General features: G+C 52.6%; 50 protein-coding genes and 1 tRNA gene (1 of these 51 running past the window's edge). 38 read left to right on the top strand and 13 right to left on the bottom strand.

All coding sequences use genetic code 11. The features are described from left to right. From dnaJ to galU, 8 genes are all read left to right on the top strand, one after another. On the top strand, nucleotides 1–618 hold the 3' portion of the coding sequence (gene dnaJ, locus CODIS_RS04080; protein WP_069121587.1) for a molecular chaperone DnaJ. 522 nt of this gene lie to the left of the window's left edge; 618 of the gene's 1140 nt are visible here — the last part of the coding sequence; its start codon lies beyond the left edge, outside the window; the stop codon is at nucleotides 616–618. A gap of 25 nt (nucleotides 619–643) precedes the next feature. Further along, nucleotides 644–1447, top strand: a complete 804-nt coding sequence (dapB, locus tag CODIS_RS04075; RefSeq protein ID WP_069121584.1) for a 4-hydroxy-tetrahydrodipicolinate reductase — start codon at nucleotides 644–646, stop codon at nucleotides 1445–1447. Nucleotides 1448–1456: 9 nt separating this feature from the next. Next, nucleotides 1457–1846 carry a hypothetical protein gene (locus CODIS_RS04070; protein ID WP_069121583.1) on the top strand — a complete coding sequence of 130 codons (390 nt, stop codon included), beginning with the start codon at nucleotides 1457–1459 and terminating at the stop codon, nucleotides 1844–1846. Between the two features lie 287 nt (nucleotides 1847–2133). Beyond that, nucleotides 2134–3129 (top strand): flagellar hook-length control protein FliK, encoded by a 996-nt coding sequence (locus CODIS_RS04065; protein WP_069121582.1) that lies wholly within the window; start codon nucleotides 2134–2136, stop codon nucleotides 3127–3129. A gap of 243 nt (nucleotides 3130–3372) precedes the next feature. After that, on the top strand, nucleotides 3373–3660 hold the full coding sequence (locus tag CODIS_RS04060; RefSeq protein WP_069121581.1) for a LapA family protein: 288 nt from the start codon (nucleotides 3373–3375) through the stop codon (nucleotides 3658–3660). 90 nt (nucleotides 3661–3750) lie between these two features. Continuing rightward, a complete protein-coding gene (gene lapB, locus CODIS_RS04055) occupies nucleotides 3751–4938 on the top strand; it encodes a lipopolysaccharide assembly protein LapB (RefSeq protein WP_069121580.1) in 1188 nt (395 codons plus the stop codon). A 51-nt stretch (nucleotides 4939–4989) separates the two neighbouring features. After that, nucleotides 4990–5697, top strand: a complete 708-nt coding sequence (pyrF, locus tag CODIS_RS04050) for an orotidine-5'-phosphate decarboxylase (protein WP_069121579.1) — start codon at nucleotides 4990–4992, stop codon at nucleotides 5695–5697. A gap of 191 nt (nucleotides 5698–5888) precedes the next feature. Beyond that, the gene (gene galU, locus CODIS_RS04045; protein WP_069121578.1) at nucleotides 5889–6770 is read left to right on the top strand and encodes a UTP--glucose-1-phosphate uridylyltransferase GalU; all 882 of its coding nucleotides are present in this window, start codon (nucleotides 5889–5891) and stop codon (nucleotides 6768–6770) included. A gap of 35 nt (nucleotides 6771–6805) precedes the next feature. On the opposite strand, the gene CODIS_RS04040 is transcribed toward galU, so the two are convergent. Beyond that, a tRNA-Glu gene (locus CODIS_RS04040) sits at nucleotides 6806–6880 on the bottom strand. Between the two features lie 177 nt (nucleotides 6881–7057). Between CODIS_RS04040 and pcnB the strand changes: the two genes are divergently transcribed. The 7 genes from pcnB (at nucleotide 7058) to CODIS_RS04005 (ending at nucleotide 15332) form a co-directional block, all read left to right on the top strand. Then, the gene (gene pcnB, locus CODIS_RS04035; protein ID WP_083220540.1) at nucleotides 7058–8353 is read left to right on the top strand and encodes a polynucleotide adenylyltransferase PcnB; all 1296 of its coding nucleotides are present in this window, start codon (nucleotides 7058–7060) and stop codon (nucleotides 8351–8353) included. Continuing rightward, entirely contained in the window at nucleotides 8346–8846 is a 501-nt protein-coding gene (gene folK, locus CODIS_RS04030) for a 2-amino-4-hydroxy-6-hydroxymethyldihydropteridine diphosphokinase (RefSeq protein WP_069121577.1), read from the top strand. Before pcnB ends, folK begins: the two co-directional genes overlap by 8 nt. Beyond that, on the top strand, nucleotides 8830–9489 hold the full coding sequence (locus tag CODIS_RS04025) for a deoxynucleoside kinase (protein ID WP_069121773.1): 660 nt from the start codon (nucleotides 8830–8832) through the stop codon (nucleotides 9487–9489). The genes folK and CODIS_RS04025 overlap by 17 nt, the downstream gene beginning before the upstream one ends. A gap of 203 nt (nucleotides 9490–9692) precedes the next feature. Further along, the gene (gene panB, locus CODIS_RS04020) at nucleotides 9693–10493 is read left to right on the top strand and encodes a 3-methyl-2-oxobutanoate hydroxymethyltransferase (protein WP_069121576.1); all 801 of its coding nucleotides are present in this window, start codon (nucleotides 9693–9695) and stop codon (nucleotides 10491–10493) included. A gap of 8 nt (nucleotides 10494–10501) precedes the next feature. Further along, nucleotides 10502–11347 carry a pantoate--beta-alanine ligase gene (gene panC / locus CODIS_RS04015; RefSeq protein ID WP_069121575.1) on the top strand — a complete coding sequence of 282 codons (846 nt, stop codon included), beginning with the start codon at nucleotides 10502–10504 and terminating at the stop codon, nucleotides 11345–11347. Nucleotides 11348–11479: 132 nt separating this feature from the next. After that, nucleotides 11480–11860, top strand: a complete 381-nt coding sequence (gene panD, locus CODIS_RS04010) for an aspartate 1-decarboxylase (RefSeq protein ID WP_069121574.1) — start codon at nucleotides 11480–11482, stop codon at nucleotides 11858–11860. A 409-nt stretch (nucleotides 11861–12269) separates the two neighbouring features. Continuing rightward, nucleotides 12270–15332 carry a DUF7402 domain-containing protein gene (locus CODIS_RS04005; RefSeq protein WP_069121573.1) on the top strand — a complete coding sequence of 1021 codons (3063 nt, stop codon included), beginning with the start codon at nucleotides 12270–12272 and terminating at the stop codon, nucleotides 15330–15332. A gap of 49 nt (nucleotides 15333–15381) precedes the next feature. Here CODIS_RS04005 and glgA read toward each other — a convergent pair whose 3' ends face one another. Continuing rightward, complete coding sequence (gene glgA, locus CODIS_RS04000; protein ID WP_069121572.1) at nucleotides 15382–16842, bottom strand: glycogen synthase GlgA; 1461 nt, start codon at nucleotides 16840–16842, stop codon at nucleotides 15382–15384. A gap of 196 nt (nucleotides 16843–17038) precedes the next feature. Between glgA and pgi the strand changes: the two genes are divergently transcribed. Further along, on the top strand, nucleotides 17039–18685 hold the full coding sequence (gene pgi, locus CODIS_RS03995) for a glucose-6-phosphate isomerase (protein WP_069121571.1): 1647 nt from the start codon (nucleotides 17039–17041) through the stop codon (nucleotides 18683–18685). Nucleotides 18686–18721: 36 nt separating this feature from the next. Here pgi and glgB read toward each other — a convergent pair whose 3' ends face one another. Continuing rightward, nucleotides 18722–20896: a 1,4-alpha-glucan branching protein GlgB gene (gene glgB / locus CODIS_RS03990; RefSeq protein ID WP_069121570.1), complete on the bottom strand. Its 2175-nt coding sequence runs from the start codon at nucleotides 20894–20896 to the stop codon at nucleotides 18722–18724. 213 nt (nucleotides 20897–21109) lie between these two features. Here glgB and glgC point away from each other — a divergent pair, with 213 nt between their 5' ends. Genes glgC through malQ form a run of 3 tightly spaced genes read left to right on the top strand, consistent with a single transcriptional unit; the run spans nucleotide 21110 to nucleotide 25594 of the window. Then, nucleotides 21110–22375, top strand: coding sequence for a glucose-1-phosphate adenylyltransferase (gene glgC / locus CODIS_RS03985; RefSeq protein WP_069121569.1), 1266 nt, complete (start codon nucleotides 21110–21112; stop codon nucleotides 22373–22375). Next, nucleotides 22365–24080, top strand: coding sequence for a glycoside hydrolase family 57 protein (locus tag CODIS_RS03980; RefSeq protein WP_069121568.1), 1716 nt, complete (start codon nucleotides 22365–22367; stop codon nucleotides 24078–24080). The genes glgC and CODIS_RS03980 overlap by 11 nt, the downstream gene beginning before the upstream one ends. A 17-nt stretch (nucleotides 24081–24097) precedes the next feature. Then, nucleotides 24098–25594 carry a 4-alpha-glucanotransferase gene (malQ, locus tag CODIS_RS03975; protein ID WP_069121567.1) on the top strand — a complete coding sequence of 499 codons (1497 nt, stop codon included), beginning with the start codon at nucleotides 24098–24100 and terminating at the stop codon, nucleotides 25592–25594. A gap of 263 nt (nucleotides 25595–25857) precedes the next feature. Here the strand turns inward: malQ and CODIS_RS03970 are convergent, their stop codons facing one another. Beyond that, nucleotides 25858–25980 carry a single-stranded DNA-binding protein gene (locus CODIS_RS03970; RefSeq protein WP_069121566.1) on the bottom strand — a complete coding sequence of 41 codons (123 nt, stop codon included), beginning with the start codon at nucleotides 25978–25980 and terminating at the stop codon, nucleotides 25858–25860. A gap of 74 nt (nucleotides 25981–26054) precedes the next feature. Between CODIS_RS03970 and purL the strand changes: the two genes are divergently transcribed. Then, complete coding sequence (gene purL, locus CODIS_RS03965) at nucleotides 26055–29942, top strand: phosphoribosylformylglycinamidine synthase (RefSeq protein ID WP_069121565.1); 3888 nt, start codon at nucleotides 26055–26057, stop codon at nucleotides 29940–29942. Nucleotides 29943–30046: 104 nt separating this feature from the next. Here the strand turns inward: purL and CODIS_RS03960 are convergent, their stop codons facing one another. Further along, the gene (locus CODIS_RS03960; RefSeq protein WP_069121564.1) at nucleotides 30047–30691 is read right to left on the bottom strand and encodes an endonuclease; all 645 of its coding nucleotides are present in this window, start codon (nucleotides 30689–30691) and stop codon (nucleotides 30047–30049) included. Nucleotides 30692–31292: 601 nt separating this feature from the next. Here CODIS_RS03960 and CODIS_RS03955 point away from each other — a divergent pair. The 5 genes from CODIS_RS03955 (at nucleotide 31293) to CODIS_RS03935 (ending at nucleotide 36708) form a co-directional block, all read left to right on the top strand. Then, nucleotides 31293–32918 carry an XrtA system polysaccharide chain length determinant gene (locus tag CODIS_RS03955; protein WP_069121563.1) on the top strand — a complete coding sequence of 542 codons (1626 nt, stop codon included), beginning with the start codon at nucleotides 31293–31295 and terminating at the stop codon, nucleotides 32916–32918. A 110-nt stretch (nucleotides 32919–33028) separates the two neighbouring features. Then, complete coding sequence (gene glyA / locus CODIS_RS03950; RefSeq protein WP_069121772.1) at nucleotides 33029–34285, top strand: serine hydroxymethyltransferase; 1257 nt, start codon at nucleotides 33029–33031, stop codon at nucleotides 34283–34285. A 121-nt stretch (nucleotides 34286–34406) separates the two neighbouring features. Further along, the gene (gene nrdR, locus CODIS_RS03945) at nucleotides 34407–34919 is read left to right on the top strand and encodes a transcriptional regulator NrdR (RefSeq protein ID WP_069121562.1); all 513 of its coding nucleotides are present in this window, start codon (nucleotides 34407–34409) and stop codon (nucleotides 34917–34919) included. A 23-nt stretch (nucleotides 34920–34942) separates the two neighbouring features. Next, a complete protein-coding gene (ribD, locus tag CODIS_RS03940) occupies nucleotides 34943–36043 on the top strand; it encodes a bifunctional diaminohydroxyphosphoribosylaminopyrimidine deaminase/5-amino-6-(5-phosphoribosylamino)uracil reductase RibD (protein WP_069121771.1) in 1101 nt (366 codons plus the stop codon). Between the two features lie 2 nt (nucleotides 36044–36045). After that, nucleotides 36046–36708 (top strand): riboflavin synthase, encoded by a 663-nt coding sequence (locus CODIS_RS03935; protein ID WP_069121561.1) that lies wholly within the window; start codon nucleotides 36046–36048, stop codon nucleotides 36706–36708. Between the two features lie 9 nt (nucleotides 36709–36717). Here CODIS_RS03935 and CODIS_RS03930 read toward each other — a convergent pair whose 3' ends face one another. Further along, nucleotides 36718–37437 carry a spondin domain-containing protein gene (locus CODIS_RS03930; protein WP_069121560.1) on the bottom strand — a complete coding sequence of 240 codons (720 nt, stop codon included), beginning with the start codon at nucleotides 37435–37437 and terminating at the stop codon, nucleotides 36718–36720. A gap of 240 nt (nucleotides 37438–37677) precedes the next feature. Between CODIS_RS03930 and ribBA the strand changes: the two genes are divergently transcribed. The 3 genes from ribBA (at nucleotide 37678) to nusB (ending at nucleotide 39866) form a co-directional block, all read left to right on the top strand. Continuing rightward, nucleotides 37678–38796 carry a bifunctional 3,4-dihydroxy-2-butanone-4-phosphate synthase/GTP cyclohydrolase II gene (ribBA, locus tag CODIS_RS03925; protein ID WP_069121559.1) on the top strand — a complete coding sequence of 373 codons (1119 nt, stop codon included), beginning with the start codon at nucleotides 37678–37680 and terminating at the stop codon, nucleotides 38794–38796. Between the two features lie 168 nt (nucleotides 38797–38964). Continuing rightward, nucleotides 38965–39435, top strand: a complete 471-nt coding sequence (gene ribH / locus CODIS_RS03920) for a 6,7-dimethyl-8-ribityllumazine synthase (protein WP_069121558.1) — start codon at nucleotides 38965–38967, stop codon at nucleotides 39433–39435. Beyond that, nucleotides 39435–39866 (top strand): transcription antitermination factor NusB, encoded by a 432-nt coding sequence (gene nusB, locus CODIS_RS03915; protein ID WP_069121557.1) that lies wholly within the window; start codon nucleotides 39435–39437, stop codon nucleotides 39864–39866. Before ribH ends, nusB begins: the two co-directional genes overlap by 1 nt. A gap of 80 nt (nucleotides 39867–39946) precedes the next feature. On the opposite strand, the gene CODIS_RS03910 is transcribed toward nusB, so the two are convergent. Beyond that, complete coding sequence (locus tag CODIS_RS03910; protein ID WP_069121556.1) at nucleotides 39947–40354, bottom strand: phosphate-starvation-inducible protein PsiE; 408 nt, start codon at nucleotides 40352–40354, stop codon at nucleotides 39947–39949. Between the two features lie 106 nt (nucleotides 40355–40460). Between CODIS_RS03910 and thiL the strand changes: the two genes are divergently transcribed. The 3 genes from thiL to CODIS_RS03895 are packed head-to-tail and all read left to right on the top strand — an operon-like array spanning nucleotide 40461 to nucleotide 42622. Continuing rightward, nucleotides 40461–41453 (top strand): thiamine-phosphate kinase, encoded by a 993-nt coding sequence (gene thiL / locus CODIS_RS03905; protein ID WP_235615123.1) that lies wholly within the window; start codon nucleotides 40461–40463, stop codon nucleotides 41451–41453. 39 nt (nucleotides 41454–41492) lie between these two features. Further along, nucleotides 41493–41978, top strand: coding sequence for a phosphatidylglycerophosphatase A family protein (locus CODIS_RS03900; RefSeq protein WP_069121555.1), 486 nt, complete (start codon nucleotides 41493–41495; stop codon nucleotides 41976–41978). Beyond that, nucleotides 41975–42622, top strand: a complete 648-nt coding sequence (locus CODIS_RS03895; RefSeq protein WP_069121554.1) for a retropepsin-like aspartic protease family protein — start codon at nucleotides 41975–41977, stop codon at nucleotides 42620–42622. Before CODIS_RS03900 ends, CODIS_RS03895 begins: the two co-directional genes overlap by 4 nt. Nucleotides 42623–42653: 31 nt before the next feature. Here the strand turns inward: CODIS_RS03895 and folE2 are convergent, their stop codons facing one another. The 3 genes from folE2 to CODIS_RS03880 form a co-directional block, all read right to left on the bottom strand. Further along, nucleotides 42654–43472, bottom strand: coding sequence for a GTP cyclohydrolase FolE2 (folE2, locus tag CODIS_RS03890; RefSeq protein WP_083220561.1), 819 nt, complete (start codon nucleotides 43470–43472; stop codon nucleotides 42654–42656). A 398-nt stretch (nucleotides 43473–43870) separates the two neighbouring features. Further along, nucleotides 43871–44773 carry a (2E,6E)-farnesyl diphosphate synthase gene (gene ispA, locus CODIS_RS03885; protein WP_417903651.1) on the bottom strand — a complete coding sequence of 301 codons (903 nt, stop codon included), beginning with the start codon at nucleotides 44771–44773 and terminating at the stop codon, nucleotides 43871–43873. Continuing rightward, a complete protein-coding gene (locus CODIS_RS03880) occupies nucleotides 44760–44999 on the bottom strand; it encodes an exodeoxyribonuclease VII small subunit (RefSeq protein ID WP_069121551.1) in 240 nt (79 codons plus the stop codon). Before CODIS_RS03880 ends, ispA begins: the two co-directional genes overlap by 14 nt. Nucleotides 45000–45205: 206 nt before the next feature. On the opposite strand from CODIS_RS03880, the gene parE reads away from it, so the two are divergent. The 3 genes from parE (at nucleotide 45206) to CODIS_RS03865 (ending at nucleotide 48556) form a co-directional block, all read left to right on the top strand. Further along, complete coding sequence (gene parE / locus CODIS_RS03875) at nucleotides 45206–47092, top strand: DNA topoisomerase IV subunit B (RefSeq protein ID WP_069121550.1); 1887 nt, start codon at nucleotides 45206–45208, stop codon at nucleotides 47090–47092. Between the two features lie 16 nt (nucleotides 47093–47108). After that, entirely contained in the window at nucleotides 47109–47690 is a 582-nt protein-coding gene (locus tag CODIS_RS03870) for a hypothetical protein (protein ID WP_069121549.1), read from the top strand. 245 nt (nucleotides 47691–47935) lie between these two features. After that, nucleotides 47936–48556, top strand: coding sequence for an SCO family protein (locus CODIS_RS03865; protein ID WP_069121548.1), 621 nt, complete (start codon nucleotides 47936–47938; stop codon nucleotides 48554–48556). Here CODIS_RS03865 and ppx read toward each other — a convergent pair. Next, entirely contained in the window at nucleotides 48535–50046 is a 1512-nt protein-coding gene (gene ppx, locus CODIS_RS03860; protein ID WP_069121547.1) for an exopolyphosphatase, read from the bottom strand. The two genes, CODIS_RS03865 and ppx, sit on opposite strands and share 22 nt — an antisense overlap. Before the next feature lie 485 nt (nucleotides 50047–50531). On the opposite strand from ppx, the gene CODIS_RS03855 reads away from it, so the two are divergent. Continuing rightward, nucleotides 50532–51107, top strand: a complete 576-nt coding sequence (locus CODIS_RS03855; protein ID WP_069121544.1) for an NUDIX hydrolase — start codon at nucleotides 50532–50534, stop codon at nucleotides 51105–51107. Nucleotides 51108–51194: 87 nt separating this feature from the next. Here the strand turns inward: CODIS_RS03855 and CODIS_RS03850 are convergent, their stop codons facing one another. After that, complete coding sequence (locus tag CODIS_RS03850) at nucleotides 51195–52034, bottom strand: LabA-like NYN domain-containing protein (RefSeq protein WP_069121542.1); 840 nt, start codon at nucleotides 52032–52034, stop codon at nucleotides 51195–51197. A 556-nt stretch (nucleotides 52035–52590) separates the two neighbouring features. On the opposite strand from CODIS_RS03850, the gene zwf reads away from it, so the two are divergent. Genes zwf through gndA form a run of 3 tightly spaced genes read left to right on the top strand, consistent with a single transcriptional unit; the run spans nucleotide 52591 to nucleotide 56273 of the window. After that, nucleotides 52591–54126, top strand: a complete 1536-nt coding sequence (gene zwf, locus CODIS_RS03845; protein WP_069121539.1) for a glucose-6-phosphate dehydrogenase — start codon at nucleotides 52591–52593, stop codon at nucleotides 54124–54126. Continuing rightward, nucleotides 54126–54815 (top strand): 6-phosphogluconolactonase, encoded by a 690-nt coding sequence (pgl, locus tag CODIS_RS03840; protein ID WP_069121537.1) that lies wholly within the window; start codon nucleotides 54126–54128, stop codon nucleotides 54813–54815. The genes zwf and pgl overlap by 1 nt, the downstream gene beginning before the upstream one ends. Before the next feature lie 39 nt (nucleotides 54816–54854). Further along, entirely contained in the window at nucleotides 54855–56273 is a 1419-nt protein-coding gene (gene gndA, locus CODIS_RS03835; protein WP_069121534.1) for an NADP-dependent phosphogluconate dehydrogenase, read from the top strand. A 415-nt stretch (nucleotides 56274–56688) separates the two neighbouring features. On the opposite strand, the gene CODIS_RS03830 is transcribed toward gndA, so the two are convergent. Further along, on the bottom strand, nucleotides 56689–57453 hold the full coding sequence (locus CODIS_RS03830; protein ID WP_069121531.1) for a hypothetical protein: 765 nt from the start codon (nucleotides 57451–57453) through the stop codon (nucleotides 56689–56691). Between the last annotated feature and the right edge of the window lie 218 nt (nucleotides 57454–57671).

Raw genomic sequence — 57671 nt, 5'->3', positions numbered from 1 at the left:
CGCATGCAGCAGGGATTCTTCTCTGTTCAACAGACCTGCCCACGCTGTCATGGCAAGGGGACCATGATCGAGGATCCCTGCCCTAACTGCCATGGACAGGGGCGCGTACAGGAGCACAAGACACTGTCGGTCAAGGTGCCGCCTGGTGTCGATTCCGGTGACCGTATTCGCCTGGCCGGTGAAGGTGAGGCTGGGGAGCATGGCGGTCCACCCGGAGATCTCTATGTACAGGTCGCCGTAAAGCCTCACGAAATCTTCAGCCGCGAGGATAATCATCTCTACTGTGAAGTACCGATTAGCTTCGCTGTGGCCGCCCTGGGTGGTGAGCTGGAGGTGCCCACACTGGATGGTAAGGTGATCCTTAAGATTCCCGCGGGGACGCAAACCGGCCGCCTGTTTCGGATGCGCGGCAAGGGTGTCAAGCCGGTACGCGGTGGCCCCATGGGTGATCTGATGTGCCGGGTGCTGGTCGAGACACCGATCAAACTGACTGCCGAACAGGAGGATCTGATCAAGCGACTCGACGAATCCATGAAAAAGGGTGGTGCGAAGCATAGCCCTCATTCCACCAGCTGGGTTGATGGAGTGAAAAAGTTCTTTGAAAATATGGGCTTTTAAAGCAAATCTAGAAGGGGCGCATCGGATGACAAGAATCGCAGTGGTTGGCGCGGCGGGACGCATGGGCAGATCCCTGGTAACAGCGGTGAGCGAAACTGAGGGACTGGTTCTGGGAGCTGCGACGGAGCGCAAGGGGAGCCAGCTGATCGGCCAGGATGCCGGTGAACTGGCGGGTATCGGTCATCTTAATGTCTCCCTGGAAACGGATCTGGAAGCGGTCATTGATGATTTCGACGTACTGATCGACTTTACCACTCCCACCGCTACCATGGCCCATCTGGCGATCTGTCGCGAAGCGGGCAAGCGTATGGTGATCGGCACCACTGGCCTGAATGAGGCAGAAAAGCAGGCATTGCGGGATGGGGCCGATGGTATTGCGATCGTGTTCGCACCCAATATGAGTGTTGGAGTCAACCTCAGCTTCAAGCTGGTCGAAATGGCGGCCAGGGTTTTGGGCGATGAAGCGGATGTGGAGATTATCGAGGCCCACCACCGGCACAAGGTTGATGCACCTTCCGGTACGGCACTGAGACTGGGTGAAGTGATTGCGGATACCCTTGGTCGGGATTTAAGTGAGTGTGCCGTCTATGGTCGGGAGGGAAAGACCGGTCCTCGGGATGGCAAGACTATCGGCTTCGAGACCATCCGTGCAGGGGACGTGGTCGGTGAACACAGCGTCTGGTTCGCCATGGAAGGGGAACGGGTCGAAGTGGTGCATAAGGCATCAAGTCGGATGAATTTCGCCCGCGGCGCTATCCGGGCTGCCGGATGGGTGGTAGACAAGGAGAAGGGACTGTTCGATATGCAGGATGTGTTGAGCCTGAAATAGTTTATGGGAATGAAGAGCATACACATTCTCGGTATCTTACTGGTCCTTGTCAGTTTCCTGTCTGTCGGTTGCAGTGAAACTCCTTTGAGTCCGGAGGAGCAGCTTCGAAATATCATCAGCGAGGCTGAAACCTATCTCGAATCGCGGGATCTCTCCTCAGCGATGGCCTTTGTCGATCCGGCTTATCGGGATGAGAGCGGACGGGATTTCAGAGAGCTGAAGGCAACGCTGCTGGGCTATTTCATGCGTCACAAATCGATTCACATTATCTCAACGATTGATCAGATCGATTTACGCTCCGAGAATGAGGCTGAAGTTGTGCTCTTCGCCGGACTTGCTGGGTCTCAACAGGAGACGGATATGACGCTCTCCCAATGGCGCGGGGAGTTGCTGCGTTAACAATTCCTGTTTACTCGCAGTGATGATGATTGGCGTTTGCGGATGGCGCAGTGGCGCCGTGCCACGCCGCAGGATTTTGCTCTCTAGGGTCATTCTGTTAACGGATCCCGTAAACTTCCAAGACTTAGGCTCCACCGGCGAAGCAATTATTCGTTAGACCAGAATACCCCCCTCTCCTCCGGCTCGAGGGAAAAGGAAGAGCGGTTCAAGAAGGGTGGGCTACCCTGAACCTGGCCCGGAACCTGCATTTATCTTGTCGACTGAAAGCGACAACAACAGGTTTAGCCATGGTACAGATAGCACTCATGCCCCAGATTCAGGGGGATAAGCTCAAATCCGCAATCCCCGCAGAAGGGGGCGATCTAGTCACACAGATCAGTGTAAATGGGGAGATTATAGGGGCTACATTCGACCAGGCCCTACAGGAAATGCTGATGGCTCAGGGTGAACAGGGCGTTCTGTTTATCTCGCTTTCGACGTCAACGGCAGATCCCCTCCAACCACAGACTATAACGCCTCGGGATGGCGGGGTTTTGCCGCTACAACTCCAGTTGGACGGCAAGCCTTTGCCGCTTATGATATCCCAACAGCAGGCTGCATTCGCCGAACCGGCGCTGGATGTTGCAGGACAACTGAAGCCGCTTCAGTCACAACCCCAATTGATGCAACCCGAATTCCTGATCCAGCGACTGATCGAAAATGGTCAGTCTCAGCCACTGAAACTGCAGCTGCGTGAAATGGGTGCGCAGCTGTTGGATTCTGGACGATCTATTGAGAGCGCCGGGCAGTTGTCCACATTTTCACTGCAACTGCCGGTCAACTCATCCACAGGTATGCGGCCATCTATAGTCATGCCCCTGGATATTCCCGTCGGTCAGGCGGGATGGGACAGAGCGGTGGGAGAGCGAATCCAGTGGATGGTCGGTCAGAACATCCAACAGGCGGAAATCAAGTTGAATCCACCCCATCTTGGACCGCTGGAGATAAAGATATCACTGCAGAATGATCAGACCAGCGTCACCTTTGTCGCCTCTCAAGCCCCTACGCGAGAAGCCCTCGAGGCCTCGATTCCGCGACTAAGGGAGCTGTTTGGTGAAATCAATCTCAATCTCGCCAATGTGGATGTGGGACAGCAGCAGGCAGGTGAATCGGCCCATGACAGGAAAGCCGGACCTGACAGTAACGGTTCGATTGGCAGTGATTCGTTAAGCCCTGACCAGAATCGGGAACAAGGCCAAACATGGATAATGGGTGGTGATGGCCTTTTGGATACCTACGCCTAGCATTTACCCTTTGCTCACCTGCCGACGACAAATTCCTCTGTTGTGAGGATATTCATGGTTATGGTCTGATAAAAGCAGGATACGAACCGTGTTCTCTCCAGGATATCTCCTCAATATCGTTATTTGATAGTTTATTGATCAAAACTGCCGCATCTACACCCCTGTTCTTACATTTTAGCTATTTCAAACTGGACTGCAGTAGGCGAGAATGGGTGACTGAGAGGGGGAACTACGGAACGTCTGATGCGATTCATAAAACTCTTTATAGTCATACTGATCATGATGCTGGGTGCAGTCTTCACTGTACTCAACGCCGACTCTGTAGAAATTAATTACTATTTTGGTCGTCGGGACCTCCCTTTGTCGTTGATACTGACCATCGCCTTGGGACTGGGTGTGATTTTGGGTGTGCTGGCCGGAATGGGTAGAGTATTGGGTCTCAAGCGGGAAATACACTCACTTAAAAGGCGCAGTCAAATGGTGAGTGAAGAGGTCAACAACCTTCGCGCCTTACCCTTGAAGGAGCAGTGAGGGTTGCAATGTACTTTACATGCCATGTCTTAACCCAAGCAGTAACCCATCATCGGCAGTTCGCTGTCGGTGTGGTTGTTGAGGTGTCAGGTGATTGAGCTGCTGCTCTTGTTGCTGCCTGTGGCCGCTGCCTCCGGTTGGTATACGGCACGGCGCGGCATGTCTAGAAAAAAACAGAAGCAGCAACCGCAGATCGCGCCGGTCTATTTTAAAGGTCTCAATTATCTGCTGAACGAACAGCCCGACAAGGCAATCGACCTGTTCATCGAACTGCTGGATGTGGACAGCGATACGGTAGAGACCCATCTTGCCTTGGGTAACCTGTTTCGTCGGCGGGGTGAAGTGGACCGAGCCATCCGTATTCATCAAAACCTGATAGCCAGACCCAGTTTGAATCGCGAACAGCGAGCGCAGGCCCTGCTTGAATTGGGTCAAGACTATATGCGGGCAGGCCTGTTCGATCGTGCCGAAAACCTGTTCCTTGAACTAACCGAACTCAAAATTTACAACGAGCAGGCCTATATCTATCTGTTGGAGATCTATCAACAGGAGAAAGAGTGGCAACGATGCCTTGATGTTGCTGATAAGATCTCTGTATCCCACTTTCCGTCACTACCGAATGCGGTTGCGCACTTCTATTGTGAATTGGCTGAGCAGATGTTGAGCCAGCAGAATATCTCCGCTGCTGAGGGTTATCTCAAGCGTGCTCAACAGGTTCAACGAAACAATGTGCGCGCTTTACTTTTACAGGCCGAGATCGATTATACCCGGGGTGATTGTCGATCGGTGGTAAAGTTGCTGCAGCAGGTCGAGGAGAACGAACCTATCTATCTTTCCGAGGTTCTGCCCAGGCTTGTCGAATGCTATAAGCAACTCGGCAGACAGCATGAATTGTTCGAATACCTACAACAGTTGTATCAACGTCACCATTGCACGGAAGCAATGATGATTCTTTCCGAGATGATTGTCGAAAAAGAGGGTGAGAGTGCGGCTGTGGATGCGATGCTCCGACATCTGGAAGAGGCACCTGATCTAAAGGGCCTGGAACGTTTAGTGAGACTGAATCTGCAGCGAAGCGAGGAGAGTCCCAAGGAGGCCTTGGAAGTGCTGTTGGTATCTGTGATGAAACTATTGGAAAAACAACCGGCCTATCAGTGTGATCACTGTGGCTTCACGGCAAAAAAGCTGCATTGGCAATGTCCCAGCTGCAAGAGATGGGGCGAAATAAAACCCCAACAGGGGTTGACGCGCAGCATTAAGGCCAACGCAGTGACATGACAGTCGATCCGAATCCACGGGTTCCGCATACAGATAGAAGGTGGAATATACATGAACAGCAGTGAATCCAGGGTCATTGTGGCACTCGATTATTCGCGGCAGGATAGGGCTCTGGCTCTTGTCGATCGCTTGGATCCCTCACTTTGCCGACTCAAGGTGGGTAAGGAGATGTTTACACGCCTCGGTCCCTCTTTCATCGAAGTGTTGCGGGGGCGCGGTTATGAGGTCTTTCTCGATCTGAAATTTCATGATATTCCAAACACTGTGGCTGCAGCTTGTGATGCGGCGGCCGATCTTGGTGTGTGGATGATGAATTTACATGCGTCTGGTGGCCGCAGAATGATGGAGGCGGCCAGGGAACGTCTGGAGTCCAGAAGTAATCATCCACGCCTGATTGCGGTTACCATTCTTACCAGTTTGACCGGGGAGGAGATTCAAGAGATCGGTTTTTCCGGCGATCCCGCAGATAATGTCTTACGCCTGGCGAAGCTGACACAACAGTCAGGGTTGGATGGTGTTGTCTGTTCTCCTCGGGAAGCTGAAATGCTGCGTGGGGATCTGGGGCATGATTTTCTCCTCGTCACCCCCGGTGTCCGCCCCAAGCAAGCGACCCAGGACGATCAGCGGCGCGTGATGACTCCCGCGGATGCGATAAATGCCGGGTCGAGTTACCTGGTGGTGGGCAGGCCGATTACCGCCGCTGCCGATCCCATCCAGGCATTGCAGTCGATCAATCTTGAGATCGCAGCCAACCTGTGAAAGTCCGATGGTTGGGGTCTATTGAATAGGGTTAACAGACCCTAGGTTGTCCAGTATTTATATATCTATGGGACCCTTTCAAAGAACCTCTATGTTAGGATGCTTTGTACCATATTGAATAGGGTGGTTCATCTGAGCGCGGGTAATTGAATGGCACGTTTTTATATATATAAGGACCTATAGGAGTGGTAATGAAAAAGATACGCAAGGCAGTTTTTCCTGTTGCTGGGATGGGCACCCGTTTTCTACCCGCGACCAAGGCCAACCCCAAAGAGATGCTGCCGATAGTCGACAAGCCTCTGATTCAATATGCCGCTGAGGAGGCGGAGGAGGCAGGCGTAACATCTCTGGTATTCGTCACAGGCAGGAACAAGCGCTCCATTCCCGATCACTTTGACAAGGCGTATGAGTTGGAGAGTGAACTGAAGGAGGCAGGGAAGACCACGCTGTTACAGAAGGTGCAAAATGTCCTGCCAGCGGATGTGAGCTGCATCTATCTGAGACAGGCGGAGGCCCTTGGGCTTGGGCATGCGGTGCTGTGTGCAGAACCGGTGGTGGCTGATGAACCATTTGCGGTCATCCTTGCGGACGACCTGATCCGTGGCGAAGATGATGTTGGTGCTATCGCACAGATGGCCAAGGTTTATGAACGTTACCAATGTAGTGTGATACTGGTTGAAGAGGTACCACAAGAGGAGACTGGCAAATACGGTATCGTGGAAGTGGAAAATGATGATGGCGAGACTGCAATCATGACCTCTATTGTGGAAAAGCCAAAGCCGGAGGATGCGCCATCCAACCTTGCAGTGGTCGGCCGCTATATCCTCACGCCTCGCATCTTTGAGCTGATCAAGGAGACTGGACGGGGCGCCGGAGGCGAAATTCAGCTGACTGACGCCATTGCTGAGTTGTTGAAATATGAAAAGGTTCGGGTCTATCGGGTGAAAGGCAAGCGCTATGACTGCGGAAGTAAGCTCGGCTATCTTGAGGCGACTGTCGAATATGGCTTGTCACATCAGGAGCTTGGTGATGATTTTCGTCAATATCTCAATGAGTTATCAAAAGAACTGTAAAAAAAAGGCCGCATTGCAGCGGCCATTTCTCTAGCTGGTACTCCCTAGGGGATTCGAACCCCTGTTACCGGCGTGAGAGGCCAGCGTCCTAACCACTAGACGAAGGGAGCAGTTTCTCACGAAAGGCGGTATTATACTGACTTGGTCGCCAGGCTCAATCACCTGGTTAAAAAAATAGTTCAGTGGTCGTACCCTTGAAACAAGCTGCCAAGTGGCTGAAATCAAAGTTCTCCGGATTGATCAGCAATTCCACTCTCCCTGCCGGATCGGATAGAAGAGGCTTAGAGATGCCTACCGTCATTGCGCGGGATGATCACACTATCTCCCGCGCGAATATCAGTCGAAATGCGATAAGAGTCCTCACGAAGTTAAAAAGTGCCGGTTACGAGGCTTACCTGGTGGGTGGGGGTGTGCGTGATCTGCTGCTTGGCCGGGAACCCAAGGATTTCGACGTAGCTACCAGCGCCCTGCCGGAGGAGGTCAAGTCGGTTTTTAAAAACTGTCGATTGATTGGCAGACGTTTTCGTCTTGCCCACGTCTACTTCGGTCGGGAGATTATCGAAGTCGCAACATTTCGCAGCAACCGGCAGCCTTCTCAGGATGGAGAGCGCCAGTTAGAGAACGGTATGATACTGCGTGACAATGTCTACGGTACCCTTGACGAGGATGCCCAGCGACGGGATTTCACCATCAATGCACTCTACTATGATGTGGGTGATTTTACGGTGATAGATTTCGCCGATGGCATGTCGGATCTTCAGCATGGAGTGATACGTCTGCTGGGTGATGTGGAGAGTCGTTTCAGGGAGGATCCGGTACGTCTGCTGCGAGCTGTGCGATTTGCCGCCAAACTGGGATTTATCATCGATCCGTCAACTGAATCCCCAATGCGACGATTGGCGCCACTGCTTAAGGATGTACCCTCAGCCAGGCTCTATGAAGAGGTGTTGAAACTCTTTCTCGGTGGTTCAGCGTTGGAATCCTTTGAGAAGCTACGCCATTACGGACTGTTTGGGCAGCTCTTTCCAGCGACCGAAGAGGCGCTTTCCCACGAAGATCACGATTTTCCCATTACCTTCGTCAATCGCGGATTGAACAATACCGATACGCGCTTACAACAGGATAAATCTGTCACCCCGGCCTTCCTTTTTGCGGTGCTGTTATGGGAACCGGTAAGGCTTGGCTACGAAGCGCTGCTGGCACAGGATGTTCAACCTGTGGAGGCGTTGCAGACAGCGGCCAACGATGTCCTGAGTGACCAGCTCAAGCATGTATCCATACCCAAGCGATTCAGTTATCCGATGCGTGATATCTGGCAATTGCAACCACGCTTTGAGCAACGCCAGGGAAAAAGGCCCTATCGTTTTTTAAGCCATCCCAGATTTCGTGCGGCATACGATTTTCTCCTGCTCCGCGCCGAGGCGGGTGAAGTTGAGCTCGAACTCTCCAATTGGTGGACTGAATTCCAACGTGCCAATAGTCAGCAAAAGCAAAGTATGACCGAGCAGGGTCGGCGTGGCAGAAGACGTCACAGGAAAAGGCGATCCAGTAAAAACAAGAGCAACAATCCGGGCGATGAGTAAGGTCCAATCAGTAATTGCCTATATAGGTTTGGGCAGTAATCTGGACAATCCCACTCAACAGGTTGAGAGTGCACTGCAGGAACTCACAGCATTAACGCACTCGACCTTGCTTGCGCATTCATCATTGTATAAAACACGACCGGTTGGTCCGCAGAACCAGCCATATTACATCAATGCAGTCGCTTCGTTGGCAACCACACTGGATGCCGAAGAACTGCTGGATCAACTGCAAGCGATTGAACAGACCCATCGACGGGTTCGTGGAACTGAGCGCTGGGGACCGCGTACCCTCGACCTCGATCTGCTGATATTCGGCGAGGCGACGATCGATACACCTCGCCTGCGGGTCCCCCATCCTGAGATGGCTGACAGGGCCTTTGTCCTGTTGCCGTTAAGTGAGATAGCCCCGATCGGTATGGACATACCCGGCATGGGTAGGTTGCAGGATATGTTGCGGATACAGTCGGGAGAGGGTGTTGAACGACTGGATTGAAAAGCCTAATTTCATTGTTGTTGAAGGGCCGATCGGAGTAGGAAAAACCAGCCTGGTACATCGACTGGCAAAACATTTTGGCAGTGACATGTTACTTGAAGGGGCGGAAGAGAACCCTTTTCTGCATCGTTTCTACAAAAATCCGCGGGAAGCCGCATTGCCGGCGCAACTCTTTTTTCTGTTTCAGCGCAGTCGTCAATGGAATAATTTGTCGCAGGGCGATTTGTTCCGGCAATATTTGATCGCAGATTTTATGCTTGAAAAGGATCGCCTTTTCGCACAAATCAATCTTGACCACGATGAGCTGCAACTCTATGAGCAGGTATATGAGCGACTGACACTGGAGGCGCCACCGCCTGAACTGGTCATCTATCTACAGGCGCCTGTTGATGTGCTGATGAAGCGTATCAAACAGCGCGCCAGGCTGGTGGAACAAAAAATCGAGCCCGGCTATTTGCGACAACTGTGTGATGCCTATGCCGATTTCTTCCACTATTACGATCGTTCACCGATACTGATCGTAAATGCTGCCGAGATCAATCCGCTGCAAAATGAGAAGCACTTCCAATTGCTGCTGGAGCATATCTGTGGAAGGGGTGCAGATAGGCGCCGCTATTTGAATCTTACCGGCTTTTCCCTCTGAACCAGGGCGGTTGGATCTCAGTTGACAAGCCCTGGTGATACTCACACTGCAAACACTTCACGAATAGTGTCAACAGACATATACTGATTCCGACTGCCTGGTTAACCACAGATCTTAAGCGTTGAGACACTTAACGTTGTAGTGATTGTTGGTGTTTACAGGCCCTGGTACGAGCCAGTTTTGAGTGAGCCTAGCGAGATAATATGAGCAAAAAAAATATAACCGTCAGAAGTTTGCTGGAGATGAAATCTGCCGTTGAGAAAATCTGTGTATTGACCAGCTACGATGCCAGTTTCACCCGTCTTATTGAAGATGCGGGAGTCGAGGTGATTCTCGTCGGTGATTCTCTCGGTATGGTGATCCAGGGGCAAGAGAGTACCCTGCCGGTGACCTTGGATGAGATGATCTACCATACACGCAATGCGGCAAGAGCCAGGGAATACTCCCTGCTGGTGGCAGATATGCCATTCATGAGTTATCGCTCTCCGAGTTTGGCCATGGAATCCGCGGGCAGGCTGATGAAGGAGGGCGGTGCCCATATGGTCAAACTTGAAGGTGGTACGCCTCAGCTGGAGGCGATTCGCCAGCTTGCATCCCAGGGAATCCCTGTTTGCGGACACCTTGGCCTGTTACCGCAATCCGTACATAAGCTTGGTGGATATCGTGTGCAGGGACGGGAACAGCGGGATGCAAGCCTGATCCGTGAAGACGCCAGACTTTTGCAGGATGCCGGTGTCGATATGCTGGTTCTGGAGTGTGTGCCGGATCAGTTGGCTGCGCAGGTCGCTACCGAGTTAAGTATACCTGTGATCGGTATCGGCGCAGGCCCCGATTGTGATGGGCAGGTGTTGGTGCTGTATGACATGCTGGGTATCAATCCGCATCCACCCCGTTTCGTGAAGAACTTTCTACAATCCGGCAGGACCATCCAAGAGGCACTCAAGGCCTATGTGGATGCCGTTAAATCGGGTGATTTCCCAACGGCTGAACACAGTTTTAAGTGAGGCGCGGGATGGAGACGATTACTGACGTTGAAACATTGCGCAAACGTATTGGAAGCTGGCGCAGGGCCGGCGAGAAAATCGGATTTGTGCCGACCATGGGAAATCTGCATGAGGGGCATCTGGCGCTGGTTGAGGTGGCCGGAAACCGCTGTGATCGAAGTGTGGTGAGCATTTTTGTCAATCCAATGCAGTTTGGTGAGGGCGAAGACTATACAAGTTACCCTCGCACCCTGGAACAGGATCAGGGCAAACTTGAACAGGCTGGTGTGGATCTGCTTTTTGCCCCATCGGCGACAACCATCTATCCTCAGGGGAACCAGGCGCAAACCCGGGTGGAGGTGCCCGAAATCTCCGATATCCTTTGTGGTGCCAGCCGTCCAGGCCATTTTGTCGGTGTCTCTACAGTCGTTTGCAAACTCTTCAACTACGTACAACCGGATATAGCGGTGTTCGGGGAGAAGGATTATCAACAATTGATGGTGATCCGGCGTATGGTTGCCGACTTGGCGATACCTGTCGAAATCCTAGGGTTACCGACTGTCCGAGAGGCGGATGGACTGGCCAAGAGCTCCCGCAACAGCTATCTTTCAGCGGATGAGAGGAAGCAGGCGCCACAACTCTTCGAAATCCTGAAGAAAACCGCAGAGTTATTGAGAGGTGGTGAACGAAATTACGGTCTTCTGGAGGAAAATGGTCTCGATCTGCTGCGATCTGCAGGTTTTCGGCCGGATTATTTCACTATTCGCCAGGCACAGGATCTGACGACCCCCGCTCGGGATGAGCAGAACTTGGTGATTCTGGCGGCTGCATATATGGGAACTACACGACTGATAGATAATCTAAATGCTGCATAGCAACATATTTTTATTGATAGGTGGGGCAAGATTGCGGATAATTGGCCGTTCCCTTGTTCAGGCAGCCTCGGGTCGATCTGAATCGGGACAATGGTTAACATAGACATTCATCCAAAATAGGGCACGAAATCCATGCAGCTGACAGTACTTAAGTGCAAGCTACATCGAGCATGTGTGACTCACTCCGAGCTTGATTATGAAGGCTCGTGTGCCATTGATGCCGATCTGATGAAGATGGCGGGTATCCATGAGTACGAACAGATCCAAATCTATAACGTGACCAATGGCGAACGTTTTACAACTTACGCCATACTTGCGGAGGCGGGATCGCGCGTGATTTCCGTCAATGGTGCGGCGGCACACAAGGCCGAACCGGGAGATCGAGTCATCATCTGCGCCTATGCCGGCCTGGACAGCGATGAGATGTCCACATTCAAACCCACCCTGGTCTATCTCGATGAAGAGAACAGGGTAACCGGGACTGGCGACGCTATACCTATTCAGGCTGCTTAGGGCCTCATTCCACTCACCACCATCTATTGCCTCCCCGAATCTGACGTGCGGAGTGGCTGCATAGTACAGCGCCATCCAAACAGACTCCGCTGTATAACGCCGAAAAGCCTGGCTTCCCAACCGGCACTGCCATCAATTTCATCGCACCCCAAAAAACGGCCCGAATATCGCTGCAGTGATGGTTGGATCAAGCACTTAAGGATAATCGTCGGACTTTTTTACAATTGTTTGCATTTTATAGATGGCGTTTGGATGCCCTTTCTAACAACGCATTGATAATCATGACATAAAAACCAAATGGCATAGTAATTGCAAAAATAGATACAGTAGGCAATAGACCTGCATGCATGCACGCATAAATAGTGAGTTTTGAATCCGTCTTAAAAAAGGTTCTTAGGAGGATCTTTAAATGACTGTATTCACTGCACGTAAATTATGCATTGCATATTTTTTGCTGGCCATCTTATCGCTTCCGCAAATGGGCGTGGCTTCCATCCTGGTTGTCGCCCCCCATCCTGACGATGACATTATCACTGCTTCAGGCGTCATAGCCGATGCTGTGGATCGTGGTGAACAGGTCACAGTCGTCTATATCACCAATGGCGATATATCTGGTATCGCTCAAGGATTGGTCAGGCAATCAGAGGCGGTCAATGCCCAGGTCGATTATCTTGGAACAACAGAAAGCGATCTGATTTTTCTTGGCTATCCCGACGGCAGTCTCGACGTGATCTACCGGTTTTATCCGGATGAAACCGATGTCTACACGACCGCCTCCGGTCAATCCACCACCTATGGCAACAGAGGGCTGGGCGGAACAGACTACCATACGTTTCGATTCGGCAGCCCCGCCAACTATAACCGCTTCAATATCATCAGTGATTTAACGAGCATAATCGACACATATCGACCGGATCACATATTCACTACATCGGAATTCGATAATCACACAGATCACTCCACAACCTATGAGTTGATCCTATTGGGACTGCAGAATGTCTTTGCCGCGGATCCTACCTATACACCAAGTCTACACAAGACCGTAGTTTGGTCATCGCAACCGTCTATCTGGCCAGAGCCCTTGGATCCGACCACGTTTCATGTCGAAATTCCTGATTTAAATCAAACTGCATTGGACTGGGCCGACAGAGAGAGCCTCAATGTGCCTCTATCAATGCAGGACACATTGTTGTCAAACAATCTGAAGGTAAATGCCATCGCTAGGCATGTTACACAAGGCGGCATACAAGGCTTTCTGGGTAAATTCGTTCATAAGGATGAGATTTTTTGGATTGAGAACCCTTTAACGGCCAATACTCCTCCGGTGGTTGATGCCGGGCCAAGCATTGCAGTGGCAATGGGTGAGACAGTCCAACTCGATGCCAGCGGCAGCTTCGATATAGGGGGTGCACAGCTCGCCTATCAGTGGTCACAGCTATCCGGACCTGGCGTCATTCTGTCCGATCCGACTTCGGAAACCCCGTTTTTTACTGCGCCGAGCGGATTGCAGGAAGATGCCGTTTTGCGTTTCCGACTCGTGGTGTCTAACGGCAACTTTTCCACTATTCCGGATCATGTTGAAGTGACCGTACAAAGCCTGGATCAAAACATTGCACCGATTGCCAGCAGCGTTACCGCATCGTCGGAAAATGCCGGTGCAACTCAAACTGCACAGAAGGCAATCGATGGTGTAGCGACAGGGTGGCCCATTGACTACACCCGTGAATGGGCATCTTCAGGGGAAGGAACGGGTGCATGGATCGAGTTGACCTGGGATCAGGTCTATGCAGTCAATCGGATCGTGTTATATGACCGACCAAACTCGGCAGATCAAATCAGCTCAGCAACTCTCAGTTTCAGTGATGGTTCAACGCTGACTGTCGGTCCATTGGATAATGGTGGTTTGGCAACGACCTATTCGTTCCCGGCAAAATATATCAATAGCCTGAGGATGACTGTAGACCAGGTGGGCGGATCCACTATCAATGTGGGACTGGCAGAAATAGAGGTGTTTGGTTCACTGGGTACCGGCGTCAACCTGCCGCCATCGGCGGATGCCGGCCAGGATCAGATCGTACTGGAAGGCGTATCTGTCCAATTGGACGGGTCGGGAAGCAGTGATCCCAATAACGATCCGTTGAATTACCTGTGGACACAGGTGTCAGGCAGCAATGTGCTTTTGTCGGATAACACGCTGATCAATCCAACGTTCACCGCACCTACCGGCCTTCTGCAGAATGAACAATTGGTTTTCGAACTGGTTGTTGATGACGGTAGTTTGGTGAGTAGTGCGGATTCTGTAACCATTACGGTATCAAGCAATCAATATAGCAATATTGCTGCTGGTGCGATCGTTTCGGCATCCTCTGAAAATACATCGACCACACAAACCGCCGTAAAGGCGATTGATGGTGTTGCGACTGGTTATCCTGTGGATCACACCCGTGAATGGGCGACTGTGGGTGAAGGCGCTGGCGCATGGCTCGATCTGAATTGGAGTGACGCCTACACCATCGACCGGGTCGTCCTCTACGACAGACCGAACGGGGCGGATCATATCCAGTCCGCACTCTTGAGCTTCAGCGATGGATCTACTATGGCTGTAGGGGCACTCGATAACGCAGGCGGTATGACTGAGGTCGTGTTTGCTCCACGCACTGTGACGAGCATGCGATTGACGGTGGAGCAAACCGCTTCCGCCAGTACTAATATCGGACTGGCAGAGATCGAGGTATACGGCACCCGTGATGATGGCGTTAACCTAAGACCTACTGCAGACGCTGGTCCGGATCAGTCCGTTTTGGAGGGTGATTTAGTTAGTCTTGATGGATCCGCCAGCAGTGACCCGAATGGCGATCCGATCAATTATCAGTGGCTTCAGGTATCCGGTATACCAGTCACCCTTTCCGGCCATATGACTGTGAGCCCCAGTTTTGTCGCACCATCGGGCTTGACCCAGAGCGAAGTACTGGTGTTTGAACTGGTGGTGGATGATGCTATCGATAGCAGTCTGCCTGACACCGTGACTATCACAGTGACTTCCCTGCAAAACATCAATGTTGCACCGACTGCTTCTGTTACGGCATCATCACAGAATACATCAACCAGCCAGACCGCCGATAAAGCAGTTGATACCGTTCCCTCGGGATATCCGAACGATCATACCCGGGAATGGGCGACCACTGGCGAGGGCGCCGGTGCGTGGATAGAGTTGGCATGGAGTAGTGCACAAACCGTGGATCGTATCCTGCTCTATGATCGACCTAACGGAAATGACCAGATAGTATCAGGGACATTGACCTTTAGCGACGGATCGACAGTTGCTGTTGCTACCCTTGATAACAGCGGTGGCGCAACCGAGATTTTTATAACGCCTCGAAGTGTAACCAGCCTGCGATTGACTGTAGACCAGGTCAGCCCTGTAACACTTAATGCAGGGCTCGCAGAGATTGAGGTGTTTGCCACCCCATGAGGTAAATGCGGGAGTTGCCGACACTTGGTTGGATTAGTGTTAACTGGCTCTAGAGGCCAGGCTCATCGATGGCCGTCTGGTAAAGTTCCAGATAGTGTTGAGCGCTGGCCTCCCAACTGAAATCCTGCTGCATCCCCGTTCTGGCAAGAATTTCCCAGTCTGTGGCCGAGCGTCGATAAAAATTGATTGCATGTTCCATGGCCCCCCACAAGCTGCTGCCATCTGCATTGTCAAAGACGAAGCCTGTTGCGCTGCCATTTACAAGGGTTGTTGGATTGACGTCAACCACAGTATCGGCGAGACCGCCAGTGCGGCGAACGATGGGGACAGTACCGTATCTCAAGCTGTACATCTGATTCAATCCGCAGGGTTCGAAGCGGGAGGGCATGATGAATGAATCGCACCCTGCCTCGATACGGTGTGACAGGCCTTCATCATATCCGATAAATACCCCGACGCGGCTATGATAGCGGTTGCTGATTTTCTCCAGTGCGTGCTCAAGATCCTTGTTGCCCGAACCCAGCATGACCATTTGAGCCCCTGCATCCATAATACCGGGCAAAACCTGGAGAATCAGGTCGACACCCTTCTGATCAACCAATCGGCCGATATAACCGAATAGTTGGATATTCTCATCCTCGGGAAGTCCGTATTCCTGTTGCAATGCCAGTTTATTGTTGCGTTTGTCGGCAAAGCTTTCGGCGGAGTAGGGTGTGTCGATATGCCGGTCGTTAAGCGGATCCCACTCGTGGTAATCGATCCCATTGAGAACCCCGCTGAAATGGTCCTTGCGATGGTTTAGCAGTCCCTCAAGTCCATAACCGAACTCGGCTGTCTTAATCTCTGCAGCATAGCTGGGGCTGACTGTGTTTACCCGGTCTGAGAGTGCGATTCCCCCTTTGATAAATGAGAGCTGGTCATGAAACTCCAGATGATGGTATGACCAAAGTTCATCCGGGAGCCCGAGGCGCAGAAAGGTGGCATGATCGAAGAGTCCCTGATAGGCCAGATTGTGGATTGTAAACAGGGTTGCGGGTCGATTTTCCTGTGTGGAGAGCAATGGTGCGATGAGACCGGTCTGCCAGTCATTCGCATGTACAACATCGGGCTGCCAGTCGTGATCTATCCGGTTTAAGGCCAACTCTGTCACCGCATGACAGAAGAGGCTGAAACGTTCCGCATTATCGGGCCAGTTCATACCCTCAGGGGATAGATAGGGATTACCTGCACGGTTGAACCGGTGGGGTGCGTCGATCACATACAGCGGTACCCTGTGAGGACCGCAGCTCCCCTGTAAAAGTCGGACCGGCGAAGTTTCGCCAGCAATTTCCAGTTGTGTCAGGCTTTGTAGATTGTCCGCTTTTTCCAGAACATCTGGATAACCGGGGAGAATCAGGCGACAATCCTGGCCTATGTTATTAAGTGCGGCAGGCAAGCTACCTGCAACATCAGCCAAGCCGCCTGTTTTGATTAACGGTGTGGCTTCACTGCTGGCAAAGAGGATTTTCATGGCCTTTTATTATCCTTATTTTTTTGGGGCTGTTAACAGGCCCTAAGTCGGCAGATTCTGCATCGACAGTCGTTTGTTGCGCTATTTTATCATTTACCTTCACAGCTTTACGATACGTCATATGGTATCTTGCTATACCTACCGCCTTTTGTATAAAAACTGGAACTAATATTCAAATATATAACGCATTTAAATCATGACCGAGATAAATCAGACAGACGAATGGATGGCCCTCGAAAAGCACTGGGCCGAAGTCGAACCACTCCAGATGCGTGACCTGTTTCAACAGGGGCCGGAGAGAGCGGAGCAGATGTCTATTCGGCAATGCGGGATCATGCTCGATTATTCAAAGAACCGGATTAACGCAAGATCGATGAATCTTCTGCTGGAATTGGCGCAGGCTGTCGATGTTGATGGTTGGCGCCGCCGCATGTTTTCCGGTGAACGATTGAATATCACCGAGAATAGAGCGGTGCTGCATGTGGCCTTGCGGAACCGTTCCAACCAACCCATTTGGTTCGACGGTGAGGATGTGATGCCATCTGTCAATGCCGTTCTGCAGAGAATGGAGGCATTTTCCGAATCGGTGCGCTGCGGTGATTGGAAGGGCTATACAGGAAAGCCGATCAGCGATGTGGTCAATATCGGCATCGGCGGCTCCAATCTGGGACCACTGATGGTCTGTGAAGCACTCAAACCTTATCAGAAACCAGATCTGAGGATGCATTTCGTTTCAAACGTGGACGGTACCCATATTGTTGATACCGTTAGTGCGCTGGATCCGGAAACCACGCTGTTTATCATCGCGTCAAAAACCTTTACTACACAAGAGACTTTGACCAATGCAGTAACTGCTCGAAAATGGTTGTTGGATGAACTTAATGATGAAGCGGCCGTGGCTCGCCATTTCGTTGCTGTTTCGACGAATGTTGAGGCGGTTTCTCGATTCGGTATCGATACCGCCAATATGTTTGAATTCTGGGATTGGGTTGGCGGACGCTATTCACTCTGGTCAGCGATTGGCCTGCCCATCGCAATTGCAATCGGCATGCGGAATTTTTTTGAACTGTTGGAAGGTGCCCATGAAATGGACCAACATTTCCTGCATGCCGATCTCTCTGAAAACATGCCGGTCATCATGGCGCTGCTGGGTATCTGGTATATCGATTTTGCCAAAACGCGTACCCATGCGATTCTCCCTTATGACCAGTATCTGAGGTATCTACCAGACTATTTGCAACAAGCGGATATGGAGAGCAACGGTAAGCGCGTCACTCGCTTCGGACGGCCTGTCGATTATCTTACCGGTCCTGTTGTATGGGGTACGGCCGGTACCGACGGGCAACATGCCTACTATCAACTCATCCATCAGGGAACGCAACTCATTCCTTGCGACTTCATTATTCCGGTCAACAGCCATAACGAGACAGGGGATCATCACGAGAAACTGTTTGCCAACTGTCTGGCGCAGACTGAGGCATTGTTGCGTGGTAAGACACGTACCGAAGCACGCGAGGAGATGGAACAGGCAGGCCTGGAACCTGAGCAGATCGTGGATCTTCTGCCTCACCGGATCTTTCCCGGAAATAGACCCTCAAATACCCTGCTTGTGGATAAGATAACCCCGTCACGACTGGGATCCCTAATCGCTTTGTATGAACACAAGATCTTCATCCAGGGCGTCATCTGGCGGATCAACTCCTTCGATCAATGGGGGGTGGAATTGGGGAAACAGCTGGCTGGCGTGATTTTGCCTGAGCTGTCGGACGAACAGCAGCCCTCCCGGCACGACAGCTCCACTCAGGGGTTGATTACATACTTCCATCGACATAGAAAGCGGTAGTCAGTCTACGCCATGCCAATATCGAGGTGTTTTGCTTCAACCTTCTTGCTTGTGTAACAGGATCGCCCCCAGAGGCGGCAGGGTCAATGCTATCGACTGGCTGCGCCCCATCCAGGGATTATCCTCGGAGACCAATCCGCTGCCGTTGCCCATGTTGCTGCCCCCGTAAAATTCAGAATCGGAATTGAAGATCTCCGCATAGTTCCCGGGGTGGTTGACGCCTATCCGATAGTTCTCGCGCGGTACCGGAGTGAAGTTCAGGATGATCAGTATTTCATTACCGTCCCGATCTTTTCTCACATAGCTGAGAATCGACTGTGAGCTGTCATGACAATCGATCCAGTCGAAACCAGGATATTCAAATTCAATCTGGTGCAGTACCGGCTGTTCTCGATAGAGCCTGTTGAGATCGGTCAGAAGTGCGGTTATCCCCTTGTGGGAAGGATGCTCCTGCAGAAACCAGTCCAGGGCCTCACTATCGTTCCATTCGCAGCCCTGGGCGAATTCACTGCCCATGAACAGGAGCTTTTTCCCTGGGTAGGTGAACATATAGGTATAGAGAAGTCGTAAATTGGCAAATTTTTGCCACTCATCCCCGGGCATTTTGTCGATCATCGAACCTTTGCCGTGGACAACCTCATCGTGAGAGAAGGGCAGCACGAAATTCTCGGTGAAGGCATAGAGAAGCCCGAAGGTCAGCAGATCATGATGATAGTGGCGATAGATTGGATCCTGAGAGGTGTAAGAGAGCGTATCGTGCATCCAACCCATGTTCCACTTCATGCTGAAACCCAGTCCCCCCAGCCAGGTCGGACGCGACACCTGAGGCCAGGCAGTGGACTCCTCCGCGATCATCAGTGTTCCCGGGTGGAAGTCATGGGTGACGCTGTTGAGTTCCCGCAGGAAGTCAACCGCCTCAAGATTCTCCCGTCCCCCGTATTGATTGGGCACCCAGTCTCCGGGTTCGCGGGAGTAATCGAGATAGAGCATGGAGGCAACCGCATCGACACGTAAGCCGTCGATGTGAAACTCCTCCAACCAGTAGATGGCGCTGGAGATGAGAAAATTTCGTACCTCGTTGCGGCCGAAATTAAAGATCAGGGTGCCCCAATCCCGGTGCTCACCCTTGCGGGGGTCCTCATGTTCATACAGTGCAGAGCCATCGAATCTGGCCAGGGCATATCGATCACGGGGGAAATGGGCGGGGACCCAGTCGAGGATGATGCCGATGCCGTTCTGATGCAGGTAATCGATGAAATAGCGGAAGTCATCGGGCGTGCCGAAACGACTGGTAGGGGCGAAGTAGCCGGTTGTCTGGTAGCCCCATGAGCCGTCCAGGGGGTGCTCGGTAATGGGCAACAGCTCGATGTGGGTAAAGCCGACCCTGTTGGCATGGTCTGTAAGTTGGTGGGCTAGGTCGCGATAGTTCAGGAATCCTCCCTGGTCGTCTCTCCGCCAGGATCCCAGATGGACCTCATAGATAGACATCGGTTCCTGTTGCCAGTTGGAAGTGGCTCGGTTGTTTATCCACTCCCCGTCACCCCACTCATAGTCACTCTCAGAGACCACGATGGCCGCTGTGTCCGGGCGGCATTGAAAATAATTCCCATAGGGGTCTGTACGCAGTGAGATGTGTCCGTCCTGAGTGCGGATTTCGAATTTGTACAAACTGCCATGCCCCAGTTCGGGAATGAACAGCTCCCAGACACCGGAGCCTCCCCTTGAACGCATCGGGTGAACCCGTCCGTCCCAGTGGTTGAAATTACCCACCACGGAAACTCTGGCGGCGTTCGGCGCCCAGACGGCAAACAGTATCCCGCTTATCCCGACTGTTTCATACGGGTGGGCGCCAAAGAAGCGGTAGGCATGACGGTGCTTGCCTTCGCTGAATAGATGGAGGTCGAACTCCGGCAAAAGGGGCGGAAAACAGTATGGATCGTAGGCTTTATGGATTTGCCCTGATTTGTCCTGCCACTCCAGCCGATAGTGCTCATCGATCTTGTCAGCCGCTGCCTCCAGCTCAAAAAAATCGGTACCTTGAAGACGCCTGAAAGGGTGCTGTCCATCCTCCAAAGTGACTTTTTCCGCTTGTGGCATGAATACCCTGATGCGACAGTCGTCACCATGGACATGTCTGCCCAACACCTCGAATGGATCATGGTGACGGGCATCAATAATCCGTTTCAACGCCACTGGAATTTTACTCATCATCAACTTTAAGAAACCTGCTTTGAACGGTACGCCTTGAAGGGGACATGATGTTAACATACCAACACTTCCGTCTCATCAACAGGTTCATTCTCATTTGAGAGCGGAGCACATAATTAAACTAGGGCCGATTGGATGGACGTTAACAGGCGCTAGCTACTCACGAGTAGAATTTGCAGTAATTTTTGGCCAGCTTTGGCAATGGAGGAGTGATCGATGACTGAACAGAGTCCGCGTTTCGTCAGCCGGCTGACTCGCAATACGCTTGCCCTGATACTGGCGGGTGGACGCGGTTCCCGACTCAAGCACCTGACTAAATGGCGTTCGAAGCCTGCGGTACCCTTTGGAGGGAAGTTCAGGATCGTCGATTTCCCCCTCTCCAACTGTATCAATTCCGGTATTCGCCAGGTGGGTGTGCTGACGCAATACAAAGCCCATTCACTGTTGTTGCATATTCAGCGTGGTTGGGGCTTTCTGCGGGGTGAATTTGGTGAATTCGTGGAGTTGCTCCCGGCCCAGCAGCGCATCGAAAGCAGCTGGTACGAGGGTACGGCTGATGCGGTCTACCAGAATCTGGACATCCTCCGCAGCCACAACCCGGATTATGTATTGGTCCTGGCGGGAGACCATATCTATAAAATGGATTATGGCACCATGATCGCCGAACATGTGGAATCCGGCGCCGATATGACCGTTGGCTGCCTCACGGTCGATCTGGAGAGTGCCAAAGAGTTTGGTGTGATGACGGTGGATAGTGACGGATGGGTGGTCGATTTCCATGAGAAACCCGCCAATCCGAAGCCGATTCCAGGTAAGGAGAATGAGGCTCTGGCCTCGATGGGAATCTATGTGTTTAACCGTAAGTTCTTGTTTGAGCAGTTGATTAAAGATGCGGATACGCCCAACTCATCCCACGATTTCGGCAAGGACATCATACCCAAAGTGATCGAGAAATACCGTGTGATGGCCTATCGTTTCAGAGATGCCACCAGCGGTAAGCAGGCCTACTGGCGGGATGTGGGTACGATTGATGCGTTCTGGACGGCCAATCTGGAGCTGATCGGTGTTACACCCCCCCTCAATCTCTATGACCGGAGTTGGCCGATCTGGACCTATCAGGAGCAGTTGCCGCCCGCAAAGTTTGTCTTTGATGACGACGAGCGTAGGGGCATGGCGGTTGATTCCATGGTTTCTGGCGGATGTGTCATATCGGGCGCCAAAGTAACGAATTCACTGCTTTTTTCCAATGTGCGTGTCAATTCCTACAGTGAAGTGAATGAAACCGTTGTTTTGCCGGATGTTAACATCGGACGCAACTGCCGTATCAGCAAAGCGGTGATCGATCGTGGTTGTGATATACCGGAGGGCACGGTCATCGGTGAGGACCCGGCCCTGGATGCGGAACGCTTTTATGTCAGTGAAAAGGGTGTCGTATTGGTGACGCCGGAAATGTTAGGCCAGGTAATCCACCATGTCAGATGATTTAGATCCGGACAACCGCTTGCAGGTTGTCTTATGCTGGCACATGCATCAGCCCTACTATAAGGGGCCGGATGATAGTGAGTATCTGTTACCCTGGGTCTATCTGCACGGCATCAAAGACTACTCTGATATGGCGGCCCATCTGGAGCACACGCCGGATGCCAAGGCGGTGGTGAATTTTGCCCCTGTTTTGTTGGAACAGATCGATGACTATGCTACCCAGATCAAGGCTTGGCTGAATAAAGGTACCTTGATTCGCGATCCGTTGCTGGCGGCGCTCGCCGGACCGGGACTTCCGGTGGATACAGAATCCCGCAAGGCGATTATTTCCGCCTGTCTCAAGGCCAATGAAAATCGCCTCATCAGCCGTTTCAAACATTTCAGTGAATTGGCGGCGCTGGCCAAGCATGCACTGGAAAACGAGGCCATGATTGCCTATTTCAACGATCAATATCTGGTCGATCTTTTGATCTGGTACCATCTGGCCTGGGTCGGCGAATGCCAGCGGATGAACGATATTCGGTTGCGGTCCTTGCAGGCAAAGGGGCATGGTTTCGACCAGGATGACCGGCGTCGCATGATCGAGATGATCTGGGAGATTTTGAGCGATCTCACCCCACGTTACGCAAAACTGGCGGATAAGGGCCAGGTAGAGCTTTCGGTGACACCCTACGCCCACCCGATCATTCCCCTGCTGGCAGATATAAATGCCGCCAAAGAGGCCTTGCCGACGATTGCCATGCCCAGGCTGGAGGAGTATCCAGGTGGGGAATCACGGGCCCGTTGGCATATGCGTAAAGGCATCGAGGTATTCAAGAACTATTTTGGCTTCAAGCCTAAAGGGTGTTGGCCTTCAGAGGGTGGTGTCAGTGAGGCGACCCTGAAGATGCTGGAGGAAGAGGGCTTTGAATGGGCAGCCACCGGTCAACAGGTATTGAGTAACAGCCTGATGGCCGGAGGCGGCGATTCACCCCTTCCCGACAACTGGGTGCATTCGGCCTACTGTGTCCAGGAGGGTCATCTGAACATGTTCTTTCGGGACGATGGCCTCTCCGATCTGATCGGATTCACCTACGGTGAGTGGCATTCCGACGACGCGGTGGGGGATTTGATAAACCATCTTGTAAATATCGCCGATGCCTGTCAGGACAATCCTGATGCCGTGGTCTCGATAATCATGGACGGGGAGAACGCCTGGGAATACTACCCCTACAATGGAAGCTACTTTCTGCGGGCCATGTACGAACGTCTATCACAACATCCCCGGTTAGCTCTAACTACATTTTCTGAAGTACTGGATCGTCAACGGCAGCCGCCTCCCAGACTCTCGAAACTGGTGGCGGGCAGTTGGGTTTACGGTACCTTCACTACCTGGATCGGCGACAAGGACAAGAATCGTGCCTGGGATCTGCTGGGGGATGCAAAGAAGGTATATGATCAAGTATTGGCACAGAATAATTTCAGCAAGCGAAAGTTGGCGGAGTTGGAAAAACAGTTAGCGATTTGTGAGGGATCTGATTGGTTCTGGTGGTTTGGAGACTATAATCCAGGTGAAACCGTCAGCGATTTCGAACAGCTGTTTCGCAGCCAGCTTTCCTACCTTTTCGACCTGCTGGGAGAACCCAAACCCGACTATCTATCTCAAGTCTTTGCCGTAGGAAGTGGTAATCCATCCCTGGGTGGGGTAATGAAGAAAAATGATTGATGTGATGAGACACGTGAATGAATAATGTCGCCGAAGAAAATTTTCGGCCAGTCCATCAGATTTTGACCCGTCGCCGGGCAGGCATTCTTTTACATATCACATCCCTTCCCGGACCGGGTGTGGTTGGGGATTTGGGCAGAGATGCCTATCATTTCGTCGATTTCCTGGTCTCCTCAGGGGTGAGCGTCTGGCAGATTCTACCGATCGGGCCCACCATGCATGACAATTCACCCTATCAGAGCAGTTCCGTCTACGCTGGCAATCCCCGCCTGATAAGTCTGGAGCTGCCACTGCAAAAGGGTTGGCTTGAAGCTATACCCGAAAGCGAGGATGTACTCTCCGACGCAGTGAAAAGCTATGCCATAAAGCTGGCTTGGGAAGGGTTTAAGGAGCGCGCCGATAAGGGTGACAGGGACGATTACCAACGCTTTGTAGCAGAGCAGAAGCACTGGCTTGAGGATTATGTCCTGTTCCAGGCATTGCACCAGGAAGAGGGGGGCTGTTGGTGGGAATGGCATACTACCCTGAGGGACAGGGAGCCACAGGCGATTGCAGAGACAAGAGCACGCTTCACAGAGACCATTGACGTTATTCGCTTTGAACAATATCTGTTTTTTACCGAGTGGATGAATCTGAAACATTATGCCAATGAGCGTGGGGTACTGTTATTTGGCGATCTTCCCATCTTCGTGGCTCATGATAGTGCTGAAGTGTGGGCCCATCGTGAGTTCTTTGATCTGCTCGAGGATGGTCATCCCAGAGTGGTTGCCGGTGTGCCTCCCGACTATTTTTCCGAGACCGGGCAGCGCTGGGGTAATCCGCTTTATTGCTGGGAAAGGCTGGAAGCGGATGATGTTTCGTTCTGGATCGAACGCCTCAGGGCTCAGTCAACCCTGTTCGATTTTTTGCGTATCGACCATTTTCGGGGATTTGAAGCCTATTGGGAGATACCGGCAGAGGAAAAGACAGCGGTTAATGGCAGGTGGGTGGAGGCTCCCGGTGAAAGATTGTTCGAACAACTCTATACTGATCTGCCGGATCTGGAGCTGGTGGCAGAGGATCTGGGTGTAATCACACCGGAGGTGGATGCTTTGCGCAAGGCCTATCATCTGCCCGGCATGAAGATCCTGCAGTTTGCTTTTTCCGGGGGGTCGGATAACCCCTACCTCCCGTTCCATCACACCCGCGACTCGGTTGTCTATACCGGAACCCACGACAATGACACTACCCTGGGCTGGTATAGGGGGCTTGATGACGGAACACGCGAGTTTGTCGATAACTATCTGGGCAAGCCGCGTGAGGCCATGCCATGGCCTCTGATTCGTACTGCCCTGGCTTCCAGGGCCAATCTGGCGGTAATCCCCTTCCAGGATGTGCTGGGCCTTGATGGGGCTCACCGGATGAACACTCCGGGCACTACAGAGGGCAATTGGGATTGGAGATTCGATTGGGATCAGATTAAGCACGGCACTACCGAGCGCCTGTTACGTTCCATCAAGATGTACGGCAGATAACGGTCAATGAGTGAATTATCAACACGACAAACATAGTTGATACGTTAATATCATGAGTCGAGAGGGCGATCGCGAAAAAAAACCACTCCGACACTAGGCCGAAGTGGCTATACCAAAGGAGGATGGAGGAGATAAGCCGCCGTCACAATGCAGTTACGGCTGACTTGGCACTATTTCACCATCCACCGACTTTTGTTTCATTGAGAAAAATCAATCCAATCATTTATGTAACAATTTGCATAAGCGATTGGATTCAAAAGCCCTTAATCCTCTTCGCTGGGATCCTCCGCAGATGAGGAGTTGTGGCTGCTGCCGGCGAGAAAGAGTGCGGCGACGCCCAGTGCGAGGAGGATGATCAATGAGATGGCTATCAGGATATTACTCATGGATTACGGTGCTCTCTTAATTGGTGTTTTTCGAGTATCATTGTGCTTTTTCCGACCTGCAGGATAAAGGCCCAATGTTGATTCTCCGTGGCGCGCCAGCCCTCTCTGAATTTCGTCTACAGAAACTCGCCCAACGTCTCTCAGGCTTGCTAAACGGAAAAGCGGGTGTTGTCTCGGAGTATCTCCATTTTGCCGATGTCAACCAATCCCTCGATGAGAGAGAGAGGGCAGTGCTCGACAATCTGTTGAGCTATGGGCCCGCCATGCCTGATATACGGCATGATGGCACTCTTTTATTGGTGGTCCCACGACCCGGTACTCTCTCGCCCTGGTCTACCAAGGCCACCGATATCGCCCACCACTGCGGCTTACAGAAAATACAACGCCTGGAACGCGGCTTGGCATTCTATCTGACCTTGGATGAAAGGGGGCTTGACAGTAAACAGTATGTGATTGCGGCCGAACAGTTGCGTGACCGCATGACCGAAATTGTGCTGTCGGATGCTGAGGATGCGACCTGCCTATTCAATCGGGCCGAGCCTAAGCACTACATCCAAGTGGATATTCTGGGAGGTGGGGAGAGGGCATTACACAATGCCAATACGGAGTTGGGCCTTGCGCTGTCGGATGACGAGATCGAATATCTGGTGGAAAGCTTTCAGTCCCTGCAACGTAATCCCACCGACGTGGAATTGATGATGTTCGCCCAGGCCAATTCAGAACACTGCAGACATAAGATATTCAACGCAGACTGGATTATCGATGGTGAGCATCAGCGGCGATCCCTGTTTGAGATGATTCGCAATACGACCGACAGCTCGCCAGCTGACGTCCTTTCGGCGTACAAAGACAATGCCGCTGTCATCAGCGGTCCGAGCGCAGAGCGTTTCGTGCTTGATCCGGAAACCAATGTCTACAGCTTCGGCCAGGAGGATATCCACATTCTGATGAAGGTGGAGACCCACAACCACCCAACGGCGATCTCTCCCGATCCGGGGGCTGCCACAGGATCCGGGGGTGAGATTCGTGACGAGGGGGCGACTGGAAAGGGCGCCAAGCCGAAGGCGGGCCTGTGCGGTTTTTCAGTCTCCAATCTGCGTATTCCCGATGGTCAAATGCCTTGGGAGGTCGACTACGGCAAACCCGGCCGTATCGTTTCCGCCCTGGATATTATGCTGGAGGGCCCGATCGGCGCCGCTTCATTCAATAATGAATTCGGCCGCCCGAACCTGAATGGATATTTCCGCACTTATGAGGCCCGGGTGCCTGGACCGGTTGGAGAGGAGCTGCGCGGATATCACAAACCGATCATGTTGGCGGGTGGTTTGGGGAATATCCGCGCCGAACATATCGAAAAAGGTGGCTTTCCCAGCGGATCACCCTTGGTTGTCCTCGGGGGTCCGGCCATGCTGATCGGTCTTGGTGGCGGCGCGGCTTCCAGCATGGCTAGTGGTACTTCTGCGGAGGATCTCGACTTTGCATCCGTGCAACGCTCAAACCCGGAGATGCAGCGTCGTTGTCAGGAGGTGATCGATGCCTGTTGGGTGCGGGGGGATGCCAATCCGATTCTGTTTATCCACGATGTGGGTGCCGGTGGCCTCTCCAATGCATTGCCGGAACTGGTTCACGACGCCGCATTAGGCGGACGTTTCGAGCTGCGCACAGTGCCGAATGACGATCCCGGAATGTCACCGATGGAAATCTGGTGCAATGAGTCCCAGGAACGCTATGTCATGGCCATCGATGTGGACAAACTGGATGAGTTCAAGGCGATCTGTGAGCGTGAACGCTGCCCCTATGCTATCGTCGGCGAGGCGATGGATGAGGAGCATCTGGTTTTGGGCGATGCCCATTTCGACAATAATCCCATCGATATACCGATGAGCCTGCTGTTCGGTAAACCGCCGCGGATGCTGCGGGATGTGCGACGCAAGACCTTTCAAAAACAGCAGCTCGATTTTTCCGGCGTCGATCTCAAACAGGCTGCCCTGAGGGTGCTGCAGCTGCCGACTGTGGCCAACAAGACTTTCCTGATCACAATCGGTGATCGTTCGATCACCGGCATGGTGAATCGTGATCAGATGGTGGGGCCCTGGCAGGTCCCGGTTGCTGATCTGGCTGTGACATCTTCCGGGCTGATGGGCTACACCGGTGAGGCCATGGCGATGGGAGAGAGGACCCCGTTGGCACTGCTGGATGCCCCTGCATCAGGACGCATGGCGATCGGCGAAGCGATTACCAATATCGCGGCGGCGAGAATCGAAAAACTGTCCGATATCAAGCTCTCTGCCAATTGGATGGCGCCGGCCGGACATCCCGGAGAAGATGCGAAGCTCTATGAAACGGTGAAGGCGGTGGGTATGGAGTTGTGTCCGGCCTTGGGTATCGCCATCCCGGTGGGCAAGGATTCTATGTCGATGAAGACGGTGTGGCATGAGGGTGACCAGGAGCTTGCCGTGACTGCACCCCTTTCCCTGATCGTCTCCGCCTTTGCCCCGGTGATGGATATCAGGTCCACCCAAACGCCGATGTTGCGTAGCGATGCCGGGGATTCCGATTTGATTTTGATCGATCTGGGAAAGGGGAAGAACCGCCTGGGGGCCACCGCGTTGGCCCAGGTCTATCAACAGATTGGCCACCATGGCGCCGACCTGGAGGATCCGGATGCCTTGCGACGCTTTTTCGCACTGATTCAAGAACTCAACCAGAACGACCTGATATTGGCCTATCATGACCGTTCGGACGGCGGATTGTTCACAACAATCTGTGAAATGGCATTCGCCGGTCGTTGTGGTGTGAGTGTGGAGATCGATGATCTTGGGGACGATGACCTTGCCATACTCTTCAGTGAGGAGTTGGGGGCGGTGATACAAGTGCCTCACCGTGATACCGATGAAGTATTGAAGATGTTGAGCGATAATGGGCTGGGGCGCTGCAGCCATGTGATCGGAACCCTCAACGGTGATGACCGGGTTGAATTCACACGGGCCGGAAAAAAGGTGTTGAGTGCCACCAGGGTAGAATTTCAACAGGCCTGGTCGGAGACCACGCGTCAGATGCAGGCATTGCGCGACAACCCTGACTGTGCTCAGGAGGAGTATGATCGTATCGCTGAAGCGGATCCCGGTATTCAGATAAAACTCAACTTCGATCCCGATGAAGATATCGCCTCACCGATGGTGGCCACCGGCATCAGGCCGCCAATGGCGATATTGCGTGAGCAGGGCGTCAACGGGCAGCTGGAGATGGCGGCTGCCTTCCACCGCGCCGGGTTCGAGTGTGTGGATGTGCATATGTCGGATATCATCGAGGGTCGTGTCGGCCTGAGTGGTTTCAGAGGCCTGGTGGCCTGTGGCGGTTTTTCATATGGGGATGTATTGGGCGCGGGAGAGGGTTGGGCCAAATCCGCCCTGTTCAACAGCCGGGCCAGGGATGAGTTCGAAGCCTTTTTCAACCGCCGGGATAGCTTCGCGCTTGGTGTCTGCAACGGCTGTCAGATGCTCTCCAATCTACATCAACTGATTCCGGGCGCCGATCACTGGCCCCATTTCGTGCGTAACCGATCCGAGCAGTTCGAGGCGCGACTTGTCACTGTAGAGATCTGTGACACACCATCAATCCTGTTGAACGGAATGAGCGGTTCCAGAATACCGATCGTTGTGGCCCATGCCGAGGGGCGTGCCGAGTTCAACGACCCGCAGCATCTACAGGATGCAGGTGAACTCACGGTGATGCGCTATCTCGAAAACAATGGTGAATTGGCTAGCCGCTATCCGGCCAATCCTAACGGTTCTCCCGAAGGGATCGCGGGGCTTTGTAACAAGGATGGCCGGGTGACGATTATGATGCCGCATCCGGAGCGTGTCACCCGTACGGTTCAGTACTCCTGGCACCCGGATGATTGGGACGAGGACGCCCCATGGTTGCGACTGTTTCGCAATGCCCGGGTCTGGGTGGATTGAAGACACTGCAGTGAGCAGAATCCAGGATGTGTTGTTAGCGGTGATTGGCACTCATTTGCGGCCTCTGTTTCGCTACCCGATCAGGGCGTGAACCAAACCGGTTTTCAGAGAGAGTGTTCATCTCCCAATTTCCGTGCTGACTTGTGGGTCAATCCTGGATGATTCTTGAGTGCATAACCGGCGAAGTGGAGATTTAGAATCGCCTCCTGGAGGCTGTTGCGCAGGGAGGAGTTGGGTGAGTCGAGGTGTTGCGCCAGTGCCTTCAACGGTACCTCAAGATGAAGTGGGTGTACCGCTACCGGAAGATTCAAGCGACCGGCGAGATTCAGGAAGGGATCGAGGGGGGCGACATCCGGTTGGTTGTGATGATGTGCCCGGCAAGAATAGACGAGTTCCACATCCTCCGGTATCACATTCAGATATTCCCTGTAGGCCTCAGCAAGGGCTTCACTGATCTCGGTCTCACCGTTTATCACAGATCGGACTATCTGGGTAATGCCTCGGGCGGATTGCAGGTTTGGTTCACAAGCAAGTATCGCAGCCATCAGGTGTCGTTGCGTTTTGCTCAGATTGCCGGCCTGGTAACCGGACATATTGAATTGGCGTTGATCCGCGAGGTTCCTTAGAAAAGCCTGAGTACAGACAAAATATCTTGATGTATAGTGAAACAACTCTTCGGCACAGCCACCCCAGCCGGCATGGAACTCCGGGTAGTACAAACCATCAACACACTTCAAGTTGCCATTCATGGTGTCTGACCTTTCTCGATGCCGTGTTGTCTATTGGGTGATTACTGCCGGTTTGTCTGTCAGATGTGTCAGGCATGAGAGGCCATGGCGCTACATACGCCTGTCATGCCTCTCGTAGCATAATATAGCTTAAATGTGGGTAATAACCCCCCGAATTAGTGTTGTCATCGATGCCTTTTTTTATTTAATCTATTGATTTTAAATAAAAATTCAATAGATTGGTAGGCGGATTCACCTGGCTGCCGGGTAGTGTCTGTCAGGTGAGGGCTTGATACCGGATGCAGATCCAATCAAGCCATCCAAGCGGAGTGTGTTGTACTCTAATCAGGGTATATGTCGGAATTCCCTTCCATCGATGGATTGCGTATCGGGATAATTCCGGCAATGCGGGTTGGAAAGAAGTGAAATCAGCAGCTTGCCACACCGATGAATTGAATGGTATCTAAAGCTGGATTAGCTGTGTTGGACTATATAGACTGAACGGATGGATAAGGATGAAGTTTCCAGGGACGGTGATTCATCAGGGAAAAATAACATAATCAGGCTTGGCTATGGAATCGAGTGGAAGCGCTGTTAACCATTGCATATTCAACTCAGGTAAATGAACGATATTATTTTACAGATAAAGAATTATATTCGGTCGGCATGGCGCTTTAGATGGCCGGCAGTTGCAGTCGCATGGGCAGTTGCTTTGATTGGCTGGGCGGCAATATTCATACTGCCTGATAAATATGAATCCGAAGCAAAGGTGTATGTGGATACCGAGAGTGTGCTGCGGCCGCTTCTCGAGGGTTTGGCGGTGCAAAACGACATGAATCAACGTCTGCACCTGATGACCAGAACCCTGCTGAGTCATGAGAATCTGCAAAAGCTGATACTCCAAACGGACTTGGATCACCTCGCTACAAACCATGAAGAGCGCGAACAACTTATAGGCTGGCTAAGGAAAACCATCGTAATCGATGTCGATCGACGACGTATTCCAGGTACACGTGAAACGGAGAATTTCTATACCATCAGATATGTCTATAGTGACCGTTTCATGGCGCAAAAAGTGGTGCAGGTATTGCTCGACATCTTTGTCGAGAGCGCATTGGGCGATACCCGTATCGAGTCGGATGCCGCGCAAAAGTTTCTGCAACAGCAGATTCGGGAATATGAAACCAGACTTGTCGAGGCCGAAAACAGGCTGACCGAATTCAAACGCAAGAATGTCGATACCTTGCCCCGGGAAGGGGCTGGCATATTCCAGCGACTTGAAGAGGCCAGGACGGGACTTGAGGATATTCAGCTGCAACTCAAAGAGGCCCGGATTCGACGTGACGAGCTTAAGCGGCAATATACGACAACACTTGCGGAAGAGGAGCAGAGGGGAGCCAGTCTTGGTGTATCAGCAAATGCCGATTCGCCGACGGCACAGCGTTTGCTCGCGATGCAGACACGTCTGGATGAACTGCTACTGCGGTATACAGAGGAGCATCCGGATGTTCAGGAGTTGAAGGAAACCATCGAGGATTTGAAGCAGCAGGCGGCTGCGGCACCCCCCGTGGCATCGAGTGCGCTTTCTGCACCGAGTTCCGTATCGACGGCGTTAGAGCAGTTGAAACTCTCCTATCGTGAATCAGAGGTCGAATTGAGGACGATTCGGCTGCGTCATGATGAGTATCAAGCCCGAGTCAATGAACTCAAAAAGAAACTGGATACCCTGCCTAAAGTTGAAGCGGAGTTGACCCGGCTAAACCGTGACTACTCCATCAATAAAGAGAACTACCAGGAATTGGTGCAAAGGCTCGAATCGGCGAGGATGTCGGAACAGGCCGATGAGGCCGGCGACAATCTAAAATTCAGAATTGTCGAGCCGCCCAAGGTCCCCATACTCCCCGTCGGTCCAAAACGACTGCTATTGTCCGCCCTGGTCCTGTTGGGGGCACTGGGTGTTGGCGGGGGCCTGGCATTTCTGCTGTCGACAATAAAGCCCGTCTATTTTGATATGCGCACACTCAGGGCGGAATTGGAGTTTCCTGTTCTGGGACAGGTAACGAGATTAATGACGGATGATGTGAGGATGAAGCGGCGGCTTGAAATCGGCGGTTTCGTATCCGTCGTTATCCTGCTGTTTCTGCTGTTCGTCGGTATCGTACTCATCCATGTCATGGGCATGAGGGAAGACATCATTATGTTGGTCAAACAATCGGGTCTTCTCTCGCTTCTCCGCAATGGTACCTAAATCCCTCCCATTGGGGTGGTTGGATCGATCAGGCCACTCTCAATAGCACAGGACTCAGATCCGATATTTTGATATATTTCCGCCCTTCCACTATGGCCGGAGAGAACGAGATGTTCGAAAAAAGCATGCAGATTCAGGGTTATGACGACGAACTTTGGGCAGCCATAGAGGCAGAGGAGCGGCGTCAGGAAGAGCATATTGAACTCATAGCGTCAGAAAACTACACCAGCCCAAGGGTCATGCAGGCCCAGGGTGGAGTGATGACCAACAAATATGCGGAGGGATATCCGCGGAAGCGCTATTATGGCGGTTGTGAAAATGTCGATGTTGCCGAGCAGCTGGCCATCGATCGTGCCAAGGCGCTGTTCAGTGCGGACTATGCCAATGTGCAGCCCCATTCCGGTTCCCAGGCCAATGCAGCGGTCTATATGGCATTGTGTGAGCCTGGGGATACCATACTCGGTATGAGTCTGGCGCATGGTGGTCATCTGACCCATGGCGCCAAGCCCAACTTCTCCGGAAAAATATATAATGCAATCCAATATGGATTGAATCCCGATAGCGGTGAAATCGACTACGACGAAGTTGAGCGCCTGGCCAGAGAGCATAAACCGAAAATGATCGTGGCCGGTTTTTCCGCCTATTCAAGGGTAGTCGATTGGCAACGATTTCGTGATATTGCCGATGAAGTGGGTGCCTTTCTGTTTGTCGATATGGCCCACGTTGCCGGCCTGATAGCCGCCGGACACTACCCCAATCCTGTACAGATTGCGGATGTCACCACGACCACCACACATAAGACCCTGCGTGGACCACGTGGCGGGTTGATCCTGGCCAAGGCCAATCCGGAAATCGAAAAGAAGCTGAATTCTCTGGTCTTTCCAGGCACACAGGGTGGCCCGTTAATGCATGTAATCGCGGCCAAGGCTGTGGCCTTCAAAGAGGCGATGGAACCTGAATTCAAGGCCTATCAACGGGATGTCATCGAGAATGCACGCGCCATGGCCAAGGTCTTCACGGAACGGGGATATGATGTGGTCTCCAAGGGAACGGATGATCATCTCTTTCTCGTCAGTTTCATCGAGGCAGGCCTGACCGGTAAAGATGTTGATGCCTGGCTGGGTGCGGCGAATATAACTGTGAACAAGAATGCGGTGCCCAATGATCCTCAGTCGCCATTTGTGACGTCGGGGATAAGGGTCGGTACACCTGCGGTTACAACCCGTGGTTTCAGCGAAAAGGATTGCGTGGAGTTGACGGGTTGGATGTGTGATGTGATCGACAGTCGGGGTGATCAGGCGGTTATCGATGAAGTCAGGGCAAAGGTTCTTGCAATCTGTGCCAAATATCCTGTTTATAAGGATTAATGATGAATTTTGAGTGCTGAATGCAATTTGCATGCTTCACACGGTTACTTAGCGATAGAGGTACGTGCAGAGTGAGCAGTAAAATTCAAAACTCAAAAATCAGAATTCAAAATTTATAAAGATGCGTTGTCCATTCTGTGGAGCCCAGGATACAAAAGTTATCGACTCCCGACTTGCCGGAGAGGGTGATCAGATTCGCAGGCGTCGCGAGTGCACGGTCTGCAAGGAGCGCTTCACTACCTACGAGACGGCAGAACTCAATCTTCCCTGGGTGGTGAAACAGGATGGCAGCCGGGTCCATTTCGACGGTCGCAAGCTTCGAGCGGGGATGGCTCGCGCACTGGAAAAGAGGCCAGTGAGCGCTGAGCACCTGGATACGGCAATCAACCACATTACCCGAAAATTGATGGCGGGTGGTGAGCGGGAGGTCGCTTCGCTGGCGATTGGCGAACTGGTGATGGATGAGTTGAAGCGGTTGGATCAGGTTGCCTATGTCAGGTTCGCTTCCGTATATCGTAAATTCGAAGACGTGAATGCCTTTCGCGAAGAGATCGAAAAGCTGGAGCAACAACCGAGTCCTGAAGAGCATCGGCGACAGCTTGAACTGTTGCGCGACGAGGAAAAGAAGCGTTGAACAGCGCCCTCGACCAACGCTTTATGGCGCGGGCCATTCAACTTGCCAGGCTGGGTTGGTACAGCACCCACCCAAATCCCCGTGTCGGCTGTCTGATCGTCAAAGAGGGTGAGGTCATTGCCGAAGGTTACCACCGGCGTGCCGGGGAACCCCATGCCGAGCGCAATGCCCTGGCAAAGGCGGGTGTGGCCGCCAGTGGGGCGACAGCCTATGTAACCCTGGAGCCATGCTGCCATCATGGCAGGACACCCCCGTGCACTGAGGCCCTTATTGAGTCGGGTGTAAAACGTGTCGTGGTGGGGATGCCTGATCCGAATCCCTTGGTGGCGGGACAAGGCCTGGAACTGTTGCGTCAAGCCGGCATCCAGGTCACTGAGGGAGTGATGCGGCCACAGGTGGAGGCACTTAACCCGGGGTTTATTAAGCGCATGATCCATGGGCTGCCCTATATACGGTGCAAAATGGCTATGAGTCTGGATGGCCGCACAGCCATGGCTGATGGTGAGAGCCAATGGATAACATCACCCGCAGCCCGGGTGGATGTGCAAAAGTTGCGCGCCCAGAGCGCAGCCATACTCACGGGCGTAGGGACCCTGCTGGCCGATGATCCCTCTATGAATGTTCGCTTGTCCGCGATGGAGCTGGGTCTTGAGGAAGGTGTTCCGATTCCGCACCCGGTTCGGGTAGTGCTGGATCCTGAACTTGCTACACCGGGGGACGCTAAAATGCTCGGTTTGCCGGGACCCACGCTGATTATCTGCAGTGACGAGCAACCGGTCCATGGCGCTGCACTGGAGGCTGCCGGTGCGCAAATTGTGAGGCTGCCGGGAGACAAACAGCGACTCGATCTACACCAGGTAATACGCTTTCTGGGAGAACAGGAGATCAATGAGGTTCTGTTGGAGTCGGGGGCGACCCTGGCTGGCGCAATGCTGGAACAGGGTCTGGTGGATGAGCTGATAATCTATCAGGCACCGCATCTGATGGGAAACAAGGGACGGGGCCTCTTCCTTCTCCCCGGTATTGCGCGAATGGCTGATCGTATCGCATTGCAGGTGACTGATTTACGTCAGGTTGGAACCGATATTCGTATTACCGCAAGACTTAGTGAAACTGGGGGCTGAGCATGTTTACCGGTATCATCCAGGCAGTCGGCACGATCGCCGGCATTGAGACCAGACAGGGTGATCTGCGCTTGACAGTCAACGGCGGTCAGCTCGATATGAGCGATGTGACATTGGGTGACAGCATTGCCACCAACGGTATCTGCCTGACCGTGATCGATTTGTCGCGAGAGGGCTTCAGCGCCGATGTTTCACGGGAGACACTATCACTCACCACGCTTGAGAAACTGCAACCCGGGAGTCCGGTGAACCTGGAAAAGGCGTTGACCCTGAGTACCCCCCTGGGGGGACATCTGGTGAGTGGTCATGTGGATGGTGTGGGGCGTGTGGTGGAACGGCGGGATGACGCCCGCTCGATACGTTTCAGAATAGAAGCGCCGGCAGGGTTGGCGCGCTATATTGCCCATAAAGGATCGATCTGCGTCGATGGCGCAAGCCTGACAGTGAACGGCGTGGAGGGCTCCGGTTTCGATTTGAACATCGTTCCCCATACGCTGAAACAGACCATTATGGAAAACTACCGGGTTGGTAGCGAAGTCAATCTTGAAGTCGATCTGGTTGCCCGCTACCTGGAACGCCTGGTGTTGGGTGGAGAGGAGACAAAACACAGTGTCTCGGGGGTGACCGAGACACTGCTTAAGAAGCACGGATTTATTCGAAGTTAGGCTGTCGCTTCAGTCGTCCTCATTGATACGCAGCACCAAACGGGCTACGGGGCCCTGCCAGGTATGCACCCTGGCATCGAGGTCGCTTATGCCGCCCGATGGATCGTCATCACCGATCACGCCCCGATGCAGATGGACTGTCTGATTGTGGTCCGGTCCCACTGAGGCAACGCCCCCACTCCCTGCATTACCACCGGGATCGGCCGGAATACCCGGTGTGCCGGGAGCGCCACCACCGTTAATGATTTCGTCATTCGCTTCGGTACCGGCATCATAGCCGTGCAGATAGTAGGTGTAAGTCCCTTTTTTCTTGGGGATTCTCAACCCATCAAGGCCGACGAAGCCGTCATTGGTGGGTAGAAGCATACCCACGATCGAGAGGTATCGGTTTCTCTTCCTTGGCCTGTCGATGACCGCCTCGGCACTGGCGCCCGGCGCCAACAGGCCGGAAGCCGGATTGGCGACATACTCGCCGCCGGCTGCTTCCACATCGCCTATCAGACCATCGATGTTGCCACCCTCAGCCATCGCCTGCAGATTGGCGGAGGCAGGTGTACTGATTTCAAACAGGTGGGTATTGCGTTTGTGGGCGGCTACCAGCAGTGGCGTGAAGTAGACGGCGTTTGTCAGATTCGTGACTTCAATACTGATTTCTCTTCCATCTGCAAAGGTGTTTGCAGAGATAAGCAAGCCGACAGATGCGGCTATGGCGGTCAGGTTTTTATTCATGATCTTCTCCTCTTTGAGATCGGGGTGGTATTTTTGCTGTGTATGAGAGTCTGTACCTCTAACTTCCATTTCCGGTCACGAAATCATCACAAATAGATCACATGGGAGGAGTCGACCGGCAACTGACCCTGCCACCTGGAATGAATGCACAGGAACCTGGTGGATGAAATTCAGATGCCCTGATCAGATTGCTCTGTTACAATAAGCGGTTAACTTTGAACATAATTTCATGGGTAGTACATGGCGCTTAACACCACAGAAGAGATCATTGACGACCTAAGGCAGGGGAAGATGGTCATCATCATGGACGATGAGGATCGAGAAAACGAGGGCGATCTGGTGATGGCGGCTGAGTGCGTGACAGCGGACGCAATCAATTTCATGGCCCGTTATGGGCGTGGTTTGATCTGTCTGACTCTCACCAAGGAGCGGTGCAGCCAGCTGCGGCTGCCACTGATGGTCACTACCGATGATGAGCTTTCCGCCACTAACTTCACGGTGTCCATTGAGGCGGCGGACGGGGTCACAACAGGGATTTCCGCAGCGGACCGCTCCACGACCATCCGAGCAGCCGTGGCCCAAGATGCAAAGCCGCAGGATCTCGTCCAGCCGGGACATATCTTTCCCCTGATGGCGCAACCCGGTGGCGTGCTGGTGCGTGCCGGTCACACCGAGGCAGGCTGTGATTTATCGCGTCTCGCGGGTCATTCACCGGCTTCGGTTATCGTTGAGATCCTCAATGAGGATGGAACCATGGCCCGCCGTCCCGATCTGGAGAAATTCGCTGCAGACTTCGGCCTGAAGATTGGGACCATTGCCGATCTGATTCACTACAGAATACGAAACGAGACCACTATCGAACGGGTGAGTGAGTGTAATTTTCCCACGCAATTCGGCAATTTTCGGCTGGTTGCCTACCAGGATATGGTGGACAACGAACTCCATCTGGCGCTGGTCAGGGGGCATCCCGCCGCCGACCGGCCGACGCTGGTCAGGGTCCACATGCAGAACAGTCTTTGTGATCTCTTCGAAGCTAAAATCAGTGAATGCGGGTGGCCGTTGCGAAATGCCATGAGTATGATCGGCAAGGAGGACGAGGGTGTCATCGTGGTGCTGAGGAATCACGATTCGGCCAGAGAGATCGTGCAGAGAATGATCGACATGCAGGCTCTCGACAATTCGCAGAAAAAGTTTATCAAGCGAGACAACAGCAAGGAGTTGCGAACCTATGGTGTCGGGGCACAGATACTGTTCGATCTCGGGGTAAGAAAAATGCGGGTGCTCAGTGCGCCGAAAAGCATTCATGCCCTCTCAGGATTCGATATGGAAGTTACCGAGTACGTGGTGGGTGAAAAGTAGATCGCCTATTGCGAATGCGATCGGCGGCTGCGGCCAATCGGTACAATATATCGAGAAAGAGGGTGGTGAGACGTCAGGATCGTAAAATTATGCGTCGAAATGAATGGACTCTGACTATAGTTTAGATGCGAACGGTAAACATCAGTTTCAACTTCAGGGTAGTGATAGATGAGTATAAAGACAATCGAAGGGGCAATGAGTGTCGAGAAGGCACGCTTCTGTCTGGTGGTGGCGCGTTTCAACAGCTTCATTGTAGAAAGTCTGCTGGATGGGGCCGTGGATACCCTGAAGCGACATGGTGCCAGTGAGGACGACATTACCCTGGTACGTGTACCGGGTGCGTTCGAGATGCCGTTGGCATTGGAGAAATTGGCGGCGAAGGGCGAGTATGACGCCATCATCGCATTGGGTGCTGTGATACGCGGGGGCACGCCGCATTTCGACTACGTCGCCGGTGAGTGTGTGAAAGGCATGGCGCAGGTTATGCTGAAACATGGAGTTCCAATCGCTTTCGGTGTATTGACCGTGGACACGATTGAGCAAGCCATCGAGCGCGCCGGCACCAAGGCGGGGAACAAGGGAGCAGAGGCAACCCTGTCTGCCATTGAAATGGTTAACCTCTTGCGTCAGATCGGTTGATGAGTGAAAAACGCAACCAGGCGCGCAAGCATGCGGTACAGGCTATCTATCAGTGGCAGATAGCCGGTCAGGATATCCCAGATATCATCAATCAGTTTCTCGAGGAACAGGATCTCAACAGTTTTGAGATTCCCTACTTCCAGGATTTGATGAAAGGCGTGCCAGGCCACCTGGTGGAATTGGATGAATTACTCAAGCCAACCCTGGACCGGGCCATCGAGAGTGTGGATCCGGTCGAGCGTGCGATTCTGCGGTTGGGTGCCTATGAATTGAGCCACAAGCCGGAAATTCCCTATCGTGTGGTAATCAATGAGGCAGTGGAACTGGCCAAGGTGTTTGGCGCGGAGCAGGGCCATAAGTTCGTCAATGGCGTGCTCGATCAGGTGGCTAGAAAGGTACGTGCCGTAGAGGTCAATGTGGGGCGAAGCTAGGATTACCCGATAGCAGCACCATCGTCATTCTTCATCCTTGTATCCATACCGCATATATGTTTTGGACAGCTCCAGCGGTATCACTCGTTTTCCTCTTTCAGCATGGTATTGGTATAGCGCAGGATCAGGATGGCGAGGGTCAACATCAATATCGCGCCGGTAACGGTCAGTATCGTCTTGTCTGGCATCCCCTTGATATCGATGGTCAGCATACGTGTGAGAGCGGTAATCGCTATGTAGATGAGAAATTGAACCGGGAGTCTGCGTGTCTTGAAGTAGATGCCAACCATCGCACCCAATTCCAGGTAGATGAACAGCAGCAGGATATCCTTAAGAGATGCATGGCCGTGATTGATCATCTCCATATAAGCGACGACACCGGACCATACCACGGTTGCGCCGATAACGAATAGCCCAACCACGTGAAACACCTCTACCATGGCGTCACCAATCTTGTCTACGTGATGATAGTTGTATGGTTTTCTCAATCGTTCAGCCTCTTTGTTGTTCTCTCCCGAGGAGAATGATGCTCTTTTTCTTCAACACCTTGAAAGTTACACTGACAATTTACCGGAGACAATAGCCAGCCACCCAATGAGTAAGCGCAGCGACATCTCTGAATTCGATCTTATCAACGACTATTTCGCCGACATGACGTCACAACGCGAGGACGTGGCATTGGGCATTGGTGATGATGCCGCACTGCTGCGGGTGCCGCAGGGAATGGAGCTGGCCGTGAGCGTCGATACCCTGGTTGCCGGTGTGCACTTTTTTCCCGACATTTCGCCGTCGGATCTTGGTCACAAGGTGTTGGCGGTCAATCTGAGTGACCTGGCGGCGATGGGGGCCGAGCCGGCGTGGGCGACCCTGGCGTTGACGCTGCCCGGGGTCGATGGCGTGTGGATCGGCGAATTCTGTCGAGGATTCAGCGAACTGGCGGCACACTATGATCTCCAGCTTGTGGGGGGGGATACCACATCAGGGCCATTGAGTATCACTGTACAGGTTCAGGGTCTGTTGCCCATGGGTATGGGGTTGACCCGCAGCGGTGCCCAAGTGGGGGATGATATCTATGTCACAGGTACCCTTGGCGATGCCGCATTGGCACTGGTCTGTAAGCGTGATGGGGAGGACCGGGAAGACATGCCGCAGCTTCTGGGGCGTCTTGACCGGCCCATCCCCAGGGTTGAGGCCGGTATCGCCCTGCGTGGTTTCGCCAGCAGTGCAATCGATATCTCAGACGGACTGGCGGCGGACCTCGGCCATATTTTGCAATCGAGCGGGGTTGGTGCCAGCGTGGACCTCGATAGGATACCCTTGTCGCCCTCGGTCGCCGCCTCTCTCCAGGAGTCAAATGATTGGTCACTCATCATCGCGGGTGGTGACGACTATGAGCTCTGTTTTACTCTGCCACCTGTACACCGGGATCAGGTGGCGTCGATCTCCCGACGAATCGGTGTAACCATGACGCGTATCGGTTTGATTGATGCGCAGTCGGATTTGCGTTGTCTCTTGCCGGATGGGTCTTTATGGTCCCCTGAGCATACCGGTTACGAGCATTTTTCGAGATCAGATGGAGATAATTGAGTATGGGTCCAGTTCCACTACCGGGGATGGTGCCGATCGATGAATGAAGTGAAAGCGCCCCCTGACATGAGCAAGCCGGTGCATTTGCTTGCGTTCGGCTTCGGCAGTGGACTTCTGCCCAAGGCGCCCGGCACATATGGTACCCTGGTTGGGGTACCGCTCTACCTGCTGTTGCAGCCGTTGTCATTGACCCTCTACATACTCATCGTGTTGGTGGCATTCCTTGCCGGTTTGTGGATCTGTCAACGCACTTCTGAAGACCTGGGGGTGCATGATCATAGTGGTATTGTATGGGATGAAATCGTTGGCTACCTGGTTGGGATGACATTCGCCCCATCCGGTTGGCTATGGATTGTGATCGGTTTTTTGCTTTTTCGCCTGTTTGATATCCTCAAACCCTGGCCTATCATCTGGATTGACCATAGGGTGCAGGGCGGATTGGGTATCATGCTTGACGATCTGTTGGCCGGACTCTATACCGCAGGCGCTGTTTTTCTGCTTAATCTGACAGGATGGTTCTCATGAGAAAAGGCTGTTTCATGTTGCTGTTTCTGGCTGCAATCTACCATGGCCAGGCCTTTGCGGTTGACCGGGTAGTCGTGGAAGCGCTGTTCACAGATAAGGCGATGGTGACGATTGACGGCGTCAGAAGGCTGCTGAAACTCGACAAGCCCTCTCCCGAGGGTGTAAGGCTCATCTCAGCAAGCAGCAAGGAGGCGGTACTGGAGGTGGATGGAGAACGTCGAACATACCCCCTTGGCGGGCATATCACCACCCGCTTTTCCAAACCCGAAGTGATGACGGCCAAGGTATGGCGGAATCAAGCCGGCGCCTATACCACAGTGGGTACGATCAATGGCAGGACGGTCAATTTTCTCGTCGATACCGGTGCTACGGCCGTCGCCATGCATGCCAACCAAGCCAAGCGCCTGGGCATAGCCTACAAACTGAAAGGAACGCGTATTTTGGTCAATACGGCCAGTGGCAGCGTAGCGGCGTACGATGTCACGCTCGATAGGGTTCAGGTCGGTGATATCACCCTCAATAATGTCAGAGGGTTTATCATCGATAATAATGGTCCCGCACGGGTGCTATTGGGTATGAGTTTTCTCAACCGGGTGAAAATGGAGGACCAGGGGACAGTATTGCTATTGGAAAAGCGTTTCTGACATACATGCATGGGTGAGCGGCTGATCGGGATTATACCGGATCGGATGTCTTATCCCGCTCAATCAAGGCGTAGGCGGAGTGGTTATGGATGGATTCAAAATTCTCCGACTCAACAGTGTAGGCGCTGATACGCTGTTCACGATTCAATTGCACCGCGATATCCCGCACCATATCTTCGACGAACTTCGGATTGTCGTAGGCGTGTTCGGTGACATATTTCTCATCAGGTCTTTTCAGCAGACCAAAGAGTTCACAGGAGGCCTGTTCCTCCACCATGTCGATAATCTCTTCGATCCAGATAAAACCGACAGTCCTTGCCTGCACGGTGACATGAGAGCGTTGGTTGTGGGCGCCACGGTCGGAAATCTTCTTCGAACAGGGACAGAGGCTGGTAACCGGAACCACAACCTTGATATCAATAACCGGTTTACCCCCATGGATTTCACCGATCAGCGTTACATCGTAGTCGAGCAGGCTTTTTACACCAGAGACCGGTGCCGTTTTATTGATGAAGAAGGGAAAATTCATCTCAATATGACCTGATTCCGCTTCAAGTCTTTCGGTCATCTCGGCCAGCATATCCTTGAATGATTCGACGGTAACCTCTGTTTCATGGCTGTTCAGGATCTCCACGAACCTGGACATATGGGTGCCCTTGAAGTTGTGCGGAAGGTTAACGTACATATTGAAGTTGGCAATCGTATGTTGTTCGCCCTCACTGCGGTCCCTGATTCTCATAGGATGGCGAATGTCTTTGATACCTACCTTGTTGATGGCAATCTGGCGCGTATCGGCCGAATTCTGCACATCGGCTATTTGAGAACCGCTAAGCGGTGTCTTGTCGAGCATGTTCATTATTCCTGCCTCACCACGAGGTGAAGGCGTATGATAAGTGTTGATTCAAGGGTATCGTCACCACAGGTCGGGGACAACAGATAGAACATCAGGTATTTGCAACCGAATCATCGGATTCAGGGCCGGATTGTGATCATTCCCCTGGAATCAACCGGGTCGAACGCACAATTATCTCTAAAACCCGTGCCTAGAGTCAAACCGGCGGTGTTTACAGGGATGTCTTGATGGCTCTTATTAACCATTTATAAAACAATTGGTTAGCAATCCCAATTGACAGCGCACTCAATTGCCGTCAAATACCCTTATGTTGTCGAAGTGAGGCTGGGTTCCAGCTCGCTGGAGTTGGCCGCGCTTCGGAGAAGAGGTCCCACACCAAGCTAATCGTTTTAAAATCAGTGTTTTCTGGCTGTAATATAGTGCCCTAGCCAACGTAGCGGATCTGCCTCATTATCGAAGGCATCCAGACTCTGTAATGCCTCCTGTATGAGTTCTTGCGCCTTCTCTTTGGCGCCGGCGAGTCCGAGTAGCGAGGGGTAGGTCGGTTTTTCCTGGACCAGATCTTTTCCCTGGGTCTTTCCCAGAGTTTCAGTGTCGCCTTCGATATCGAGGATATCGTCCTGAATCTGAAACGCCAGCCCAATACACTTGGCGTAGTGATCGAGATGATGGGTGAGGGCCTTATCGGCGTCAGGATCGAGCAAGGCACCCAAGCGTACCGCAGCACGGATCAGTGCGCCGGTTTTATGTATGTGCAGATTCTCCAACTCTGCCAGGTTGAGTTCCCTCCCCACCGCCTCCAGGTCGATGGCCTGTCCTCCTGCCATGCCGCGAGAACCGCTGGCCCGCGCAAGGGTTTCCACCATTGAGAGCCTGATCCGGGCGTCTGCCTGCATGCACGGATCGCAACAGAGGGATTTGAAGGCCAGGGATTGCAAGGCATCCCCCACCAGGATTGCCGTCGCCTCATCGTAGGCGCGGTGACAGGTTGGTTGATTCCGTCTCAAATCATCATCGTCCATTGCAGGCAGATCGTCATGAACGAGGGAATAGGCGTGAATCAGCTCGACAGCGCTGGCAGGGGTATCGAGTCTTTCCCAGGAGACATTGAGAGCCTGACCGGCTGCATACACCAGCAGGGGCCGGATTCGCTTGCCGCCGTTCAGGGTGGCGTATCGCATGGCCTCATGCAGGCGTGTTGGCAGGGTGGTGGAGGGGGGTAGAATTCGGTCAAGGGCCTGCTCCACACGCTGTTGGCATTTGAGGGTGAAGGCCTTCAGGCCGTCATTCATTATCATCGGTGAAGGATTCCAGCTCGGATGTTTGAGTCTCGCCGTTGAGGATGCGTATTTTCTGTTCAGCCTCTTGCAGTGATGCTTGGCAGATTCGGGTCAGGGCTACCCCGCGTTCAAATGATTGCAGTGACGCCTCGAGAGACAAATCCCCCTGCTCAAGAGCTTCTATCAGGCTTTCCAACTCTTTCATCGCCTCTTCGAAGGTGGGTGTTTTCGGTTTTCTTGGCACTTTCTTTTATCGCTTTAATAGAAGGCTTCCCGGGAAGCCAGGGCATCAGAGGTAACCTACCCTACCCCTTATACGCCGGTCAATGATAGAGACACACTGGATCTGCTACGGAACGAGGGGGTGATCCAGATGAGACTCGCCAGCACTCTTCCAGATGTGTAAACTCCCGCCGTTGATAACCATTTGCATAGGATCGACAGAGAAAGATGAGTGGTAGTTACGACGCTTCTGATATCGAAGTCCTCAGCGGTCTGGAACCGGTTCGAAAGCGACCAGGGATGTACACCGATACCACCCGGCCCAATCATCTTGCCCAGGAGGTTATAGACAACAGTGTTGACGAGGCGGTTGCCGGTTATGCCAAATCGATCGACGTCACGCTGCATAAGGACGGTTCACTGGAGGTTGTGGATGACGGTCGCGGCATGCCTGTGGATATCCACCCCCAGCAGGGCGTACCGGGGGTCGAGGTGATCCTGACCAAACTGCATGCCGGCGGCAAGTTTTCCAACAAAAGTTACCGTTTCTCCGGCGGTTTGCATGGTGTTGGCGTGTCTGTCGTCAATGCGCTCTCGAAGCATCTGGAGGTATGGGTCCGACGGGGCGGCAAGGAGTACAATATGGCCTTCGCCGATGGTCATAAGGTCTCCGACCTGGAGATAGTCGGAAAAGTGGGCCGTAACAATACCGGCACCCGCGTGCGTTTCTGGCCGGATCCGGGCTATTTTGACTCCTCTCGCTTCTCTACCCGTCAATTGCGCCATGTTCTCAGGGCGAAAGCGGTCCTCTGTCCTGGTCTGAAAGTCTCATTTTTCGATGAGAAGAGCGGTGAAAAGGAGGCATGGATCTACCAGGACGGGTTGAGAGACTACTTGCTGGATGCCTTGCAGGGCGTGGCAAAAATCCCGCAACAGGCGTTTGTGGGCGAGATGTCCGGGAATACCGAAACCGCCGCTTGGGCAGTGCTCTGGTTGCCGGAGGGCGGTGAACTGGTGACCGAGAGCTATGTCAATCTGATTCCCACCTCCCAGGGTGGAACCCATGTGAACGGTCTGCGCACTGGTCTTACGGACGCGGTCAGAGAGTTCTGCGAATTCAGGAATCTACTTCCCCGCGGGGTCAAGCTGACGCCGGAAGATGTATGGAATCGGGTCTGCTATGTGCTCTCCGTCAAATTACAGGACCCTCAGTTTTCCGGACAAACCAAAGAGCGTCTATCTTCTAGGGAGTGTGCCACCTTCGTCTCCGGGGTGGTCAAGGACTCATTCAGTCTTTGGCTGAATCAACATACGGATATGGGCGAGCAGATTGCCGAGATGGCGATCTCATCCGCGCAGAGCCGAATGCGTGCCGGACGCAAGGTGGCCAGAAAGAAGGTGACTCAGGGACCGGCGTTGCCCGGGAAGTTGGCGGATTGCAGTTCGGTGGATCCGCTAAGGAGCGAACTGTTTCTGGTAGAGGGTGATTCAGCCGGCGGATCGGCAAAACAGGCGAGAGATCGGGAGTTTCAGGCAATCATGCCGTTACGGGGCAAGATCCTCAACACCTGGGAGGTTGAGCATGGTGATGTACTGGCCTCGCAGGAGGTACATGACATTTCCGTCGCCATCGGTGTTGAACCCGGCAGCAGCGACCTGTCAAACCTGAGATTCGGTAAAATCTGTATTCTTGCCGATGCGGATTCAGATGGACTGCATATTGCAACTCTTTTGTGTGCCCTGTTCCTGCGTCATTTCAAGCAACTTGTGGAGCAGGGGCATGTCTACATAGCCATGCCACCGCTTTATAGAATCGATGTGGGAAAACAGGTCTTCTATGCGTTGGATGACTCGGAAAAACAGGGAGTGCTGGATCGCATTGAAGCGGAGAAATTACGTGGCAAAATCAATGTGCAACGATTTAAAGGTCTGGGTGAAATGAATCCTCTACAGCTACGGGAAACGACTATTCATCCGGATACCCGGCGCCTGATACAGTTGACGATAGAACATGGTGACAACACAAACCGTATCATGGATATGATGCTTGCCAAGAAAAGGGCGTCAGATCGTAAAAAGTGGCTGGAAAAGAAAGGGGATTTGGCTGAGATATGACTATCGAGATCTAAGAATGAGGTGGAATTGCAAACGTTTTTTTAAGGCTCAGTTTGTAGCGAGTGGCTTTTTTTTGGTCTTCGGTCTGGTTTTGGCCAGTGGCTGGTCGAAACCCGTGTGCGCGGCTGATTTCGAACCTCTCGATGAAATTGCCCTCATGAGTATGATTGAGCACTTGAAGGTCATGCAGCAGCTGGCGCCGCAATTACGCATACAATTGAGAAGCGTACGCATGAATATGAAGTTCGATGTCAGGGAGATTCACAACATCGAACGCAGTATTGGAAAAGCGCAAACCGATATCGAGCGTTTGATCGCGATGCATGAAACTAATCGTGTCAACGCCATCCGGGCCCACTTCCTGGTGGATGACCTTCGACGCAAGGCCTCTGCCCTGGATCAGGGCCTGTCGCATGTAACGCAACGGATCATAAAGAAATATGGTGTGTCGGAGGAAAATGAGCTTCAGAACATCGAAATCAATGAGGAAGACAGTCAACTGCTCTCTCTGCTTCAAGATTACAGTCAATTGTTGGATCAGAGTTTACAACTGGTGTCCGGGGCATCGCGGGAAGAATCCCCGCAAGCAACGGAGTAGCCATCCTTTGGTCGACGTATCTGCGGCAAATCCAGTGATTTGCCATATATCAATGCTTGACCTGCAAACACCATGCATCATTGCCACCGATATTCACTGACCCGGTAACCAAGTCGATCTATTCGGCTGCCGGATTGATGGTCAGTGGCAATACATCAACTGCCAGGGCCTGTTGACAGGCTTTTGATCACCGTGACAAACAGGTTGCAGTTTGACCACAGTATTTAGGTGATAGAGTTTTAGAAATGCAAAGAACAGCACTTTATACGGCCATCGCGTTGGCGGGTGGTGTACTCATATGGCTGCTTTTGTTCTGGAGTCCTGTCGCTCAGGAAGAGCATGTTATTATCGATCCAAAGATTTCCCCGGAACCAACAGGCGGTGATTTTTCCTTAACCTCATATCGCGGTCCAGTGAGTCTGAGCGACTACCGTGGCAAAGTTGTACTGCTCTATTTCGGCTATACCTGGTGTCCGGATATATGCCCGACAAATCTTGCCCTGATGAGTACAACCCTGTCGGCAATGAATGATGTTGATCGAGATCGGATACAACCGCTGTTTGTGAGTGTCGATCCGGAACGCGATACCCCGCAACGCCTGAGGGAGTATGTCGAGTATTTCCATCCTTCAATACTCGGTCTGACAGGCAGCAGGCATATGATTGACGACATCGTCGAACGTTATGGCGGCGCATACCGTATCGTGGACAAAAAGGGTGACGAACCCTATGTTGTCGATCACACGGCAGACACCTATATCATCGATAGTCAGGGCAAGCTGGTACGCAGGATGGCCCATGGATCCAGCGTCGAGGAGCTGCTCGGCGCAATACAACCCCTGCTTCAGGAAAACCTGAGCAGATAACCCGACGATTTCAGATAGTCCGCCTCCTGTTCCAGTTCCTTATGAGTCAATGGATGGTGTGCAATCCACTCTTCGGGAAATACCAGGGATATCTTGTGATCTTCCACCTCCAGTCGCGGCACGGGTTTTGCCACCGTGGATCTTGCACGATGGGTCAGTACCGAAAGTCGTAACAGAATGCAGAGCTGTTTGGTGCAACTCACGACATCCCTGGGTAGTGCCTCGAATATGGTTGTTGGAAATTTCCGTCGATGTCCTCTGACGAGGGCAGCAAGAACCTTCTGTTCCTGCAGGGAGAAGCCGGAAAGGTCCGATTTTTCCAGCAAATAGGCGCCGTGTTTCTGAAATTGACTGTGGGATACGGTCAATCCCATCTCATGCACCTTGGCTGACCATGAGAGCATTGCTGTATGACGCGGCTCCTGCAGATTCCAGGCCCTTTTGGCCTGTTCCAGGAGCGCCAGGGCGGTAGTCTCCACCCGATCTACCTGTTCCTGATCCACGTCGTATCGACGCATCAGGGTCTTCAGGGTTCGCTCACGGGCATCCTCCTGTTGATTACGCCCGACCATGTCGTATATCAAGCCTTCGCGCAAGGCCTCGGAGGAGACTTCCATATGTTCGATGCCGATCTGATCGAATATCGCCGATAGCACAGCCAGACCTCCGGCAAATACCGGTTTTCTCTCTTCAGACAGACCCTTCAGGTCGAGCTTGTGGATGCTGCCGGCTTCAATCAATGTTCGTTTAAGACGCTCCAGCGATTCACGATAGATCCCGGTTTCACTCCATCCCTGTTGCAGGACGACATTACCGATCGATTTGATACTGCCCGAACTGCCGATTGCCCGCGTCCAATCTCCATCTCTGAATTCATACCTCACCGGACGAATTTCCAAGCTGCAGGCAAGCTCCGCATCACGCATGGCTTGTGCTGTTATCTTACCGTCGGTAAAGAACCTGCGGCTTATACTGACACACCCCATATGCAGGCTTTCCCGCTCATGAGATTGATAACCTTGACCGGTGATCAACTCAGTACTGCCGCCGCCGATATCGACCACCAGCCGCATTTCATCGCCTGCGGCAAGTCCATGCGCCACACCAAGATAGATCAAGCGTGCTTCTTCACGTCCGGCGATAATCTCAATAGGATGCAGCAATGCCTTTTCGGCCAGACCGTGAAAGTTGTCATCAGGATGGATCTGGCGCATGGTATTGGTGCCGACGACACGGATATTTTCAGCCGGCAAAGGACGTAGACGCTGCGCATATCTTCGTAAACACTCAAGGGCACGCTCTGCAACGTGGGGCATGAGATGCTTGTCTGCAGTCAGTCCTTCACCGAGCCTGACCATCTCTTTCATTCTGTCGATGATCTGCAGATGACCGTCGATAACCCGTGCAACAATCAGGTGAAAGCTGTTTGAACCGAGGTCAATGGCTGCGATCGCTTCATTGAGATTGGCCTCTGGGGTCTGTTCGGGCATTCTCTGTCTTGACTCCTGCATTATGTGATTCTGAGCGCTCGTTATACTCTGATGAGGATCTTTAGTCTTGTTTAAAAGGTCTGACATCATATCAGGAATCGCTGGCAGGAACCTGTTAACGGCCCAAGAACGATAGTACTCTGGACGCAACTTTCAACAATCGGTGACAATAGTGATTGAGAGCCTGCTAACACATATCCAATTGGCTCAGTTGCCTTTGGAAAGGCGCCAATCAAGGTGTGCCCCAAGGGCACTTGTTTCGGGGCGCACCCCAAGGGCACTTCCTTCGGGGCGCACCCCAAGGGCACTTCCTTCGGGGCGCGAGGAGAGAGGTTTGGTGATACCAACTGAACGACGAACAACGCCGAGTGGCGCTATCGTTCGCATATGCAGAATGACTACCCATCGCTTATGCTGCCTTGCCGGACAAAAAAGTCCCGGCAGAGGCGATTGGATGATTGTTTACAGGCCCTAGGATCTTAAGTATGAAGTATTGCAGCCACTGCGGCGCAGAGGTCGAAGTCAGGGTTCCCGAAGGTGATAACAGGCCAAGACATGTATGTATTATCTGTAGTACCGTACATTATCAAAACCCCAAGATCGTCGTAGGATGCATCCCCGTTTGGGAACAACAAATCCTCTTATGTCGCCGCGCCATAGAGCCCCGCTATGGTTTGTGGACCGTTCCGGCGGGATTCATGGAAAATGGTGAGACGAGTCAACAAGGCGCCGCCCGGGAAACCTTGGAAGAGGCATGTGCGCGGGTGGAAGTGGAGGGGCTCTATACACTATTCAATCTTCCACATATAAATCAGGTGTATTTGTTGTTTCGCAGCCGGTTGCTCGATCTCGATTTTGCGGCAGGGGAGGAGAGCCTGGAGGTCAAGTTATTCGATGAACAGGAGATACCTTGGGAAAAGCTGGCATTTCCGGTGATTAAAGAGTCGTTAAGGCTATATTATGCCGATCGCGAAACCGGGAAATATCCTTTACGCAGCGGCACTATAATTCGCGCTGCGGGTTCAGCCAGAAGCTACCGTATTATCCTCGATCCGAGTTGAAGGTTAAACGCACGGCAGTTGCCTGGTACATCCCTGTACATAACTAAAGGTGTTGGAAAATTGTAGCCGGAAGAGTGTTAACAGGCCCTAGAGTCCCGTGCCGCCATAGCTTGGTACCAGGCGTACATTATTGGCCACGTAGCCGTCATCCTTATCACTCTTTTGGATATAGAATTCGAGTATGGAGTCCCGATTTGACATTACTTCATCTGTGACTTCGTCGGCCAGTTCATTGGCGTGGCAAAAGACACTCTCGTAAGGAGAGCCCTCCTGGCGGGGATCGATAATCCACATATTAGGATCGATACGTTTGAGAAAACGTAAAAAGCCATAACCCTTTTCCGGAAACCACTTCGCACAGACCCCGCGGACACAGGAACCCGGTTCTCCCCAATCATTACGCGATTCATACGAGATAGGCAGCAAATCTGGGATCAGAAAACCCGAATAGTAATCGTCTACAAGTCTGCGCAATTCCTGCGAAACATTGCGGAAGCCAAGCAATTCCACCCGACAGCCGCGATCCTGCAGGGCGGTCACGACCTGTAGAAAATCGCCGTCACCTGTGACAAGAAGCAGCAGGTCGAGTTTTTCCGATTGCAACATGGCATCAACGGCCATATCCAGATCCGCATTGGCTTTGGTGGTGACGTTACCCTCTTCATCCGTATAGCGGCGGACATTCTTCACGATGACCTTCCAGCCGTACTCTCTGACCATTTGCTGATAAGTCATGGCGCGACGACGATACTCGGGATCCTCCTTGGCGCGTTCCTGGTCGAAAGCTATGTAAGTATTGAGCCTGAGAAGGGATCCGCCGTATCGCGCTGCGAACATCCTCAGGATGTCGTAGCGCAGCTGGTATCCGCCGTTGTATCTGACATTTTCTGCGTCGACAAATACGCCAATTTTAATATCTTGATGCAATGTGTTGTACCTGAACTATAAAAATACAAAAAAGTGCTTAGGCATTGTGAGATGAAGCGACATCCCCACGATTGAGGGTCGTTGACGGTGCGTGTATCCCTGCAAGTCCGATGGCGTTGGTCACGCCGATTGTACGCCCAATGGGTCGAATAGCTCGATCAATAGCCTGATTTATTAAAGATGGGAAACCAACCAAAAAATAATATAGATAGTTAAGTGATAAAAATCGTTTCATTCATCTTTATTCGCGAAAGTATATTAATTATACAACGGTTTTGGGAATATTTTTAATGGCGAGCTAAACTAAAACTCATAAAAAATGCGGGATATTTCGCGATTTCCCCGGGTTTCCAATGTCGTGTCGCACGTCAAAACCGCTACGACTGGATACCTGATTTTCGTGCATAGCAGCAGTATTGGAAGATGAAACGCCTCCCCGCACTATGAGATATTGCCGAGGCATCGGGAGAGAGAAATCCATTATTAACGCAAGCCTTGCACTTAAACATGCTATAAGATAGAGCAAAACAATAACAGAAACCCAAAGGCGGGTAACATGACGTCAACCGATATTCCGGTACATCAACGTTTTAACGCGCATGAGCTGTTTCTGCAGGCAGATCGATTGGAGCCATGTGTATTGGTGATTTTTGGTGCTGCTGGTGATTTGACACGACGTAAACTCATACCTGCACTCTATAATTTGGTGCACGAACAGGCACTGGATGAACATTTTGCCGTTATCGGCTACAGTCGCAGACCTCAAAGTGATGAGCAATATCGTGCAATCCTTTTTAATGGCCTGAAGAACTACTCGCGATCTCAACCCATTGATGACGGTGTCTGGCAGGCATTCAGCAAGCGTATCAGCTATGTGGAAGGTAATTTTGAAGACCCGGAGGGTTATGTTGCCCTGCGCGGGGCATTGGAAGCCGTCGAGCAATTGATCGGCAGCGAAGGAAATCGTCTTTTCTATTTCGCCACACCCCCCTCAGCAGCGCCGGTGTTACTGCATCGTCTGAGTGAAGCCGGTTTACTGCAACCTGGAGGTGCGGAAACACCCTGGACGAGGGTTATCATGGAAAAACCCTATGGCCGGGATCTCGAATCGGCAAGCGAACTGAACCGGATCGTCGCTGAGGTGTTGCAGGAGGATCAGGTCTACCGGATCGACCACTATTTGGGTAAGGAGACGGTCCAGAATATCCTGGTGGCCCGATTGGGAAACACCATATTCGAACCCCTGTGGAACCGTAAGTATATCGATCACATCCAGATCACTGCAGCCGAGTCCATCGGGGTGGAGGGCCGGGGCAGATTCTATGACAAAACTGGCGTGATAAGGGATATGGTACAGAGTCACCTGCTGCAGGTCCTCTCCCTCTGCGCCATGGAACCACCGGTCTCTTTCGCCGCAGACGATATTCGGGACAAGCGGGTCGAGGTATTGCGTTCACTGCGTCAATTCTCATCCCAGGAGGTTTTGGAGCATCTGGTTTTTGGTCAGTATCGCGGTTACCGAGATGAGGAGAATGTGGACCCGCAGTCGCGGACGCCAACCTATGCCGCTATTAAATGCTATGTCGATAACTGGCGATGGCAGGGGGTTCCGTTCTTTCTTCGGGTCGGCAAGCATCTGGTGCAGCGAATGACGGAAATCTCTGTGGTGTTCCGCCCTGTACCACTGTGCCTGTTCGGACGCGATGATGTCTGTCAGGATCTTGAACCGAACGTATTGACCATCCGTATCCAACCGGATGAGGGCATGGCACTTAAAATATCCAGTAAGCGGCCGGGTGGTGAGATGGAGGTGGGTTCGGTGGAGATGGACTTCAGCTATTCCGAGACCTACACCCATCCCATCAAAGATGCCTACGAAAGATTGCTGCTGGATGCGGTGAAAGGGGATGCCACACTTTTTGCCAGACGGGATGAGGTGGAGTTCGCCTGGCGTTTCGTGACCCCCATTCTGGACCATTGGGAAAGCGCGGCCAAACGTCAACCCGTATTCTATGCCGAGGGCAGCGAAGGTCCCGGGGAAGCGGATAAACTGATGGATCGCTACAACCGGCAATGGCGGGAGATTAATTGATGGATAGATTCATTGTCGATCCAGTTGAGTTTGCCGCTCAGGCTGAGCGGTGGATAGGTGACAGAATCCACCTGGTACTGGAGTCTTCTCGGCGATGCTACCTGATGCTGGCCGGTGGGTCGACCCCTCTGCCTATCTACCAACGTCTGGCGATGCGCAAGGATATACCCTGGTCACGCATCGATCTCTTTTTTGGCGATGAGCGTTGCGTGCCGGTGAACACATCGGAGAATAATTACACCATGGTTATGCGTAGCTTGTTTCCGGATGGTGACAGGCCTGATGGTATGAATGTCTATCGCATGTGCGGTGAAGAGAATCCGGACAAGGCGGCGGAAGTGTACGAACTGGTTTTACCGGAGAGGATCGACATCCTTCTCCTGGGAGTCGGTGATGACGGTCATACGGCTTCGATCTTCCCCGGGTCTGCCGCGTTGGATGAAGAGAAGCGGCGTGTAATGCCCGCGATTGCCGCAAAGCCACCGCTACAAAGGTTGACGATTACCCCACCCGTTATTCAAAGCGCCAGATATCTGTTGGTTATGGTCCAGGGTGAGGGGAAGGCGGATGCCGTTCGCAGGGCGTTGGTCGATCGCAGCGTGCCGGCAGCCATAGCATTGGACGGAGATTGGATGATGGACACCCAGGCGGCCCGCGCATTGCCGGAAGATCAAAGACTGGGTTTCTAGAGGCTGGAGATAACAGGCCTTAACTGACAGGAACAGACTATGCCTGAAATCAAACAATTTCATATCGGCCTGATCGGGCTTGGTGTCATGGGACGCAATCTGGCGCTTAATATGGAAGAGAAGGGATTTCCGGTTGCGGTGTGGAATCGCCGTAGCGCCGCAATCACTGAGTTTTTAGATGAGCATCGTGGTAAGGGGTTTGGCGGGGATCCCGAGATGGCCCGGTTTATAGACCTGCTGGAGCGGCCAAGAAGGATCCTGCTGATGATCAGGGCGGGGGAGCCCGTGGATCAGGTGATCGAACAGTTGATCCCGTTGCTGGAGCCCGGTGATATCGTCATGGATGGCGGCAACTCATGGTTTGAGGATACCCGGCGCCGGGAAAGCTATTTGCGCGACAAGGGGCTTCACTTCGTCGGTGTCGGCATATCCGGCGGTGAGGAGGGGGCACGCCACGGTCCCTCGATGATGCCGGGCGGCTCCAGCGACTCCTATGCGGAGGTCCGTGCGGTGTTTGAGGCGATCACCGCCCAGACCGAGGCGGGTGCCTGTGTCACTCATGTGGGGCCGGACGGTGCCGGCCATTTCGTCAAGATGGTCCATAATGGGATCGAATACGCGGATATGCAGCTGCTTGCTGAGGTCTATGATCTGATGCATCGTGGTCTGGGCCTGAGTGAAAAAGAGATGGCCGAGCAGTTCGACCGTTGGAATCAAGGCCCGATGGAGTCTTTCCTTGTGGAATTGACCGCCCAGGTGATGAAGGTTGTGGATCGGGACACCGGCTCACCCCTGGTGAGTCTGGTGATGGATAAAGCAGGACAGAAGGGGACCGGCCGTTGGACGGTACAGGCGGCACTCGAGCAGGGCGTGGCGGTGCCCGGTATCGCTGCCGCAGTGGATGCCAGGCTGCTCTCTGCAATGAAAGCCCAACGCGTGGCGGCATCCCCACTGCTACATGGGCCTGAAGTCAGCGATACACCTGAAAAGGAAACCTTGCTGGCGGATCTCCACGGCGCCATATACGCTTCTCGGATCACCGCCTATGCCCAGGGACTGGATCTGATTCAACGCGCTTCGGAGCGCTATCAGTGGTCGATCGATCTGGCGGAAACTGCGCGTATCTGGAAAGGAGGATGTATTATCAGGGCACGACTGCTCGATCCCATCCGCAACGCCTTTTCCAATCACCCGAAACCGATAAATCTAATGGTCGATCCTGCATTGGGAGCTCAGTTAGAAGGCTTGCAGATCGCCTGGCGAAAAGTGGTCTGTTTTGCATCCGCTGCCGGGATCCCGGTTCCGGTGATGAGCGCCTGTCTCAACTATTTCGACAGTTACCGGACCGACCGGTTGCCGCAAAACCTGATCCAGGCCCAGCGGGACGCCTTCGGTGCCCATACCTACGAGCGCGTGGACCACCCGGAATGGGGTTTCATCCACTCGGACTGGCAGTAAAAATATCCTGATTGCCCACAATAGTCAGCCACAGAATCGGTGGCTTGGTGATAGCGAGTTGTATAAGTAAGCCGCGAATAGTCGCGAATGTCTTTTATGTCCGCAAATGAACGCGAATAAACGTAAATAAATTAATTTTTACACTACAACAGAGTGCGGCACGGACCCTAACTTGCCGTCTCCATACAGGATTGTCAAAAACGCTGAATTTGCCTTCATTGGCGGACTTATTAGATTTGCGTTCATTTGCGGCTTGTTTTTACAACTTCCACCGTGAGGGAGAGGTAGGCTGAGAGCGGATAGCTGACAATTGTGGGTATCAGGAAAAAATATTAATGCTATTTGCGTTTATTCGCATTCATTATGCGGACTTATTTTAAATAAAGTGACTGCCGCACAAGAAGATTGCCTAGCACTACAGGTCCTGCCAGTCGGTCAATAGAAGCCCAGATCCGATACCGGCCAGGCCGGCGCCTATAAGGCCCCCGACAACAGCACCCGGCAGATTCCCGTGGATAACCTCCAATGCGGTGGAGAGCGGCCCAGCTACACTGTCGTCAATAGAACCGATCATGACGAAAAAACAGAGTGCGATAAACCCCGATACTCCCACGCCCACCATCAAACCATCCCCCACCGGTGGCAGCAGATTGTCATAGAGCTTGATAAATCCGGGGACCAGGGCGACATAAAGGATACCGGTAAGAGGGCAGAGGAGGGCCACCAGGGTACTGATCGAAAGCGGAGCAGTGAGGTTGACAACCAGCAGATAGGTAAGTGAGGCCAACCAGCCGGCGCTAAATCCGGCCAGGGTTTTCGCATCTGCGCGATTAACCCGTGAACCCATGGAGAAGACGCCATACAGCGCACCCACAATCGCCCCCACAACAGAGACCAATATCACTAACATCAAGAGATCGACCGGGTGATCCGTAAGGATGAAATAGAAAATGGAGATAGGTGAAATAATGGTAGTCATCAAAACCGCAAGACGCATACTGCTGTATATCAGCGCACCAAGGGTTCCGGCGAGTACGCCTGCGAACAGGTAGGGATCGATCGGTAGTTGCCAATAGTCGGCGAAAGCGGCCGAGAAAACGAACAGCATGGCGTAAAGCAGTCCGATAAATGCCCAGATAGCGCCCCGAATCAGGGCTTCCTTAATTCGCTGTTGTGACATCGCTGATGGATGCTGACTCTGCATGATACCTTATGTTGTAGGATTGCTTATACCGTACATCTCACGTCCCTCGGAGAGTCTCAGCCAGCCCTTGATGATGCGATAGATCAACCACACCATATTAACCAAAAGCACCAGGTAGAGCAGATCCCCCGATAAAGTGGATACTTTCTGATAACTTCAGGAGGTAAATGTGCCGAGATACAATCAACCAAGGA

The sequence above is a fragment of the Candidatus Thiodiazotropha endolucinida genome (assembly GCF_001715975.1).
GTDB lineage: Bacteria > Pseudomonadota > Gammaproteobacteria > Chromatiales > Chromatiaceae > Thiodiazotropha > Thiodiazotropha endolucinida.
Note: the sequence above shows the minus strand (reverse complement) of the source record. Positions and strands in the feature narration are given on the sequence as shown.

Coding starts and splice junctions, on each gene's coding strand:
- dapB (WP_069121584.1), top strand. CDS start 644: ATGACAAGAATCGCAGTGGTTGGCGCGGCGGGACGCATGGGCAGATCC.
- CODIS_RS04070 (WP_069121583.1), top strand. CDS start 1,457: ATGAAGAGCATACACATTCTCGGTATCTTACTGGTCCTTGTCAGTTTC.
- CODIS_RS04065 (WP_069121582.1), top strand. CDS start 2,134: ATGGTACAGATAGCACTCATGCCCCAGATTCAGGGGGATAAGCTCAAA.
- CODIS_RS04060 (WP_069121581.1), top strand. CDS start 3,373: ATGCGATTCATAAAACTCTTTATAGTCATACTGATCATGATGCTGGGT.
- pyrF (WP_069121579.1), top strand. CDS start 4,990: ATGAACAGCAGTGAATCCAGGGTCATTGTGGCACTCGATTATTCGCGG.
- galU (WP_069121578.1), top strand. CDS start 5,889: ATGAAAAAGATACGCAAGGCAGTTTTTCCTGTTGCTGGGATGGGCACC.
- pcnB (WP_083220540.1), top strand. CDS start 7,058: ATGCCTACCGTCATTGCGCGGGATGATCACACTATCTCCCGCGCGAAT.
- folK (WP_069121577.1), top strand. CDS start 8,346: ATGAGTAAGGTCCAATCAGTAATTGCCTATATAGGTTTGGGCAGTAAT.
- panB (WP_069121576.1), top strand. CDS start 9,693: ATGAGCAAAAAAAATATAACCGTCAGAAGTTTGCTGGAGATGAAATCT.
- panC (WP_069121575.1), top strand. CDS start 10,502: ATGGAGACGATTACTGACGTTGAAACATTGCGCAAACGTATTGGAAGC.
- panD (WP_069121574.1), top strand. CDS start 11,480: ATGCAGCTGACAGTACTTAAGTGCAAGCTACATCGAGCATGTGTGACT.
- CODIS_RS04005 (WP_069121573.1), top strand. CDS start 12,270: ATGACTGTATTCACTGCACGTAAATTATGCATTGCATATTTTTTGCTG.
- glgA (WP_069121572.1), bottom strand. CDS start 16,842: ATGAAAATCCTCTTTGCCAGCAGTGAAGCCACACCGTTAATCAAAACA.
- pgi (WP_069121571.1), top strand. CDS start 17,039: ATGACCGAGATAAATCAGACAGACGAATGGATGGCCCTCGAAAAGCAC.
- glgB (WP_069121570.1), bottom strand. CDS start 20,896: ATGATGAGTAAAATTCCAGTGGCGTTGAAACGGATTATTGATGCCCGT.
- glgC (WP_069121569.1), top strand. CDS start 21,110: ATGACTGAACAGAGTCCGCGTTTCGTCAGCCGGCTGACTCGCAATACG.
- CODIS_RS03980 (WP_069121568.1), top strand. CDS start 22,365: ATGTCAGATGATTTAGATCCGGACAACCGCTTGCAGGTTGTCTTATGC.
- malQ (WP_069121567.1), top strand. CDS start 24,098: ATGAATAATGTCGCCGAAGAAAATTTTCGGCCAGTCCATCAGATTTTG.
- CODIS_RS03970 (WP_069121566.1), bottom strand. CDS start 25,980: ATGAGTAATATCCTGATAGCCATCTCATTGATCATCCTCCTCGCACTG.
- purL (WP_069121565.1), top strand. CDS start 26,055: ATGTTGATTCTCCGTGGCGCGCCAGCCCTCTCTGAATTTCGTCTACAG.
- CODIS_RS03960 (WP_069121564.1), bottom strand. CDS start 30,691: ATGAATGGCAACTTGAAGTGTGTTGATGGTTTGTACTACCCGGAGTTC.
- CODIS_RS03955 (WP_069121563.1), top strand. CDS start 31,293: ATGAACGATATTATTTTACAGATAAAGAATTATATTCGGTCGGCATGG.
- glyA (WP_069121772.1), top strand. CDS start 33,029: ATGTTCGAAAAAAGCATGCAGATTCAGGGTTATGACGACGAACTTTGG.
- nrdR (WP_069121562.1), top strand. CDS start 34,407: ATGCGTTGTCCATTCTGTGGAGCCCAGGATACAAAAGTTATCGACTCC.
- ribD (WP_069121771.1), top strand. CDS start 34,943: ATGGCGCGGGCCATTCAACTTGCCAGGCTGGGTTGGTACAGCACCCAC.
- CODIS_RS03935 (WP_069121561.1), top strand. CDS start 36,046: ATGTTTACCGGTATCATCCAGGCAGTCGGCACGATCGCCGGCATTGAG.
- CODIS_RS03930 (WP_069121560.1), bottom strand. CDS start 37,437: ATGAATAAAAACCTGACCGCCATAGCCGCATCTGTCGGCTTGCTTATC.
- ribBA (WP_069121559.1), top strand. CDS start 37,678: ATGGCGCTTAACACCACAGAAGAGATCATTGACGACCTAAGGCAGGGG.
- ribH (WP_069121558.1), top strand. CDS start 38,965: ATGAGTATAAAGACAATCGAAGGGGCAATGAGTGTCGAGAAGGCACGC.
- nusB (WP_069121557.1), top strand. CDS start 39,435: ATGAGTGAAAAACGCAACCAGGCGCGCAAGCATGCGGTACAGGCTATC.
- thiL (WP_235615123.1), top strand. CDS start 40,461: ATGAGTAAGCGCAGCGACATCTCTGAATTCGATCTTATCAACGACTAT.
- CODIS_RS03900 (WP_069121555.1), top strand. CDS start 41,493: ATGAATGAAGTGAAAGCGCCCCCTGACATGAGCAAGCCGGTGCATTTG.
- CODIS_RS03895 (WP_069121554.1), top strand. CDS start 41,975: ATGAGAAAAGGCTGTTTCATGTTGCTGTTTCTGGCTGCAATCTACCAT.
- folE2 (WP_083220561.1), bottom strand. CDS start 43,472: ATGCTCGACAAGACACCGCTTAGCGGTTCTCAAATAGCCGATGTGCAG.
- ispA (WP_417903651.1), bottom strand. CDS start 44,773: ATGATAATGAATGACGGCCTGAAGGCCTTCACCCTCAAATGCCAACAG.
- parE (WP_069121550.1), top strand. CDS start 45,206: ATGAGTGGTAGTTACGACGCTTCTGATATCGAAGTCCTCAGCGGTCTG.
- CODIS_RS03870 (WP_069121549.1), top strand. CDS start 47,109: ATGAGGTGGAATTGCAAACGTTTTTTTAAGGCTCAGTTTGTAGCGAGT.
- CODIS_RS03865 (WP_069121548.1), top strand. CDS start 47,936: ATGCAAAGAACAGCACTTTATACGGCCATCGCGTTGGCGGGTGGTGTA.
- ppx (WP_069121547.1), bottom strand. CDS start 50,046: ATGCCCGAACAGACCCCAGAGGCCAATCTCAATGAAGCGATCGCAGCC.
- CODIS_RS03855 (WP_069121544.1), top strand. CDS start 50,532: ATGAAGTATTGCAGCCACTGCGGCGCAGAGGTCGAAGTCAGGGTTCCC.
- zwf (WP_069121539.1), top strand. CDS start 52,591: ATGACGTCAACCGATATTCCGGTACATCAACGTTTTAACGCGCATGAG.
- pgl (WP_069121537.1), top strand. CDS start 54,126: ATGGATAGATTCATTGTCGATCCAGTTGAGTTTGCCGCTCAGGCTGAG.
- gndA (WP_069121534.1), top strand. CDS start 54,855: ATGCCTGAAATCAAACAATTTCATATCGGCCTGATCGGGCTTGGTGTC.
- CODIS_RS03830 (WP_069121531.1), bottom strand. CDS start 57,453: ATGTCACAACAGCGAATTAAGGAAGCCCTGATTCGGGGCGCTATCTGG.